Annotated in this window: 46 protein-coding genes, 1 tRNA gene, 1 other RNA gene and 1 pseudogene (1 of these 49 cut by a window edge); 12 read left to right on the top strand and 37 right to left on the bottom strand. The window is 52.1% G+C overall.

Annotated features, from left to right (window positions below):
* The 3 genes in view from JNJ77_06945 to JNJ77_06935 are tightly spaced (at most 54 nt apart) and all read right to left on the bottom strand, a layout consistent with a single transcriptional unit that may run on beyond the window.
* A protein-coding gene (locus JNJ77_06945; protein MBL8822308.1) for a RidA family protein crosses the window boundary here: on the bottom strand, positions 1-368 show its 5' portion. It extends 55 nt beyond the left edge of the window; only the first 368 of its 423 coding nucleotides appear in the window; its start codon is at positions 366-368; its stop codon lies beyond the left edge, outside the window.
* 15 nt (positions 369-383) lie between these two features.
* Positions 384-1,796 carry an aldehyde dehydrogenase gene (locus JNJ77_06940; GenBank protein MBL8822307.1) on the bottom strand — a complete coding sequence of 471 codons (1,413 nt, stop codon included), beginning with the start codon at positions 1,794-1,796 and terminating at the stop codon, positions 384-386.
* A 54-nt stretch (positions 1,797-1,850) separates the two neighbouring features.
* Complete coding sequence (locus tag JNJ77_06935; protein ID MBL8822306.1) at positions 1,851-2,639, bottom strand: SDR family oxidoreductase; 789 nt, start codon at positions 2,637-2,639, stop codon at positions 1,851-1,853.
* Between the two features lie 124 nt (positions 2,640-2,763).
* Between JNJ77_06935 and JNJ77_06930 the strand changes: the two genes are divergently transcribed.
* Entirely contained in the window at positions 2,764-3,534 is a 771-nt protein-coding gene (locus JNJ77_06930) for a tryptophan 2,3-dioxygenase (GenBank protein MBL8822305.1), read from the top strand.
* A 30-nt stretch (positions 3,535-3,564) separates the two neighbouring features.
* The gene (locus JNJ77_06925; GenBank protein ID MBL8822304.1) at positions 3,565-4,638 is read left to right on the top strand and encodes an alpha/beta hydrolase; all 1,074 of its coding nucleotides are present in this window, start codon (positions 3,565-3,567) and stop codon (positions 4,636-4,638) included.
* A 24-nt stretch (positions 4,639-4,662) separates the two neighbouring features.
* On the opposite strand, the gene JNJ77_06920 is transcribed toward JNJ77_06925, so the two are convergent.
* The 3 genes from JNJ77_06920 to JNJ77_06910 all read right to left on the bottom strand — a co-directional run bounded on the left by JNJ77_06920 (position 4,663) and on the right by JNJ77_06910 (position 9,417).
* The gene (locus tag JNJ77_06920; GenBank protein MBL8822303.1) at positions 4,663-5,700 is read right to left on the bottom strand and encodes a DUF3500 domain-containing protein; all 1,038 of its coding nucleotides are present in this window, start codon (positions 5,698-5,700) and stop codon (positions 4,663-4,665) included.
* A gap of 115 nt (positions 5,701-5,815) precedes the next feature.
* A complete protein-coding gene (locus tag JNJ77_06915; GenBank protein ID MBL8822302.1) occupies positions 5,816-6,385 on the bottom strand; it encodes an HdeD family acid-resistance protein in 570 nt (189 codons plus the stop codon).
* 197 nt (positions 6,386-6,582) lie between these two features.
* Positions 6,583-9,417: a calcium-binding protein gene (locus tag JNJ77_06910; GenBank protein ID MBL8822301.1), complete on the bottom strand. Its 2,835-nt coding sequence runs from the start codon at positions 9,415-9,417 to the stop codon at positions 6,583-6,585.
* A 205-nt stretch (positions 9,418-9,622) separates the two neighbouring features.
* On the opposite strand from JNJ77_06910, the gene JNJ77_06905 reads away from it, so the two are divergent.
* Positions 9,623-10,228 carry a sigma-70 family RNA polymerase sigma factor gene (locus JNJ77_06905; protein ID MBL8822300.1) on the top strand — a complete coding sequence of 202 codons (606 nt, stop codon included), beginning with the start codon at positions 9,623-9,625 and terminating at the stop codon, positions 10,226-10,228.
* A gap of 137 nt (positions 10,229-10,365) precedes the next feature.
* Positions 10,366-13,782 carry a protein kinase gene (locus JNJ77_06900; GenBank protein ID MBL8822299.1) on the top strand — a complete coding sequence of 1,139 codons (3,417 nt, stop codon included), beginning with the start codon at positions 10,366-10,368 and terminating at the stop codon, positions 13,780-13,782.
* A gap of 272 nt (positions 13,783-14,054) precedes the next feature.
* On the opposite strand, the gene JNJ77_06895 is transcribed toward JNJ77_06900, so the two are convergent.
* On the bottom strand, positions 14,055-15,656 hold the full coding sequence (locus JNJ77_06895; GenBank protein MBL8822298.1) for a hypothetical protein: 1,602 nt from the start codon (positions 15,654-15,656) through the stop codon (positions 14,055-14,057).
* A 126-nt stretch (positions 15,657-15,782) separates the two neighbouring features.
* Here JNJ77_06895 and JNJ77_06890 point away from each other — a divergent pair, with 126 nt between their 5' ends.
* Together JNJ77_06890 and JNJ77_06885 are read left to right on the top strand one after the other, a co-directional pair.
* On the top strand, positions 15,783-16,592 hold the full coding sequence (locus JNJ77_06890; GenBank protein MBL8822297.1) for an SDR family NAD(P)-dependent oxidoreductase: 810 nt from the start codon (positions 15,783-15,785) through the stop codon (positions 16,590-16,592).
* Between the two features lie 45 nt (positions 16,593-16,637).
* Positions 16,638-18,122, top strand: a complete 1,485-nt coding sequence (locus JNJ77_06885; GenBank protein ID MBL8822296.1) for an NAD(P)/FAD-dependent oxidoreductase — start codon at positions 16,638-16,640, stop codon at positions 18,120-18,122.
* A gap of 30 nt (positions 18,123-18,152) precedes the next feature.
* Here the strand turns inward: JNJ77_06885 and JNJ77_06880 are convergent, their stop codons facing one another.
* Both JNJ77_06880 and JNJ77_06875 read right to left on the bottom strand, forming a co-directional pair.
* A complete protein-coding gene (locus JNJ77_06880; GenBank protein MBL8822295.1) occupies positions 18,153-19,832 on the bottom strand; it encodes a hypothetical protein in 1,680 nt (559 codons plus the stop codon).
* 237 nt (positions 19,833-20,069) lie between these two features.
* Positions 20,070-20,140: transfer RNA gene (locus tag JNJ77_06875), tRNA-Gln, on the bottom strand.
* A 260-nt stretch (positions 20,141-20,400) separates the two neighbouring features.
* Here JNJ77_06875 and ssrA point away from each other — a divergent pair.
* Positions 20,401-20,791, top strand: a transfer-messenger RNA (tmRNA) gene (gene ssrA, locus JNJ77_06870).
* 216 nt (positions 20,792-21,007) lie between these two features.
* Here the strand turns inward: ssrA and JNJ77_06865 are convergent.
* Together JNJ77_06865 and JNJ77_06860 are read right to left on the bottom strand one after the other, a co-directional pair.
* Positions 21,008-22,078: pseudogene (locus tag JNJ77_06865) on the bottom strand (tyrosine-type recombinase/integrase).
* Positions 22,078-22,443, bottom strand: coding sequence for an AlpA family phage regulatory protein (locus tag JNJ77_06860; GenBank protein MBL8822294.1), 366 nt, complete (start codon positions 22,441-22,443; stop codon positions 22,078-22,080). The pseudogene JNJ77_06865 and the gene JNJ77_06860 overlap by 1 nt, the downstream one beginning before the upstream one ends.
* A gap of 247 nt (positions 22,444-22,690) precedes the next feature.
* Between JNJ77_06860 and JNJ77_06855 the strand changes: the two genes are divergently transcribed.
* Positions 22,691-22,981: a helix-turn-helix domain-containing protein gene (locus tag JNJ77_06855; GenBank protein ID MBL8822293.1), complete on the top strand. Its 291-nt coding sequence runs from the start codon at positions 22,691-22,693 to the stop codon at positions 22,979-22,981.
* Positions 22,982-22,991: 10 nt separating this feature from the next.
* On the opposite strand, the gene JNJ77_06850 is transcribed toward JNJ77_06855, so the two are convergent.
* The 23 genes from JNJ77_06850 to JNJ77_06740 all read right to left on the bottom strand — a co-directional run bounded on the left by JNJ77_06850 (position 22,992) and on the right by JNJ77_06740 (position 46,104).
* Positions 22,992-23,654: a DUF3784 domain-containing protein gene (locus tag JNJ77_06850; GenBank protein MBL8822292.1), complete on the bottom strand. Its 663-nt coding sequence runs from the start codon at positions 23,652-23,654 to the stop codon at positions 22,992-22,994.
* A 38-nt stretch (positions 23,655-23,692) separates the two neighbouring features.
* Complete coding sequence (locus tag JNJ77_06845; GenBank protein MBL8822291.1) at positions 23,693-24,550, bottom strand: hypothetical protein; 858 nt, start codon at positions 24,548-24,550, stop codon at positions 23,693-23,695.
* A gap of 94 nt (positions 24,551-24,644) precedes the next feature.
* Positions 24,645-25,067, bottom strand: coding sequence for an HTH domain-containing protein (locus JNJ77_06840; GenBank protein MBL8822290.1), 423 nt, complete (start codon positions 25,065-25,067; stop codon positions 24,645-24,647).
* 89 nt (positions 25,068-25,156) lie between these two features.
* Positions 25,157-25,381, bottom strand: coding sequence for a hypothetical protein (locus JNJ77_06835; protein ID MBL8822289.1), 225 nt, complete (start codon positions 25,379-25,381; stop codon positions 25,157-25,159).
* Positions 25,382-25,391: 10 nt separating this feature from the next.
* Complete coding sequence (locus JNJ77_06830) at positions 25,392-26,270, bottom strand: hypothetical protein (protein ID MBL8822288.1); 879 nt, start codon at positions 26,268-26,270, stop codon at positions 25,392-25,394.
* A complete protein-coding gene (locus JNJ77_06825) occupies positions 26,270-27,097 on the bottom strand; it encodes a PD-(D/E)XK nuclease family protein (protein ID MBL8822287.1) in 828 nt (275 codons plus the stop codon). Before JNJ77_06825 ends, JNJ77_06830 begins: the two co-directional genes overlap by 1 nt.
* Positions 27,098-27,132: 35 nt before the next feature.
* Positions 27,133-27,651 (bottom strand): hypothetical protein, encoded by a 519-nt coding sequence (locus tag JNJ77_06820; GenBank protein MBL8822286.1) that lies wholly within the window; start codon positions 27,649-27,651, stop codon positions 27,133-27,135.
* Positions 27,652-27,761: 110 nt separating this feature from the next.
* Positions 27,762-28,745, bottom strand: a complete 984-nt coding sequence (locus JNJ77_06815; GenBank protein MBL8822285.1) for a DUF932 domain-containing protein — start codon at positions 28,743-28,745, stop codon at positions 27,762-27,764.
* Positions 28,746-28,840: 95 nt separating this feature from the next.
* Positions 28,841-30,712, bottom strand: a complete 1,872-nt coding sequence (locus JNJ77_06810) for a 7-cyano-7-deazaguanine synthase (GenBank protein MBL8822284.1) — start codon at positions 30,710-30,712, stop codon at positions 28,841-28,843.
* Entirely contained in the window at positions 30,709-31,527 is an 819-nt protein-coding gene (locus JNJ77_06805; protein MBL8822283.1) for a hypothetical protein, read from the bottom strand. The genes JNJ77_06810 and JNJ77_06805 overlap by 4 nt, the downstream gene beginning before the upstream one ends.
* A gap of 138 nt (positions 31,528-31,665) precedes the next feature.
* The gene (locus JNJ77_06800) at positions 31,666-31,971 is read right to left on the bottom strand and encodes a hypothetical protein (protein ID MBL8822282.1); all 306 of its coding nucleotides are present in this window, start codon (positions 31,969-31,971) and stop codon (positions 31,666-31,668) included.
* Between the two features lie 15 nt (positions 31,972-31,986).
* Positions 31,987-32,736: an abortive infection family protein gene (locus JNJ77_06795; GenBank protein MBL8822281.1), complete on the bottom strand. Its 750-nt coding sequence runs from the start codon at positions 32,734-32,736 to the stop codon at positions 31,987-31,989.
* A 620-nt stretch (positions 32,737-33,356) separates the two neighbouring features.
* Complete coding sequence (locus tag JNJ77_06790) at positions 33,357-33,935, bottom strand: hypothetical protein (protein MBL8822280.1); 579 nt, start codon at positions 33,933-33,935, stop codon at positions 33,357-33,359.
* Positions 33,936-34,419: 484 nt separating this feature from the next.
* A complete protein-coding gene (locus JNJ77_06785) occupies positions 34,420-34,755 on the bottom strand; it encodes a hypothetical protein (GenBank protein ID MBL8822279.1) in 336 nt (111 codons plus the stop codon).
* A 31-nt stretch (positions 34,756-34,786) separates the two neighbouring features.
* Entirely contained in the window at positions 34,787-35,377 is a 591-nt protein-coding gene (locus JNJ77_06780; GenBank protein MBL8822278.1) for a hypothetical protein, read from the bottom strand.
* Positions 35,377-36,555: a restriction endonuclease subunit S gene (locus JNJ77_06775; GenBank protein MBL8822277.1), complete on the bottom strand. Its 1,179-nt coding sequence runs from the start codon at positions 36,553-36,555 to the stop codon at positions 35,377-35,379. Before JNJ77_06775 ends, JNJ77_06780 begins: the two co-directional genes overlap by 1 nt.
* Positions 36,552-37,739: a DUF1016 family protein gene (locus JNJ77_06770; GenBank protein ID MBL8822276.1), complete on the bottom strand. Its 1,188-nt coding sequence runs from the start codon at positions 37,737-37,739 to the stop codon at positions 36,552-36,554. The genes JNJ77_06775 and JNJ77_06770 overlap by 4 nt, the downstream gene beginning before the upstream one ends.
* Positions 37,736-39,277, bottom strand: a complete 1,542-nt coding sequence (locus JNJ77_06765; GenBank protein ID MBL8822275.1) for an SAM-dependent DNA methyltransferase — start codon at positions 39,275-39,277, stop codon at positions 37,736-37,738. Before JNJ77_06765 ends, JNJ77_06770 begins: the two co-directional genes overlap by 4 nt.
* A gap of 3 nt (positions 39,278-39,280) precedes the next feature.
* Positions 39,281-40,084 carry a DUF429 domain-containing protein gene (locus JNJ77_06760; protein MBL8822274.1) on the bottom strand — a complete coding sequence of 268 codons (804 nt, stop codon included), beginning with the start codon at positions 40,082-40,084 and terminating at the stop codon, positions 39,281-39,283.
* An 82-nt stretch (positions 40,085-40,166) separates the two neighbouring features.
* Positions 40,167-40,721 (bottom strand): GIY-YIG nuclease family protein, encoded by a 555-nt coding sequence (locus JNJ77_06755; GenBank protein MBL8822273.1) that lies wholly within the window; start codon positions 40,719-40,721, stop codon positions 40,167-40,169.
* Positions 40,722-40,729: 8 nt separating this feature from the next.
* Positions 40,730-43,099, bottom strand: coding sequence for a DEAD/DEAH box helicase family protein (locus JNJ77_06750; protein ID MBL8822272.1), 2,370 nt, complete (start codon positions 43,097-43,099; stop codon positions 40,730-40,732).
* A 1,420-nt stretch (positions 43,100-44,519) separates the two neighbouring features.
* On the bottom strand, positions 44,520-45,371 hold the full coding sequence (locus tag JNJ77_06745) for a hypothetical protein (GenBank protein ID MBL8822271.1): 852 nt from the start codon (positions 45,369-45,371) through the stop codon (positions 44,520-44,522).
* A gap of 13 nt (positions 45,372-45,384) precedes the next feature.
* On the bottom strand, positions 45,385-46,104 hold the full coding sequence (locus tag JNJ77_06740) for a hypothetical protein (GenBank protein MBL8822270.1): 720 nt from the start codon (positions 46,102-46,104) through the stop codon (positions 45,385-45,387).
* A 578-nt stretch (positions 46,105-46,682) separates the two neighbouring features.
* On the opposite strand from JNJ77_06740, the gene JNJ77_06735 reads away from it, so the two are divergent.
* Positions 46,683-47,198, top strand: a complete 516-nt coding sequence (locus JNJ77_06735; protein ID MBL8822269.1) for a hypothetical protein — start codon at positions 46,683-46,685, stop codon at positions 47,196-47,198.
* A 75-nt stretch (positions 47,199-47,273) separates the two neighbouring features.
* Here the strand turns inward: JNJ77_06735 and JNJ77_06730 are convergent, their stop codons facing one another.
* From JNJ77_06730 to JNJ77_06720, 3 genes are all read right to left on the bottom strand, one after another.
* Complete coding sequence (locus JNJ77_06730) at positions 47,274-48,740, bottom strand: DUF1501 domain-containing protein (protein MBL8822268.1); 1,467 nt, start codon at positions 48,738-48,740, stop codon at positions 47,274-47,276.
* Positions 48,741-48,752: 12 nt separating this feature from the next.
* Positions 48,753-51,497 carry a DUF1549 domain-containing protein gene (locus tag JNJ77_06725; GenBank protein MBL8822267.1) on the bottom strand — a complete coding sequence of 915 codons (2,745 nt, stop codon included), beginning with the start codon at positions 51,495-51,497 and terminating at the stop codon, positions 48,753-48,755.
* A gap of 97 nt (positions 51,498-51,594) precedes the next feature.
* Positions 51,595-52,932 (bottom strand): histidinol phosphatase, encoded by a 1,338-nt coding sequence (locus tag JNJ77_06720; protein ID MBL8822266.1) that lies wholly within the window; start codon positions 52,930-52,932, stop codon positions 51,595-51,597.
* A 115-nt stretch (positions 52,933-53,047) separates the two neighbouring features.
* On the opposite strand from JNJ77_06720, the gene JNJ77_06715 reads away from it, so the two are divergent.
* The 3 genes from JNJ77_06715 to JNJ77_06705 all read left to right on the top strand — a co-directional run bounded on the left by JNJ77_06715 (position 53,048) and on the right by JNJ77_06705 (position 57,633).
* The gene (locus JNJ77_06715) at positions 53,048-53,650 is read left to right on the top strand and encodes a thymidine kinase (GenBank protein ID MBL8822265.1); all 603 of its coding nucleotides are present in this window, start codon (positions 53,048-53,050) and stop codon (positions 53,648-53,650) included.
* A 164-nt stretch (positions 53,651-53,814) separates the two neighbouring features.
* On the top strand, positions 53,815-54,423 hold the full coding sequence (locus JNJ77_06710; GenBank protein MBL8822264.1) for a sigma-70 family RNA polymerase sigma factor: 609 nt from the start codon (positions 53,815-53,817) through the stop codon (positions 54,421-54,423).
* An 18-nt stretch (positions 54,424-54,441) separates the two neighbouring features.
* Complete coding sequence (locus JNJ77_06705; protein MBL8822263.1) at positions 54,442-57,633, top strand: protein kinase; 3,192 nt, start codon at positions 54,442-54,444, stop codon at positions 57,631-57,633.
* Positions 57,634-57,671 lie beyond the last annotated feature (38 nt).

Genomic DNA, 57,671 nt, shown 5'->3' with positions numbered 1-57,671 from the left:
TTAATTTCCAGCGTCGTTCGGCAAGGCTGAACATCTTTGAAGTACTCTGCCCACAACTTATTGTATGTGGCAAAGTCAGCTTTCATGTTGGTGAGATAGACGGTGACATCCACCAGATTCTCCCAACTGCTACCAGCCTCTTCGAGAATCGCACGAACATTGGCAAAAACTGATCGACACTGTTCAGCGATGTCGTAAGCAATGATCTCCCCCCTCTCATTGAGTGTTACGCCGGGAATGGCCTTGCTCCCTCGCTGACGTGGCCCCACACCAGAGAGAAACAAGAGGTTCCCCACTTGTCGGGCATGTGGATACAACCCAACAGGTTCAGGAGCTTTTGAAGAATGGATGCCTTCAGTGAACGCCATACGGCATGTTTCCTTTCAATACCTGATACATACATTTTTAGGCTCGGTGAAAAATCTCATGGCTTCCTGGCCACCTTCCCGGCCAACTCCGGAATCTTTCATTCCGCCAAAGGGAGTACGCAGATCACGCATCATCCAGCAGTTGACCCAGACCACGCCTGATTCCAACTCACGTGCCACGCGATGACAGCGTTTGATATCACTGCTCCACACTGATGCAGCCAGTCCATACCGAACACTGTTTGCCATCGACACTGCCTCCGTATCCGTATCAAACGGAATGAGTGTAGCCACCGGGCCAAAGATTTCTTCCTGATTGACCCGGCACTCAGCCGACAACCCCTCAATCACCGTGGGATGTACGAAATAGCCCTCTGCGCAACGTCCTGGAACCGTGGCACGATAGCCACCAGCCAAGACACTTCCACCGGTGCTGCGTGCCAGCTCGATATACGACAACACTTTCTCCATGTGAGTTTCAGAAACCAAAGCTCCCTGCTGCGTTTCGTTATCGAGCGGATCGCCCACTTTCAAAGCAGAAACCTGACTGACGAAGTCATCGCGAAACCTGTTGTAAATCGAACGTTCGATAAGAATGCGTGAGCCACAAAGGCATATTTCACCCTGGTTGGCAAAGGCTGCTCGAACGGTACCTTCAACGGTTGTTTCATAGTCACAATCAGCAAACACCAGTGTCGGGTTTTTGCCGCCCATTTCCAACGACAATTTCTTAAACTGTGGTCCAGCCAGCGCTGCGATCGCTACGCCAGTCGCTGTCCCACCGGTAAACGAAATGGCTTTCACCTTGGGATGTGTCACTAGGGCATGGCCGATACTGCTGCCTCGGCCATGAACGATGTTCAAAACGCCTCGCGGCAAGCCTGCTTCGTTGCAGATTTCGCCAAGCAGAAAGGCAGTCATTGGTGTGATTTCTGAAGGCTTGCCAATCACACAATTGCCTGCTGCCAAAGCCGGGGCAATCTTCCAGGTGAACAGATACAACGGCAGATTCCAGGGGGAAATGCACCCTACGATGCCAACCGGATCGCGAAGCGTATAGTTGATTGCCTCGTGCCCAACCGAATGTGATTCACTCGCGAACTGTGTTGCAGCCGCGGCAAAGAATCGAAAATTAGTAGCTGCGCGCGGAATATCCAGAATGCGTGCAATTGAGAGTGGCTTGCCATTGTCGATAGATTCGGCGCGAGCCAACTCTTCGAGTCTGCGTTCAATGACATCAGCAATGGCATAAAGCATTCTGGCTCGCGATTCGGCACCGAGTGCTTTCCAGGCAGGTAACGCCTTTTCTGCAGAAGCAACCGCGAGTGCCAGATCGCTGGCATCCGAATCAGGCAATAACGAATAGACCCGGCCTGTAGCAGGCTCAACATTATCGAGATATCTGCCGTTCAGAGGCTCGCGATTCATGCCATCAATAAAGTTGGCTATCTTCTGCACACCGTACTCCCACAGATTGGATTACTATAGGCAACCCGTTCTGCCACCATCCACGGGCAAATTGATACCACTGATATACGCAGCCGATGGACTGGCCAGGAAGGCTACAGCATATGCGATTTCTTCCGGCTGAGCAAATCGCCCCAGGGGCACAATGGCTTTTTCTTCCTCCACAACTACATCACGCGATTTGCCACCCTTGGCTGCTTTGATGTCGATGATGGCATTCAGCCTTGCAGTATCTGTTGAACCAGGCAACACGTTGTTGACCGTGATGCCAAATTTTCCCAGTTCACCCGCCAAGGTCTTGGCCCAGTTCGCTACCGCCCCGCGAATCGTGTTCGATACGCCCAGATTGGCAATAGGCTGCTTCACCGAAGTCGAAATGATGTTGATGATACGGCCATACTGGGTTTCCATCATACCAGGCAGCAGTGCCTGTACCAGAATCTGATTGCATATCAAATGCTGCTGAAATGCAGCGATGAATGCAGTAGTATCCGCCAAATGTACAGGCCCAGGTGGCGGCCCACCGGTATTATTGATCAGAATGTTGACTGGCCCATGTGTCTGTAAATGCAAAATGACAGCCGACTTTAACTGATCAGGCAAGCTGAAATCTGCCACGAGCACTGAATGCTTTTGTCCTTGGGAAACAGGTAGCTGCTGCATCACCTGTTCCAGAACCTGCTGATTTCGGCCACAGACCGTAACCTCTGCCCCCAGCGATGCTAGTTCGAAGGCTATCGCTTTGCCAATTCCTTGGCTAGCTCCGCATACCAAGGCTCGCTTACCTGTGAGATCAATGTTCATTCATCGTTTCCGTTAACTTGTAATGCTGAATCTCGCATGACGAACTCGTTCATGCAACTGAAATTTCTTGGGCATTCAATCTGGATGTGTAAGATGGGGAGTGTAAGAACGGAGCCTGATTGATATGCCGAACTATGCAGATTATCTGAAACTCGAACCGCTTCTGCTACTGCAGGAGCCCGGGCGAGAGCATGACGAAATGCTCTTCATCATCATTCACCAGGTTTACGAACTCTGGTTCAAGGAAATGCTGCACGAACTTGATTACATCCAGAAACTGCTGGCTGACGATGATCTGGCCCGTGCCGGTCATGTGATGAAACGGGTGCTCACTATTCTGAAAGTGCTGGTGGCTCAAGTTGATATTCTGGAAACGATGACTCCGCTGGAGTTTCTCAGCTTTCGCCAGCGGCTTGAATCAGGTAGCGGCTTTCAGTCAGCTCAGTTTCGCGAACTCGAATTTGTCCTTGGTCACAAGCGGCCTGCTGCCATGAATCATTACCCTGCAGGCGGGAAAGAGTTTGCACAACTGGAAAAACGGATGCAGTCTCCGTCGCTATGGGATTGGTTTACCAGCTACCTGTCCCGCCGGGGTTTCACTGTGCCAGTAGATGTTCTGCAACGTAATATTACCCAGCCTGTGAATGCCTCACTGCCCATGCAGCAAACGCTTATCCATATTTACCGTACCGATCAGGCATTGTCTGAATTCTGCGAACGATTAGTCGATCTGGATGAAGGCATCCAGGAATGGCGCTACCGCCATGTCAAAATGGTGGAACGTACCATCGGCACCAAGCGAGGCACCGGCGGCTCCAGCGGCGCGGAATATCTGCGTACTACGCTACTGAAGCCTGCGTTTCCCGACCTCTGGGCTATTCGAACTGAATTCTAACTTGTTGAATCGCGCTCAATAGGAATAACCATGTCAGCATCTCTCCGATCAGGTATCCTTGTCAGTCTGGCCACCATTCTCTGCATCACATTGATGATGGCAGCACAGGAAAAGAGCACACTTCCTGAACTCAAAGTTCCTGCCAAAGCGATTCCTGTTCCCAACACCGTTTCGCCGCAGTTGCAGAAATCCATTGCAACGCCCGTTTCTCCAGTGGGCGAAATGCCGACGACGGCTGAAGGCTGGAAGAAACTGCAACAAGGCGCGGACTCTGCCGCGACGAAAATCGTCACTGGATTTGCCACGATGCTGGGTGTCAAAGTGGAGCCTGTCACCGTTGCCGGTGTCAACTGTTATAAAGTAACACCCAAAACCATCGCACCAGGCAAAGAGAAAAACCTGCTGTTTCACGTTCATGGCGGAGCATTTGTGTTTAATGGCGGCATCGCTGGCTCGGGGGAAGCGGTTCTGTTGGCCCATACGTGCCAAATGCCAACTCTCTCAGTCGATTATCGTATGCCACCCGATCATCCATTCCCCGCCGCACCCGACGATGTGCTGGCTGTGTGGAAAGAAGTGATCAAGAATCATCAACCCAAAACAGTGGTGATGGGTGGCACTTCTGCAGGTGCCGGATTGACGATGACGACCATGCTTCGCTGCAAACAGGAAAACCTGCCCATGCCCGCCGCCTTACTCCTGGGCACTCCGGGTGCGGACCTTACCAAAACTGGTGACACCGTATTCCTCAATGCAGAAATCGATCATCTGTTGGGTCGCTACGAAGGTAGAATTGAAGCCTGCCTGAAACTCTACGCCAATGGCAAAGACCTGAAAGACCCGATGCTCTCACCTGTCTATGGCGACCTTACCAGCTTTCCGCCAACCATCCTGATTACAGGCACACGCGATCTGTTGCTTAGCACCACAGCACGCACACACCGCAAGCTCCGCGCTGCCGGTATACCTGCAGAAATCCATGTCTTCGAAGGCATGTGCCATGCCGAGTATCTCACCAGTTACCCGTCGCCAGAATCGAAAGAATGCCTGGCTGAGATCGCTCAGTTCTTTGACCGGTACCTGAAGCAGGCCAATGGTGATTGACATTCATGCGGACCACGATCCTACTCACCCCTTGGCATTCAGCTTCACATCCGGCGAATCAGCTATGTTAATCCAGATATGTACATGCGGCTCGCCTCGGAAGTACCATACGAAGCTCGGGCCTTCCAGCCGCCAGTTATCCCAGACGCGGTCCTTGCCGATATCGCCGGTCTCGTAAAACGCCAGGTTACAAGCGTTCAAGCCACCTTGCTTTTCCAGACACTGCATGATCTCGCGCTGATCAACTTCACGGTACGGAGCAATCAGGCTTTTGAGGACTTTGTTCACTTCGGACTTCTGGTCGCTCGAAAGTTCCTTGACAGCAATTCCTTCAAATGTTCCCTGTCCTCCCTGCAACGACACCTCTGCCTCGTGAGGCCGCACTTTCACCAGCGCCTGCTCCTGCTGTTTGCTATCTAGCAGCGTGTAGACTTTATTTGCCTCCAGAGCCTGATGCCAGAACACATTACCCGGATGATCTTTCTTTTCGACAAAGATCGGCGCATGACCATGGAAGATTGGACCACCCAAGGCGACATGATCTTCGCTGTTGCCATCTATGCGCACGGTCATGTGCCTGCCGGTCATCACCATTTCAAACTTGTTCTTGCCTGGCGTGCCAAAGATGGCAACGCTTTGCTCCGCTCCCCAGGGTTTGCCGCCTGTGTCATCCTTCAGCTGTTTGAGAATCCGTGGATACCAATCTGGCGAAAACAGCCCCTTAAAGGCATCGTGCAGCAGCATCTTCTGCTTCTTTGTATAAAACTCGCTGTCGATGTGCGGCCTGGTGATCTGCCAGTTGTTACTGACATGCGTTCGTAGCAGGCCTCGATCTTTTTCCGTGAAGTCCCAGCCAAAACAGATGACTTTCTTCTGCTCCGCTGTCAGCGATTCGTACAAAGCCTTCACCGCTGTTTCGCTCTCATTCTTCGAACTGGTAACTTCATCAGCAACAACATACCTGGGTACTGCAAACCCGGCCAGGGATATAGCGCTGGCAGCCAGGAACCCCCTGCGATCCAGAGTGTTTTCACAATCAGGGGAAGTACGTGGTGTTGTCATGGTCATCTTCCTGAAATGGGATGCACCATATCAGTTTAGACGATTCAACGAGTTGACGAAAGTTCAGAGTTCAGATTATCATGATCTTTGAATATCTGAACTCAATGGGATAACTTCACCGATTTGCTAATCGTTCCTTAACCCTACTCCGGAATGAACGTAGCCTCATACCCAGCACAGCTAGCGTGATGCCGTGTGCCACTGCGTAGACGCCGATGATCCAGACAACAGCCAATGCGCCATCTCCCGGGCGGGCCATCAGTATGAGTCCAAAGCCGATGGAGAGGATGCCTGCCAGCACCAGGAACAGTTCGCCTTCAATCTCCTTACGAAGGCGAATCGCCAGTGCAATCTGCAGCACACCAGAAACAACTGCCCAGGCTGCTATGTAAAAGAGCAGTATCAACGCAGTAATACTGGGTGCAGCAAAAGTCAGCACGCCTGCAGCAATGCCAATCAGTCCCCAGAGCAGCAGCACCCACCAGTCTTCCAGTTCCTTTCGGCCTGTTACTGCGACATATACACCCAGAACACCGTCTGCAATAGCATAGCTTCCAAACATCAGAACCAATGTAGTCAGAGATAACTCAGGTTGCACGAAGCAGAGAATGCCAAACAGAATGGCAATCACGCCTCGCACGACAAAAACCCACCAGCGTTCGGTAAGGCTGTTGGCAAGGTGCATCAGAACGGTAGGCAAACCGGCACTCATGGTAAGACTCCCTGGATATTCCTGAATTGACTTTCTACTACTCAATCACTTTCCCAATCTACTCGATGTTAAGTGGTCAGCCTCTTCACTTCAAACAATTTCACAGAAGACCTCATAAATAAAACTGGACGGCACTTGGCCGTCCAGTTGAAATTTACTTTACTTGGCAATTACTGAATCACAACATTATCACCAGTCCCACCATCGAGGATATCCAATCCCAGGCCGCCGATGAGCACATCATCGCCAGCCCCGCCGGTGAGAACATCGTTACCATCACCACCGACGAGCACATCATTGCCTTCCTCGCCGTTGCCGGTTAACTGAATAGCAGCACTCGACAAGCCGGAGGCTTCAATCACATCATCTCCGCTTCCGGCATTGATGACGAGACGGTCGTTGACTGCTTCAACACCCGTGATATTTACCCGGGCTGCCAATCCGAGTACGCTGCTACCTGATGCATCACCCAGAGCAAGTATGACATCATCAGCCTGTGTTCCCTGAACGATGACAGTATCGGGTTGTGCATCGCCAACGCCGCCAAATCCTGCCAGATTCAGGTTCACTTCCACCACATCCGTGCCACTTAAGTCATTGACCACAATTACATCTGCACCCCCGAGTGCATTGAAATCGATGCCTTCAACGTCATTCAGGTCCATCAGGACATTGGCAACATTACGAAAGAATCGCACACGACCACCATTGGCTGAAATGTCAATATTCTCAGAGATATTGGCACCATTGAAGGTCATTCGGTCGAAACCATCCTGACCTTCCAGTGTGTCGTTGTCATCTCCTGGGTTCCAGATGAAGGTATCGTCGCCGGCACCCATGAGGGCAGTATCGTTGCCATCCCCGCCGTTGATCAGGTCATCGCCTTCGCTGCCGATGAAAAGGTCGTTGCCTAGTCCACCGTTCATGGTGAGTTGAATGCCATCGGCTTCCAGTGAGGTTGCATTGATTACATCATCGCCACCCAGACCGTTGAGCGTTAACCGATCATTGGCTTGTTCCTGGAAGAAGATGTTGACACTGGCGTGCAGGCCGAACACGTTGATCCCACCTGCATCGCCGGCTGCTCCGAAGACATCAGCGCCGTTGGTGCCATTGACCGTGACAGAGTCAGCAGCGCCATCGCCACCACCATTCGGCCCTCGAAGATCGAGGCCGATAGAGACAACATCCGTACCGGAAAGATCGCCCACGACGATGTTATCCGCACCGCCCAAGGCTCGGAACTCGATGTTTTCCAGGTCGTTCAAATCCATGGTGACGTTGGCAACATCACGGAGGAAGAGTACTCGACCGCCGTTGGCCACGATATTGATATTTTCGCTGGCGTTAGAGCCGAAGAAGAGCATCTGATCAATGCCATCCTGCCCTTCAATGGTGTCGTTGCCATCACCCGGATCCCACTGGAACACATCGTTTCCAGCACCCAGCAAGGCTACATCATTGCCATTGTCGCCGAAGACAAAGTCATCGCCATCGCCGCCGAAGAAAACATCCGCCCCCTGACTGCCAAGTAACGTGTCATTGCCTGTACCACCGTCTATCGTCAGCTTAACAACACCAGCCGGAAGTGTGGTTGCTGTGATTCCATCATTTCCTGCCATGCCATTGATGACCAAAGCATCATTGGCTCCTTCAGATTGGGTAATGTTTACGACAGTTGGCATTCCAAGCACGGCTACCGATGTCCCCGCACCAAAGACGTCAATAATATTGCTGAACTTGTTGCCATTGACGATGACGGTATCAGACTGACTATCTCCGGTTGTGCCACCGATAGTACCAGCCAGGTTTGCGTTGATCTCCGTGACATCAGTACCACTTAAATCGTTGACGATCAGCGTGTCCGTGCCACCCAACATCTGGAGATTGATGCGTTCGACGTCATCCAGATCCATGACAATGTTGCCCAGGTTACGGGTAAACCTGACACGGCCACCGTTGACCGAGGCTTCAAAAATTTCATTGCCTGCACTGCCGTTAAACTGCATGGTGTCGAGGCCATCCTGGCCTTCTACCACATCGCTGCCATCACCTGGATCCCACTGGAACACATCGTTACCAGCACCCATGAAGACGACATCGTTGCCCTGCTGGCCATCAATGAAGTCATCGCCATCGCCGCCCCGCAGCAAGTCAATGCCGTTGGAACCAAGGATGGTATCGTTACCCGTGCCACCATCTATGGTAATTTTGATGAGTGCCGCCAGATTGCCGGTAGCAGAAAAACTGTCGTTACCGCCATTCATATTGACGACCAGGTTTTCGCTGGTGCCAATATCGATGGAGAATGGAGCAGGGTCGAGTCGATCAAACCGTACGCGTGTGCCATTGGCAGTTGTGGTGAACTGCTCGGCACCGTTGCCGCCGTTGATTTCGACGGTATCAATGCCAGCACCACCTTCGTTCAGATCGGTATCATCGCCGGGATTCCAGATCATGCGGTCATCACCTGATTCACCGAACACCTGATCGTCAGCATCGCCGCCTGTCAGTGTGTCGTTCTCCGTTCCCCCGAAAAGAAAATCCGCCCCCCCTTTGCCAAGCAGGGTGTCATTGCCTGACTGGCCAAATAGCTGGTCTGCTGCAGAGCCTCCTGTCAGCACGTCGTTGCCAGCCCCACCGAACAGCAAGGCACGAGGCAGGGCGCCATTGGCTTCATTGAGGGCAATCTGATCATTACCACCCTGACCAAAAGCCTGGATCATTGCAGTATTTGCAACCGTTGGGGTTCCACCTTGAATTGCTACCGCACCGCCATTGACCAGAATTCCACCAGCAGTATTGCGACTGATGACGATGTTGTTATCCAGATTATCGCCAAAGATAGTCAGGCTGCCTGTTGCAGCAGAAAAACTGGCGGTTACCGCGGGTACGGTGCGGTCTTCCAGCTTCTCAAGGTTTAGACTGTAACGCTTCATGCGTGGAAGAACTACCGGACGGGGATTCTGTGATGAGTACTTGCTTTGATACCAGCGTCGGAACATGACTTTCTACCTCAACTCAAGTGAAAGAATAATGAAGCGGGGTATAGCTTGTTGACCATACGTTGGATCAGCATCAACCAGTCGGTATAACCAACTGAGTGAACCCGCCTGGAATGCACAAGCAGGCATCCATTAGGGTAATCCACACCATGTTCCGTTCCGGCCAAGAATTATTTGCTCTCCGAAAAATGCCGAAGGGAATGTCATGAATGTGAATGATTCATTTGACGATTTGATGACCCGACTCAAAACAGGCGAGGATGAAGCTGCGCGGGAAGTCTTTCAGCGATACGCCAACCGCCTGATGGGGCTGGCACGTAAACATCTGGATCAACGCCTGACTGTCAAAGATGCTCCTGAAGATGTTGTCCAATCTGCTTACAAGAGTTTCTTTGTCAGACAACGCGAAGGGAACTTCGAAATTCAGAACTGGGACAGTCTCTGGGGACTGCTCACCATGATCACCGTTCGCAAATGTGCAGATCGGGCAGCACATTACCGTACCGAAAAGCGTGATATGACACGGGAAGTGGCGCAAGGTGGTTCAGAGCCAAGCATGCCGGCACTCTGGCAGACTGCGGTTGATCGCGATCCACTCCCACAGGAAGCTGCTGTCCTGGCTGAAACTGTTGAAGATCTATTTCAGTCGCTGAGCGATGAAGATGAGCGTTCTGTACTGGAACTCAGTTTGCAAGGTTTCACTGCGACAGAAATCAGTGAGCAACTCAACCGGGCAGAACGATCAGTCCGGCGAATACGCGAGCGGATACGTAAACGATTGGAACGTGCCTGCACTTACGATTCCTATTGAAACACTTGCGAAGCATCATGGGTAAAGAGGATACTGCAACTGTAGTAGCTCACGTACATCGTAAGTTCATCACGGATAGCTATATTAATACCTGTGCCGATTGTTAAATGTGATTGCAATTTCCCATGAAGCATACCATGTCGTCCATAGAATCTGTTGCAGAAGATGCTATCCGACAGTTTGAACATGCCTGGCAATCTGGCACACCACCTGAAATCGAATCCTTTATTGTGGAAGGTGCAGATAGTCAACTGCACCTGTTAATTGAACTGATTCACGTCGAACTTGAATTCCGATATCACCGGAACGACTTTCCACGGATTGAAGAATATCTAAAACGCTTTCCACAACTGCTGGAGTATCGTGATAAAATCATCGAATTGATCGCCAGCGAATTTTTCCTTTGCAATCGCTTTGGCCAGACTGCCACGGTTCAGGATTTCATTACCCGGTTTCCACAATATCGCGAAGAGATAGCTCGACTGCTCGCAGCCTACGGCTCCACCGTGACCTGGCCACGACGCAAACCACAGAAACGTCCCACCGTCTTTCCCACCATTCCCGGTTACATTATCGAAGAAGAACTGGGGCAGGGCGGTATGGGAGTAGTCTACCGTGCTTCACAGCCATCACTGCAGCGTGCAGTCGCCATCAAGACCCTGCTGCATGGCACCGCAGCCACACAAGAATTGAAAAACCGTTTCCGTGTCGAGGCAGAATCGATTGCCCGGCTGGATCACCCGCATTTGGTTCCAATCTATGAAGTAGGCGAATGGACACCGCAAGGAGCTGCCACCAGCATCCCCTATTTTGTGATGAAATTTTATCCGGGTGGCAGCCTGGCCATGGAACCTTCCGGACCAGGTACCGATATGATGCATCATGCCCGCATGGTGGAAACCATTGCCCATGCGGTGCATCATGCTCATCAGCGAGGCATCCTGCATCGTGATTTAAAACCATCTAACATTCTTTTGGATGAAAAAGGCGAACCTCACGTCGTTGATTTTGGATTAGCAGGCCGATTTGATCCCAATGATCCACAGTCGATGACAGCAACGATCATCGGCACGCCTGCCTACATGGCTCCGGAACAGGCACGCTCCCCGTCGCAGGTAACCACTGCTGCCGATGTCTATGGCCTGGGTGCCATTCTCTACCAATTGATGACTGGCAAAGCTCCGTTCCGTGTCGATTCACCGTTGGCCATGCTGGAAATGATTGCACATCACGAGCCAGTGAAACCAAGCACCCTCAATCCAGCCATTCCACGTGACCTGGAAACGATCTGCATGAAATGCATGCAGAAAGACCCTGCCAGCCGTTATGATTCGCCTGCATCGCTGGCATCTGATCTGGCACGTTTGCGAACGGGTCAATCGATTCTAGCCCGGCCCATGTCAACCTGGGAAAAATCATGGCGTACAATCCGTCGATATCCAATGGTTTCGAGTCTCATTGCACTTACTTTCCTGATGCTTGTCGGTTCTGTCGCAGTGCTGGCGCTCAGTAACTTCCGCATACGGGAACAAGAACGGGAAACCCATGATGCACTGCAGCGTGAACGGTGGGTGCATTCTGAACTGATCAATACTTTCAATCGAGAACAGCAGTTGCTCTACGGCAAGCGAATAGCCTCGGTAGGCCGACTCTGGGCCACCAACCAGGTTGCACAAGCGTGGGAAGAATTGGATCTGTGTCCCGAAAAATTCCGTGGTTGGGAATGGCGTTATTTTGATCAACTGCGTACCAATGGTCCGATAACTATTCCATCACCACCTGTTATCTTCCGCACGACGGCATTTATTTCCAATCAACAGATTGTCACCGGCGATTCCCGGGGACATATTACCATCTGGAACTGGAAGGATAAACAGCCACAGATTACCTGGCAGAATGGCCCGAAGGATATTCGTGGTTTGACAGTTTTTCCTGCAAAACAATGGCTGGCAGTGTGTGATGAGGACAAACTGACTATCTGGAATTACGTTACGCAAAAAAAACTCGCAGTCTTGCGCGGCAATATGTGGGCAGCATTCAGCCCCGATGGAACCATGCTGGCAGCTTCACACACCACCGAAAAAGACGATTACACCAACGATGTCATGGTCTGGGATACCAGCACCTGGCAGACCAGATGGCTTCTGCAAGGACATTCCAAGATCATTCTCGATGGAAGCTTCTCCCCAGATTCCAAAACGCTTGTTTCATCATCCACTGATCGCACCATTCGTCGCTGGAACATGCAGGATGGCAAGCAGACTGGTGAAGTCTGGAAGCGACAGTTGCCGACATTTCGTATCAGTTATTTTGCAGATGGCAAACACCTGGCTGAAGCTCAACCTTCTTCCATCATGTGGACCGATGCTGAATCAGGGAGAGAAATGGGGCGATATAACTGGGCAAACATCGTCGAACCAAAGGTTCTTACGGGCCGGGTGCAGTTTTCAATTAGCGCTGACCCTGACATTATTGCCTTCAGCGGTCCCAGTCACGATATCCTGGTCTGGGATATCAGGAGAAACCGTAGTTTGATGACCTTTCGTGGGCACCAGTTGCATATTTCCTCTGTTGCATTCAGTCCGGATGGCAAGCATCTTTCCTCCACCAGCAATGACAAATCGCTTCGTATCTGGGATCTTCAACAACCAACCGAATATCAATCGATGGGTTCTTTCCCGCATCTCACTCATGATTTCACCTTGTCAAACGATGGCCAGTGGGCAGCAATCATTCCCAACTATCATTCCCGAAAAACAGGCGACGATTTTGTACGTGTAATCAATACAGGCGATGGAACGGAACGAGGATGTTACAAAGGAGTTGGTGCAGCCCAGTTTATTGACAATGATCATTTGCTCACATCTATCCCTGAAGGAGGTTTAACCTGTTGGGATTTGAAAACGGGAAATCCGGTCTGGATCCATGCATCTCCTGATCAACATTGCCAATGCATGGGACTGTCTCCTGATGGCAAGCACATTGTTGCAATTCAACTGAGTGGCACCATTAAATGGCTCAATCGTGCTAATGGCATTCAAGTGGAAGAACTACCATTAGTTGAAAAATTCATGGGACAGGCAGTATTTTCTCCGCAAGTGGATAAGCTTGCATACGTTGGCCGACACCAAGTTGAACTGATGGACCTTGTTACTAAGACCAAAACGGTTGGCATACCCATGAACGGAACACGCAAGATGGCATTCTCTATTGATGGCAAACTGATTGCCACTGCAGAGGCTGACCGGGTTATTCGATTACGCGACACCACTACCGGAGCAATACAATTAACATTCCCTGGTCATCCCCGTGCCATCAACTCGTTGGCTTTCAGCAAAGATGGCAAACGCATCGTCACTTCATGCAGTGATGGACTTATCCGATTGTGGGATGTTGAGACAGGTCTGGAACTCACTGCTCTTCCAGGACAGTTTGAAGAATCTGTTCTGGTTACCTGGGATCACAGCCAGGATCGTATCGTTGCGATTGATTCCAAAGTCTATATTTGGAAGGCATCACCCGAATTGAAAAAAGACGACGAAAAGAAACCCTGATGGTTGTTCTCTGCGGTATACGCCGCGCGCACATGGTGCTGCAGTTCGCCGATCCGATTCATCATTAACAACTCATGCCAAATATCCGTCTCTTGCAGCAGCTGCCAAGGCGATGGTTTTGCACAACTGTTCGATGCAGTCTGAATTCTCAGTAGCCTGCATCAACCAGATTGAAGGAGCAGTGTTGCCCATCTCTTCGGGATGCGACTGACAGTGTTCTGTTATTAATCCTCTTGATAACAAGCACGCGTAGGCAAAACCAAGTTGTGTGGTTATAATAGTTCTTCAATACTCTCGATAACACGATCGATGATCGCTTCATCCGACTTGGGATTGAAGAAGACTGCTTTCCAGGCAGGCAGATGCAAGCCATGCGGATGATACCCGAAATTGGTGGTAAAACTCAACCGGGCATCGCGGGTTGGGTCGAGCACTTTTTCCCGCTTATCGTACATCCGTCGGATTTCGGCGAAGTATCGCTCACATTTATCAGCAGATAGTTGACCTGCTTCCAGTCGTTCAAAGATCTCACGGGCATTTCTACCTTTAGGCAGCACCCACCAGCACACGCTTGGCCCAATGGTACCCGTATTAAGCACCATACACTGTTCCAGTTTGCTGAGCTTCTCTTTGAGTTTCTGTGCCAGTTCGAGTGCGCGCACCACAAGCAATTGCCAGCCTTCCAATCCCATGCCGTTAAGCGAAGCCATCACAGTATAGGGCCCCAAGCCTGGTCTGGAACATTCCAGCGTGAAAAGAGCCGGATCACGTCGTGCATCTGCTTCTGAAAAATAAGGCGTATCCGAAACACTGCGGGAGAGATATTTCAAATCACTTCGATGATTCACAATAAAGGCACTGCTCGGATAATGTCCCCAGCCCATCTTGTGAAAGTCAACAGCGATGGAATCAGCATAACGCAAGCCCTGATTGTGTTTCTTCACCGTTTGAATTAATGGCAACATTGTTTCCGAAAACCCATGCACATTCTTGTCGGTATCGTAATCGCTGAGGAAACACAACACCCAGCCCACTGCTGCATCGACATGCAATTGTGGTGTTGGCTGACCATATTTCTGCGACTTCTCGGTGATGATATGACGGATAGTTGTAATATCATCGATCCCAAAGCCATCCGTGGTACCATAGGTAGCAATGACATAGGCAACTTTAATCTTGTTCTGATACAGATATTCCAGTTTGTCAGCTAATGCATCCAGCCGCATGGAAAGATTTCTATCGGTGGGAATGGAGTACAAGTGTTGCGTTCCCATTCCCAACCAGCCTGCGATAGTTTGGTTGCAATAATGGGCCGCCTGTGAAACGACGCCTGCGACAGTTTCACCCTGCAAGCCACGGTGCATCGCTCCAGGCAACACTTTTTCGATACCAATGCGGGCACCATACATATTGGAGATGGTGCCACCCATGGTAAAGACGCCCCATGGATCGCTGGTGTGATAGAATAGCAGATTCGCCAGTGCAGTGATGGATTTCACTTCCAGTTCATTAGATCGCTGGCTGTAGGTATCCGTGCAAAGATTGGGATTCTTCAGCAAACAAGCCAAAGCGCCAATCAGTGAAGCATTATTGGCTGGTCCCTTTACATTCTCCAGATGCAGAGGCGATGACCAGCCATCGGTACCCCAGAAGAATGGAAAAATGGCATCGCGGGCATCTTTCAAATTGCCTGGCAGCAAATGTATTTCCGGATTTGCCTGGGCAGTGTCATAATTCTGCGACATCAAATGGCCGGGCGGCAAGGTCTCTTCCGCTGCACTGGCTCGCAACAGCTCCTGAAAAATCTCAGTTATTTTCTGCGTGTTGCTGGTAAAAAATGTTTTCACGATATGATCGTATTTGCTTCGATCCATGGGTGGCAAGCTCGAATCCGTCAGGGTATTATTTCACTCTGTTAGCTTATCCAGAATTCTGATTGAGTCTCGAACGAAACCAAGGTAAGTTCAACAACGAAACCATTAGAAAGCGGATTCGCCTACATGCAATCGTATCAGGATCAGTTCGTCATCATCACCGGCGCTGCTTCGGGCATTGGATATCAGTTCGCTTTGGAATTTGCCAAGCGGGGAGCGAGAGTCGGCGCTATTGATCGCAACGAAGGGCAGTTGAAAGTCTTAACAGAAACTATTTCCAGGCAATCGCCTTCTACGAAATGTGCCTTTGTCGTAGCTGATGTTACTGATCGCGAGGCAATGATAACGACAACTCAAACCATGATATCCACGCAGGGCACACCCAGCATGGTTATTGCCAGTGCAGGTATTGGCGATGAGAACCCCATTGTGGGATTCAGCGCAGAAACCTTTGCACGCCAGGTCAATATCAATCTGGTTGGTGTTGCCAATACGCTCGAGCCCATCATTCCATTATTTATTCAGCAGAAGAGAGGGCATATCGTCGCCCTTTCCAGTCTGGCTTCCTATCGAGGCCTTCCCAACATGGCTGGTTATTGTGCCAGCAAAGCAGGGCTTAGCGCATTCATGGACAGCCTGCGTGTGGAATTACAGGATTATGGCGTAACATGCACGACTCTTTGTCCCGGATTCATTCATACCAACATGACCAAAGATCTCGATCTACCTCCTTCCGAAGTAATGAGCCTGGAATACGCGATGAGCCGCATGATGGAAGCCATTGAAAGTAAACAGTCCTACCTTGCATTCCCCAGTAAAAACCACTGGCTGCTCGCCTTCAGCCGGATGCTGCCCACCAAGCTTGGTGATTTTCTTACGCGGAGAAGAATGCAAAAATTGAAAGTAACCGAAAGTAAAGCCACGATGACATTCTAGGCAATATGCTGACACTCTACCTCATCACACCATAGAAATACGAACATGGCAGTTGAGCACATTGACATTCTGATTGTTGGCGCCGGTCTTTCTGGTATCGGTGCCGGGTATTACGTACAGAAAGAATGTCACCAAAAAACATACAGTATACTGGAAGCACGGGAAGCGATGGGGGGCACCTGGGATTTGTTTCGCTACCCCGGAATACGTTCTGATTCCGATATGTACACGCTGGGCTATGCCTTCAAGCCCTGGGTAGAAGCCAAAGCCATTGCAGATGGTCCCTCCATCTTGAAGTACATCAACGAGACAGCCAAAGAATACGGCATCGATCAACATGTACGCTATCAGCATCGCGTGGTGAAAGCAGTGTGGACAAGTCAGCAGGCCAAGTGGACGGTGGAAGTGCTGACCGGTCCAGATCGCACAATCCAGCAATTTTCCTGTTATTTTCTGTACCTTTGTGCAGGCTATTACAACTACGACGCCGGCTACACTCCAGAAATTCCAGGGCGACAATCGTTTCAAGGTACCATTGTTCACCCACAGTTATGGACTTCGGATATCGATTACAAAAACAAAAATGTTGTGGTGATAGGCAGCGGAGCAACCGCTGTTACCCTGGTTCCCGAACTCGCTAAAGAGGCGAAGCATGTCACCATGCTCCAACGTACACCGACCTATATTGTTTCCATGCCTTCCAGGGACAAATGGGCCACTCGGTTTCGCAAGCTGTTGCCCTCCCGAATGGCATATTCCCTATCACGTTGGAAAAATGTCCTGTTCGGCATGCTCTTTTACCAGGTTTGTAAGCTTTCACCCGGCTTTGCAAGAATGTTGATTAGCAAAGGAATCAAAACGCAGCTTGGCTCATCCTTTGATTTGAAACATTTTGATCCGCCTTACAACCCCTGGCAACAACGCTTGTGCCTGGTGCCTGATGCTGATCTGTTTGAATCCATCAAGCACGGTAATGTAGATATCATCACGGATACTATCGAATCCTTCAACACCATCGGCATTCGGCTTACCTCAGGCAAGCAACTCGATGCAGATTTGATCGTGACCGCGACAGGCCTCAAACTGAAGCTGATGGGAGGGATGGAACTGTGGATTGATGACAAACAAGTTCAACTCGATCAGCACAAAGTCTACAAAGGCATGATGCTCAACAACGTACCCAACATGGCTTTCGCCATCGGCTACACCAACGCTTCATGGACCTTAAAAGCCGATCTCTCGAGCCAATATGTGTGCAGGCTGATCAACTACATGGACCAGCATCACTACATCAGTTGCATGCCGGTGATTAAAACTCGCCAGCGAGATGAACCTATCATGGATTTCACGTCTGGTTACATTCTGCGCGATATCGATCATTTGCCAAAGCAAGGCTCGCATCGCCCGTGGAAACTGTATCAGAACTACGCTTTGGATTTGATCACGCTGCGCTACGGCACGGTTTCTGACAGCATGCGGTTTCAACGCGACACACCTAAGCAATCAAGTCATACAGATACATCCGCATGACTTGACGTTGATTGATGGTTGTCATGCTGCTTACTTATTCTCAACACATTTGCAGGATGAGCTCAGGGGAACATCTGCATGCTGCCAGACAGAGTTCAATTGTTTCTCTGTTGCTTCTGCTTCCTTCTGGCGGCCCTGGGCCTGCAGGCTTTTGGTCAAGCCATGCAGTGCCCAGCCATTGTTGGGCCAGCGTTTCAAATCTTCCCGGTAGGTGGCTTCCGCCTCAGCAGCTTTACCATCCTTCAGCAGCATGGCTCCCAGCGGATGTCGCACGGGAACAATCCAGTCTGGCGGCTCATTGTACTGCAGCAGGTCTTCCTTCTGAGCGGCAGCTTTCAACTGCTCAATAGCTTCTGCCAGCTTGCCTTCGCGGTAGAGTATTTCCCCTTCCAGCATCGGTGTGGCCACTGCATACAGTTTGTTCGCAGCGTTGTTGCCGAACGTCGCTTCCTTGGGAGTATTGGCAGCAGACTCCAGGAATTTCTTCTGTTCTTCCCGTGCTTCGGCAATCTTGCCAAGGCCAGCATAGGCAACTGCTCGGGCATGATGCCGCATCGTACGGGCGATGGGGAACAAGGCTGGAGCTTCAGGCTCCTTCAGAATCTCTTCCCACATGCCAAATCGCATCATGACTTCGAGCGGCGATGCCAGGAAACCATCAGCGATGGCAGCATTCTCTTTGACCGCTACCCATTCGTGAGGCACGCCAGCGAGCATGGTTCGCACCGTTTCAAGCGCCAGCTTGGATTGCCCAGACATCATCGCTGCAAATGCCAGCATGTGACGATTGTGTGCCATATAGAGATTGTAAAATCCCTGCTTGGGCGACTGTTTACGGTAGTTGGCATCAGCGGCAATCGCCAACTGGTTGGAATCAATGGCCTTCTGCCACTTACCGGTTCTGACATCAATGTGGGTTGGCATGTGAACCAGGTGACCAAGACCGGGAGTAAGAAATCGCAAACGCTCTGCAGCTTTCTCAGCCTTGCCGGGTTCTGGCGAAGCTTCAACAGCATGGATATACAGATGCAATGCCATCGGATGATCGGGGCATTTCTCCAGAACTGTTTCCAGCACCTTGATGATCTCTGGTGTTTCAGGGCGTGGCTCACCAGTGTTCGACCACAAGTCCCACGGCCTCAGGTTCATCATCGATTCGGCATAGAGCGTTCCAATGTCCGCATCAGCGGGATATTTATCCCATGCCTTTTTCATGGCATTGGAGTAAGCACAGTTCAGACCGGAACGATCCTGTGGTGCATTGGATTGAAACCGCACGGCCAGGGCGTTGATCAACTCTGCATTTTCGGGTGTGCAGTTTACCTTGTGTTCCTGTGCCTTGGCGAGCGCTGCCAATGCCTTTTTGTCCTGCTCGGCTGCCACCACAGGCTTATTGATGTGGGAACCCTGCGTAATAGCAATGCCCCAATATGCCATCGCACACTGCGGATCGAATTCAGCAGCACGTTCAAATGCCTTGCACGATTCATCGTGATTGAACGCGAACAGGTAATTGAGGCCCTGATCAAACTGGGCCTGTGCCTGCGGATGCTGCGTGACTTTTCGAGTATAGACGCCCTGGCCGGGCTGCACTGGATTCTTGTCCAGCGCGGATAGATAGTTGACTGGCTCGTTGGAAAGCAACTCGACTTTCAACGCCAGGAGAAAACCTGCCATCAGGCAGAACAGGGTAAATAATCTCAGCTTCATGGGAACTCACTTTCGGAAGATTAACCACACCATACGGTCGAAGTAATAATCTGGATGGTGACAGCAATTGGCCAAAAAGGTTCGGAAAGTTTGAGGGGTGAGGCGTCAGGGGAGAGGGTTCGGGTGCCACGGTTTGCGTGTACGCACGCTAACCGTGCCATTACACGCATCGTTAGTATTGCTGGTTAACGTAGAATTTCATAAATGCCCCTGCTGGATGTGCAGAGACGAGGACAATTCGGGAACTAGGATTCGAACCTAGACAGGCAGATCCAGAATCTGCAGTGCTACCGTTACACCATTCCCGAAGGTCATTGTCGAACTGACACTTGGGATGATGCCAGGTTCGCCAAACCTACCTTGGAAGTTTAATGGCCTGGGGCATGAGTGACAAGCTCGACTTTGAATGCATTTTTTCTCTCCCACTTTACAAGGAGGAGTTGGAGGGGGTTTGGGAAATCGCAACCCTAACCCCACCCAGCCTCCCCTTGGTAAAGGGAGGAGAAAACAACTCACTTGATTGGGAATATCTTGTAAAAATCTGGTTTAAACGAATAATAAGAATGCCGGGGGCGAAAAGGTTTCGACCGGGTAACTAGTTATCATGCTGGCGTGTCGTGGTTGGTCAGTTGGCCACGTAAATAGCTGACCAAAACTTAACTGCAGAAACGCAGTTCGCTTTGGCTGCCTAATTAGTGCAGCCCTGATCTTGGCCTCTTCGCCTGAAAGAAGCTGAAGTTCAGTCACCAAGTCAGGATCGCAGGAGCTTGAGGCCGCAAGGCCGTGTCGGAGGCGGCTCCCGCTAAACTTCACCGCCGAATAGAGAGAGTGCTGCCTGCGTACTGGGCATCCTCTCTTGAACGAATCGGGTAAAAGCCCGGTAACTCAGTGCGCTACACACGTAGAGGGCAGGGTAGCAGTACTTTGGGACGCGGGTTCGATTCCCGCCGCCTCCATTCTGGGGCATCAGTGACAACTGGTGCCCCTTCTTGTATTGATGCGTCAGAAGTTGCTGAATCACTTGGCTTTACGTCACCTTTGCCAGACCCATCTGGTTGCGTCCCAGCGACAGGCTGAGACACCGATTGTAACTCAGAGACGGCTGGAATGCTGACAATGTGCTGACAAGGTACGGGGAGTGCGGCGAGGGCTTTCGCCTGGTCCGCTAGGCCGATGTGGGTGTACCGCATGGTCATCTGAATATCAGAATGACGGGCCAGTTTCATAGCCTCACTAGGCGACGCCCCGCTGCGAATGAGCTGGGTGATATGCGTGTGTCTGCCTGCTGCGTGAAAGTCCGCATCCCCCTCGGGCGTGGTGTAAGGAATGCCCGCCCGTTCTAAGTCGAGCTTTACCATCAACCAGGTGCGACGGTTCTTCAGTTTGGGGAATAGCGGCTGGTCGGGAGGAAGTCCTTTCACCCACTCGCTGAGCATCTCTTTTAGAATAGGGTGTAGTGGTAGTTTGTCGGTGCGGCGATGTTTGGAAATGGTGGCCTCGATAGTCAGCGTCGGCTGAACAGAAGTGAGGTCAAAACTGGCTGGGGTTAGGCTGGCCAGCTCACTTCGCCTGAGCCCCGTCAGGTATGCCATCGTGTAGATATTCGCCCGCATCTCTCCTACGTAACCTTGGATTGTCTCGTTGCTTGTGATGGCCGACTGCACCAGCCTTCTAAACTCTTCCTCCGTCAGGGCTCGACGTTTCTTCCGTACGTCTACTTCGCAATTCCGGCGTGGCAGTCCAGGAACGGGGTTACTGGCAACCTGTCCCCTTTTGGTCAACCATTGGCAGAATTGCTCGAACGCCTGGCAGTAATGGTTATAGGTCTTCGGTCCTAAATCGTTCTCATCACAGTACTCGTCGATGAACTGTTCGACGTGCTCGGCTGAAATGTCTCCGATCACTTCGTATTCGCATCCAGTGACGACTCTGCGAATTCTGGACATTAGTAGTTGCTGATGCTTAGCGGTACGTTTGCGTCGTTTTATGCTTTGCTCGAATTCTTGAAGCTGCTGCCCGATCTGAGAACGTTGCCGCTCAACAAGTTCTTCATGCCTTGTATCAATGATCCCTCGTCGCCGTAGCAGTGCTTCGTTTTCGAGTTTGCCAGCCAGGATATGAGCCTGCCCTTTGTCGGTTGGCCCTTTGACGGTACGCCTCTTGCCTAGGTGATCATCATAGTCGATGTAATAGGGTGGTCGCTTCTTCTTTCCTTTGTCGCGACCCTTGCGATAGATCGATGCCATTAGAGGTTCCCCCTTTCAGGACGGGGACAACCCTGTACGATCCATTGCTGAACTTCGTATAGTCGCCAACGGACGTTCTTCCCCAAGCGAATTGGTTCAGGCATCTCTCCGTGGCTCAAAATTCTCCAGATGGTCCGTTTTGATAGGCTCAGCATGGCTGCTACTTCATCAACGGTAATCAGGACGCGTTCTGGGCTCTGCTCAAGTGACGAATCATGGAGGATGGGAGCTTGAGATACTGACAGCATCATCCCTGAAGTACCCGCCTCTTCATTCTTGGGTAGCTTCGATGGTGCACACGGTCCTACATGGATTTGTGGACTGCGAGCTGAATAGGTAGGACGATTGCTGACTCGCTTGTTCATACGGACGCTCCTTCGATGGTCATTGCATCGATAAGGCTGCTGTCCGATTGGCTCCTGGTTGGGTCACCCAGGAAAAGCACGCGTCAACAACTGTTCTTCACATAGTCACTGCCACAATACCGCCCTAGCTTTGGTATCTATTTTCGTACATCCGAAATTGTGGCCGAGGACTCGCTTGAACTGTATGATCCGTAGCATAGGCGGCGTTCCTTGTGTTGGCAAGTGATTTCCGCCCTAGGCGGAGATTATGATGCCAATTCGGTTTCGTGTGGCTCAGTTGATCAGAGAAAAAGAGGAATTGGAGCGGAGAGCTATCCCTTGGCGTGAGGTTAGCGAAACCACCGGAATTTCTGGGTCGGTATTGTCGAGTTTAGCTTCACCACGTGTAGGTGTGACAACAAACACACGATTCATTGAGGCTTTGTGCCGGTATTTCAAATGTCAGCCAGGAGAGCTTCTAGAACTTGAGCCGACTTTGGAAGAAGAGCCCCGTTGCCATGTTGATGAGCTTTACCCTTCAGGCGGAGCTCACAGGTAGAGTGGGTTAGTCATTTCACGAAGAAGTCCTTAACAGGCTTCCAGAACTCGTCGTCGTTGGATTGCCAGCGTGGTGGTGATTCTGTGAGGTGAACTTCGAACTTCACGTCTTCAGGAAGGTCTTTCTGGAACGCAGCGTAGATCAGAACCCCGATGCCCAGGGGGATGAAAAGAAGAGAGTAGAGAACCATATCGGGATGGTTCTTGAAGAATCCGATGTACGAGAGCAGAAATGGGGCTATGCCGATGACCATTACGCTCCAGCCACCGACGATGTTCTGTTGTTTCTGTCTTTTGACTGTAGCGTTGCCAAACGCATAAGTTGACGAGGTATAGACTTGGGCTGGTGCCTTGAGTTGGAGTTTGTGCTTCTCTTGATTGAAGCGGACGATGTCGGGGTGAACCCAGGTGTTTGCTGCACCACAGGCCGGGCAAGCATTCGCTGTCACTGCCATGGACTTCTGACAGGTTTCACATGGTATCAGTGCTTTGGTTTGTGATGACTGAACGGGTACGGTTGGTTGCGGAGTGGCAGCATTACCTGGAGTGGGATTGTTGACGTTAGGTACAGTACAGGAAGTTTTGCACTTGGGGCAGAGAATGGATCGGCCTGCTGTCTTGTCTGGAGCACGGAGTTTGGAGCCGCAACTGCTGCATGTGATGGAGATGGACATAATCAGCCTGATAGATGAGAGTTGGTGGTGTTACCTGATTAGAGGTAGCGTTCGATGAGGTAGTCCACATATGCCTGGTGTAGACCTCGTTCGTGGTGTGCCAGGCGAAGGAACAGGTCTTGGTAGGTTAATGCGGTGAAGTTGATGCCATCAGCGGTGACACACTCGCTGAACTGGTCGATCTCTTCCGCGTGAGTGTGGCTGACAGGATGAGGGACGGCATACCACAGGTACAGCAGCCTGAATCCGTTGCAACCGTAGGCTGTTACCATTCCCAGGATGTGCTTGATGAGTTGAGAGGCCCCGACGTGCTTGAACTCAGCTGTTCCCTGGTGAAGCTTGCGTGCCAGTTGCAGCGTTGCTGGTAGTTGTTCCCATTGGGGGAGTTCGATGTACCTGGAGTTGAGTGGGGTAACTTCTCGGTTGGAGTATGGTTCGCTGAACTTGGACTCGATGCCGATGGCTTTCAGCTTGGATGAAGATTCGTAGGAGAAACAGCCATCGATGTTGGGGGCTCGTTCGAAGCTTGGATCGATAATGTGCTTGGCTTCAAACCGAAATCCGGTGATCTGGGTGCTGGGTATCTTGAGTGCTTTGGCGATGGCAGAGAGGTTGTCAGCCTGACGCCAGTACTCGATAGAGTTGGCGAAGATGGCTGATGAAGAATGAACTGCGTACATGTTGCTGATACGTTGGTCTGCGTGAAGTTCTCCGCCATCGCCTTGCTCAAACTCTGCTCGGCTGAAAGGCATCAGTGGGGCAAAGAGGTTGTCGCCCAGTTCCACTACATAGTTGTCGCGGATGTGATCGTCGTCACTGGTTCGTGATCTGAGCGACTTCTGTTTTCTGCGTGCCCATAGTTGTTGGCGACGCTGGATATAGTCTGACGGTTCCATTGACTCTGCTCGCACTAATATTGTTGCGAGAGAGCCTAGTTCAGTTGACTGACAGCAGTGGGTCAGTGGTATGTCAGGATTTCTGGAGAAGGGCTTATTTCCTCTTGTCTGTTTGCTCAAGGAGTTTGGTCAGAGTCAGCAGCACCTGGGAAGCTCGCTCGGCACTGGCCAGTAGTTGCTTGGAAGCTGTACGTGCTTCGTTGATCAGGGATGCACTAGCAGATGAAGTTGATGGAACACTCTCGGGTTCTGATGGCAGGCCTGGGAACTTGAAGCCTGGAGTTACCCGGTAGGTATCACAGATGTCGTCGAAGAACCACGGCACTCCGGCCATTGAGAGGACTTGAAGATCGCGATAGACAGTACGCTCGGAACAGCAGATTTCCTTGGCAATGGTCTTGGGGTTCCAGGGGCCGTTTCTGCTGTTGATGAGTTGGTAGACGCGAATCACGCGAGCCAGACGCTCGGATTGACGGACACGCCGATCTGTTTCAGGCCGCTTCTTGGGTTTCATCACGACGAGCGTCCGCAGCAGCGATACGCTTCACCATGAAGTCGTGCTCCCTGTGCTACTTGATACTCGTGCGATGATAATGACAGTGACTGTCAGCTGTGGGACAGTTGAGGTTGAGGGCCGAGCAGGTCTTCATATGACATGGTGCTGTCGGCATGAGAATAGGCCCGTCGAGGAGTCTTTTGACCATAACGACGAGCTTGGCTGCTGATCGCGTTCACACTGCGGCCTAGTTCGATGGCCAGTTTCTTGGGGCCTTCCTTGGTGTATCGTGTCACCAGGCTGGTGATGTCGCTAGGTGCCCAGCGTCTTCGCATGTTGAGCTCCTCAGATTCCCGTCGTCGTGGTGAGATTCTCTTCAGAGGTAACGTTTCTATTTGTGGCGGGGAGTGTTTGGAGTACGGGAAGGCTGATTTGACCTTTGTCGATGGTATACTCGGTCGGCAACCTGAACTGAGGTGTGGTGGACTGTTTGAAGCCCAGGTAGTCGGCGAATTGGTCGATTACCTTCCTCTCGGTTTTCGTGAATTGTGGTTGCTGTTGGCGTAGGATACGAACGAAGTCGAGATAGCTCAGTTCACCCACAAAGGGCCTGATGGGAAGTGACGTGATCTTCTCGGAATGAGGTATGGAGTTCAGGAGTTGCTGATCTTTCCTGTACTTGGTGACCAGTTGGTGATGTTCTCGGGGACTGATCACAAGGACGGCAAAGTCGCGAGTGGTTTGACTGAAGAGTTCATCAGTCGTGAAGTAGCCACACTCCAGGAGCCCGACTCGGATGTTGCGGATGAGTTGGTCAGCGGGATAGTTGTGTTGGCCGTAGTTTCCCGAGGTTCGGCTGGAAAGATCTGAGCCGTACTTCATCTCGACGTAGATCGTGGTGGCGGGATTTTCCCAGGTGATGCAGAAGTCTACCTGCGTTGATCCCTCGTTCCAGGGGACAAGATTGCGTGGGAAGCGTGGCTTGTTGACCCACGGTTCGATTTTAAAGTTGCGGAAGTACTGGCGACGGAATCGGGGGGCCTGTAACCCACGGTTGAGTAGGTCAGGAACCCACCAGGTTGGGTTCAGCAGGCGGAGAGCATGGACCAGATGACCAGTGATGACGTCTTCGCTGTCTGTGCGGGCGATCATCGGGCATCGTTGCAGTCCGTCACGTGCCTGCTGGCACATATTGCCTGACTTCTGATGGAGTTCGGTCAGCATCAGTGGCATCCGTTGGTGCTGAACTGGAGCAGTTCGAGCTTGGTAGCTTCTTGTTTACCCCACTCCCGGCACGGCTGGCGGTAGCTACAACTGGTACAGTTCATCGGCGATTCGTTGGGATAGAAAGCATCAACCCGGATGGCTCGCTCGATGCCTTGGACGATGTCGCCCACGCGAGTGGAATTGTTGGCATCACGGATAGTATCCAATCTTTGAATCTTCGGCTGTTTGGTTTTGACGAAGATGATGAACCGAACTGAGGTTGGCAGGGCCCAGGTATCCTCCCCTGCGTGGATGTAGCAACTTGCTTGGAGCGACTGCTCGACTTCCATGTTGCTGTAAGTTCGTGAACTGGTCTTGAACTCGTTGACGACGAGCCCATCATCCGAATCGGTGATGAGATCAGCGATGGTGAGGAGTGGTTTTTCGAGGATGTAGCCAGTGCTTGTCTGGAGGGGAACGTAGAGAGGCTTCTCGACAGATCGGACGTTCGTCGGTGGCTCTTCGGCTGCATACTGACGAAGCAGTGTCAGCCCCAGTTCTTGAAGTTCCTCTCGTGTGTGCTTGGGTGTGTATTCGATGAGGTTGTTGTCAGCCTGGGTTTGCCAGCTGTCGAGGTAGGTGGTTTCCACTTTGGAGAACGGAATCTCATGCTCGTGCATGATGGCACGGTGATACGTGGCCAACCCGGCGTGGACTGCTGTTCCCAGCACCATGTTGGCAGGGATCGTAGTTCGTGGAATGCCTGCGATGTATCGAAAGTAGTACTGGAGTGGGCATCGCTGGAAACAAGCGATTTGTGAGTAAGACCAGTGCGGTCGGCTCATGGGCGTGATCCTCCTGACTGGTCTTACATCGAAAGTTAACGGCGGGTGGCTGTTCGACCGTTGGTCGATGGTGCCAGCGTGTCGATGAGTTGACCGGCTTCACGCTTGGTCAGATCGTAGACGCTGCAACGGCGACGTAGCAGTTGTTCGATCTTGTCTTCCATCTGTGCCGTGGAGATTCGCTGCCGCTTGCCCAGCATGAGCAGGTATTGAGCCTGCTTGTTGGTGATGGCATCCGTGCCGTTGATGGGAGTCCGTTCCTGAGTGGTCTTGGCAGGTGAAGAATTCCCGTCGTCCGCATGGCGGTCGTTCATATTAGTTTTCGTGATCGCGGTTGGTTTGTCGCGATTCCCGATGGCTTGCTCGCCCTGATCGCGGTCGATCTCGACGTTCAGTGCTTCTTCAGCCAGGTGGAAGAGTTCGGCTACTTTGGCGAGAGTAGCTTCGGTATCGTCTGCCGACACGGCTACGTCGCCCTCGATGTTGATGCTGTAGCCGGTGGATTGGTACTCGCGGGTAATCTTGCGACTGAGGCCGACGTTGGCTCGAATCATGGACGGTTCCTTTCATGGTGCGGTAGGTGCTCATGGAAGGAATACCCCTGCCATCAACGCAATACGACCCTGAGCAAAAGGGCCGTGATTACGGAGAGTGGTGATGATCGTTAACCTATGGTTGCCAGTTCGAGGGCAGATTCCCATGCCTTGGCTTTCAGCTTGGCCCCTGATCCGAACCAAGCAGACTTGAGTCGATTGTTCGCTCGCAGTTCAGGTAGGGCGTTGCGGGTGGGTCGGTGATGATCCACCCATTCGGTGACAGCGTTGTAGGCAGCCCAGGTCGTACCTCGAATTGCTTGCTGATCGTGCCCGATGCCCTGCTCGAACAACCGCATCAGTTCGGTGCGGATGTTGTTTGTCCGTGTGCTGTCACCGGTAGCGGGATCGGGATACAAGAGCTTGAAGTAGTTCTCGGCCTGGGCCTTGGTAGGGTAATGGTCGGCCAGGAAGTTGATCTTGGCCTCGGCGTCGTCGTAGAAACAGTGGGCCAATCCGAGGACTCGTTGGGCTTCCTTGATCTTCGCGTGCAGGTTGCCCATGTGACGGATGGAGACACCTTGGCCCATGGACTTGGTCTCAGCCAGGTTTAAGGTGTTCTGGCAGACTACACGGATCGGTGTGAAGTAGACCCGAAGTGCCGATGAGCCGTCATGAGAGTTGGTCAGGAGCAGGAACTTGTCGACGGTCTCGTCGCTTTGTTTGATCCTGATCTGGTTGGGCAGTTCAGCCAGGAGCCAGATTCGTTCGCCCTTGCCCAGTGCCCCGGCGGTGTGATACTGGAGATTGCCTTCTGCGACGACGGCGTCGAGAAACCCGAAGGCCTGGTGGTTCTGGACTGGAATGTAACTGTTGCCGACGATGCCCAGGACTTGCTTGGTGTCGTCTCTCACAGTAGCACGTCGTTGGTCGACTGGTTGTCCTACCAGCGTGGCGATGCGTACGAGGTCGACCTGGTAGTTCAGGCCTGCTGCTTGAATGGCTTCTTTGGCAGTGGGTGGCTTGTCGAGCTTGGTGCCGAGTTGATGCCAGGGGACTTCGCCCGTGTACATCATGGCTGGTTTGTCGTTGGTGGTGGCGAGGTTGTGGGACAAGGGAAGCTCCTAAGGCAGGATGTCCAACGAACCCAATATCGCCAGACACTGACGATACTCCAGCCACTAGTCCCTATATGTGGAACGAGCTTTGGTCAACGGATGATGATGGTATGTACGCCTTCGCGGTTGATCTGTCCCTTGAATTGGGCGTCATCGGGGATGAGATGATCGGGGTCGTACACCAGGAATAGCACCCGCTGACCGTTGTCACCATAGCGGGTAATGTCAGCAGCGATGGCTTCGCCAATGGATGCTGCACTCGCGGTTCTCCGAACGTATTTGAGCTCCACCCATAGGCGATGTGGTTCGGAAGACCAGTCGGGCTTAGTCATCCCCCACGCCCATTGCATGTAGGGGTATTCCCTTTGGAGGGCTTCGTCGGCTCCTCTCAGTAAGCCATCACAAATGGGTTGCAGGTCGGGCTCGGTTTTCGGCTTCTGCTTGCGACATGCGGTCGGCAGTCCAGCTTGTAGCACCTTTCCTATGCGGTCTGCGAACTTGATCCACGAGGGGCGATGGTGCTCCCCACTAGTGACTAGACGTAACAGGCTGGTGACCGGTAATCCGCCATTCACGAACTGTTTGGCTTCCCTCTTGATCTGCTCTTCCAGGACGTCGCACACCGATTTCGCGTGCCTCTTGTACATGTCGATGAGGCACTGTGCCTCGTCGTCCCGACGCTGAGCGTGGCGTACTGCTCGCGAAAGCTCCATGTTGTACGCGGCGGCGATCTGGTCAGGGGTCATCTGGTGTAGAGCGTCAGCGTGGGCGACATAGTTGACCGCCATGTTTTGTTGGTATCCCTCCCCTCGCTGCCCGCAGAACACATCTGTCCTGTAATCTCGCTCGGGGTCGAACTCGTTTAACTTGCGAGACAATATGGCGAATCGTCGATCAATACACTGACTGCAGGTGCCGCAATGCAGGCTGAGCCGGGTTTGACCATAGCCCTGATGAGCACATGAGCAGGTATAGCTGATAAGATGCTGCCGTCCGCACTGGACGATCTTGTCAAGGACCTCACCCTTCGTCAGGTGGATGAACGGGTTGTCCACCGCCACCTGACGGCCAAGTACTAGCTCGAATAGTTTCGAGAAGAGGTGCAGCGAGATCGGGTGTGTAGTCCGTGATGCTCGGGCCCCAATGGTTTCGCCTGCCACGGGTAGGTTTAGGCTTACGACACCGTTTTCGAAGAACCGGATGCCGCCTGCCCCTACTGTGGAGGCGACGACAGCACCGAGGGCAGAGAAAAGGAATGATCGTGTACGCTGGAAGTAGTCGCCCTTCAGGTTCTGATTCTTATTAATCTCCACCGGGATGTGTACCATCTTCACCTGCGGAAAGGCTGCCTTCAGCTGGGTGAACAACTCTCTCTGTCGGCTTCCTTGTGTGGTCACCGGCCTGTGGCTCACCAACAGCAGGTTCTTGCCCTCGCCAGCTGTCTGAACGGCTCCGGCCAAGGAGTCGAGACCGCCGGAGAATAGGATGACTCGATCAACGTCGTTTAGTGGCCAGTTATGGTCATCTATTGAGTCAAAGTACTCTTGCTGTGCGATCCGACTGGGCATGGGCCGAAAGTCGAAGTTGTACTCGTCGTTCGACAGGAAGCTAAGGGTCTCGGACAACAGATCGGAGACAGTCGTCTTGGTCCAAAAATCGAGGTCGCGGACCGGAATGACAAAACGGAGATCACGTTCCCATGGCTCCTGAGACTCGTCGGCTTGCCACTTGCCGCTCCGTTCTGTGGCAGAGTCTGCGACGTACACGAAAGTGGCGATCTCAAGAAGGTCTTGGAGGCGATCGTTCACCTGACGACTGAATGCGTCGGTCACGTTCTCGATCTTGAGGTTGACGTTGGTCTTCCGGCCACGAGTGGCAAGCGGTACGACGTGTCTTCCGGCCCGTAAGGGGTCCGACTGGGGAAGGCTTACACCATTACAGACGAACAAGCGAGGACGGCTCATGCCACGTCCTCCCTTTGCTTCTTCAGCTCTTCGCGGATCTTGTCGAGTGCGTGCCGGACCAGGCCCGTGATATTGTGCTGGTCGATTCCCCTTTCCCATTCTGTCTTGGAGTACCACTGGCCGCAGAAGTCGTGGACGATACGGGAAGACTGGTGACAGTGGTCGAAAAGGGCTTGCTTGAAGTCGTTGAAGTCGCCAGCGGATTCGAACCCCTTATTGCCTGCCTGCTTCGGGAGAATCTTGCTGATGTAGAAGTCGAGGTAGCGAGCGGTGAAGTTGCCGAAAAACCGCTGTGCGAGATCGGAGAACCCGGCTTTGGTTGATAGCCTTTTGATGGCCGTTTGGAGTTCGTTTCGACCAGAGCCGAACAGGGTAATGGCGGCATCCTTGGCGAGGTAAGTTAGAGCTTCGCCTGCCGCCTGCTGAGCCATCTCGCCAATCGTGACTGACCCACGGTGTTTCCGGCGATACAGTTCGATAGCCCGATGGAGTTCACCAGTCAGATCGAAGACAGTGGCATCCGTGCCCAGAGTGATCCCTAAGCCGGAAAGTCTTGTCTGCCAGTCGTCCTGCCGGGCGGCCAGGACCAGTTGAGTAAGGAGGTATAGTGTGTGACAGAATCCGCTGTCATTTTTGACTTCGACGAACCCGCCTTCCGCGGCTGAGAGGATCTCGCACGCGACGTCTGAGACGCTCCCGACAGTCGAGCCAATCGATCCCCCCTTTGACGCACCCTTCCCGCTGCCCGTGATCATCGAGACGACGGACTTCCACTTCTTGGTCTTGGGGATCTCACCCAGGCGTTGGTGGCCCATGAATCACCCTGCTTTTGTTTCCCAAGGATAGCCTATGTACAGGTGATGATGTCAAGCGGGATCGGCTCGAATCGCTAATTAAGCATTCGAGGACGATGGTTGAATTGAAACCACTTGCGTCATCTGTGTCGAGTCGCCCTAGTCAGACAGCAGCCTTCCTAGGATGGATGCGATCTCGTCTTTCTTGGGAGGGTTTGAGCCGAGGTAGTCCTTGAGAAGCTTTATTCCCTTCTCGCTATACGTGCTGCCCGGACCCAGATAGTCTTCTGCTGGGCTGTAGCTCGAACTAGTGCCACCAGTTTGGTACATTCCAGGAGAGTGCATCCTGTCGATGAGAAGCTTGTCCTCTTTTCGGTCGTACACCAGCGTGCCGAAGTCTTCTTCAGTGCCTCTCGTATGAGACCAGAGCTCCCCTATTACTTGGTACCGGTCCTTGTCGGTCATGACTGATTTCTCCTGCTATGTTGACTGCTCGCTTCGTGCTTCCCATGTCGCGATAAGAAAGGTCGCCATCGTGCCTGCCAGGTTCACCGCGAGTTCTGCGTGTCGAGACTTTGGTTTACTCCCGGTCTTCCCCTTGCCGTGAGCATCGCTGAGTCGGTTACGGAGTCCGGCCATTCCCTGGATCACGCTGTGGCATCCGCTGAGGATCTGTTTGAAGATATCCTCGATGTGTTGGCTCGGAGAGAGCTTGAGTTGCTTCGCCGTTTCCTTGTAGAGGTCGTTCAGATGCCAGTCGTCTTGGTACGTGACGTTCGTGTTATCGAGAACGTGCTTACAGACGGCTTCGATGAGGGTTCGTGCTGAGGTGATCGCTCCATCAGGATCGGACTCGCGACGCTCTAAGGCTTTTTGCCATGCTTCTCGTACATGCTCGGAGTCGACCTTGGTGAGCACTGAGGTGATTGCTTGGTCAGCGGGGGATGTACTCTCTGATTCGAGCTTGTTGATGACCGGAAAGAACTGGTCCCTCAGGTAGTCCCTGCGTTCTTGGTAAGAAGGAAAGGACCCTTTGATGTGGCTCCAGAACTCAGCCATGGTGGTGCAGAACGAGAGGAAGCCTGGGAGTTTGTCCTTGGCTTTGGACTCGTTCAGCAACTCACGTCGCAGCTTGACATACTCTTCGGGCTGTTCGCCTTCGCCTGTGGCTCGCTGGACCAAAATGAGCTTGAGCCGTTCGATCTTTTGTAGGAGATCCGTTGTCGTCATTGCTAGCTCCAGACTATTGGAAGTATGACCGTTGGTCTGGTTAGTGGTTCGGCTGAGTGCTTGGCTCTACGTCGAAAGTTTTAGGGAGGGTTTCTTGTTCAGTGAACGGTATATAGGGTGTTTCCAAATGTTGACGGGGCCAGGTGGCTTGAAGTGTTTGTTCTTGTACGTGATAAGGGTATCGAATTCAGGCTCAGACGATGCCACTATGGCTGCCCATCTTTGTTTGACGTATTCAAGGCGGAAAGGAACTCCGAGGTAGGCACAGCCAGGTTCCTTCCAGGTAAACTCCAGCACGTTTCCGGATACATCAGTGCACCAGCCGTGGTGGATAGGAAGATCTGGTTCATTTCCTCTTGAGGCCAGACCTTCTACATAGATTAGATCGTGATTGACGGCCATTCGCATGCTGTTGAAGAAGCAGGCTTTCGCTCGCATAACACGAAACCCAGGGCGACGTGGCAGAGCTTGAGGAAGAAAGAAGCGGCCATGTTCTAGGACAAAACGGTACAAAGTACGCGGGTTATAGAACCTCTTTGCCGGGTCGTTGCGTCTTATGTTCTCAGCCACACACGACTGACACAGCTTGATCGCCTGCAAAAGTCTTACTTCAGGGTGATTCACATAACCCTCCTCGGTTCTTGATGTTCCTGCTGAATACTTGTTGCATATTTTTGGTTGGGTGACATCACCGCTCTGGGCACCAGTTGGTGCAGGCTGGTCGATAGTTTCTCCAGAAGGTCTGCGAGCCGGTGGACAGCCGTTCTTTTGATGACCAGCTTCTGCCCAATGGAGTACGTCTGGTCATTTGATTTGTCGATGTACTCCTGGTCCACGATGCCTTCCTTGTGAGAAAGCAGGTGGCGTTGTTGAAAGAAGATCACCAGGTCGGCCATCTCTCCGGTGTCGAGGATGTCTTCGTAGCCTTTCCCTGTTGCGTCTCGCCAGAGTGCACTGGAGTCCCCAAGCCGCTGGAATAAGTTCTTCCCCACTTTGAAGCCTGAGGCGTTGGGTAGGCGTTGAAAGGTTGCCTCCGCGAAACGTTGGAAGGAAGCGACGAGCTTGGTAAGGCCGTTCTCAAGTATGAGTCTTTCCGCGTCGGATGCTGCGTCTCTGTCACCTTGGGCCTTGAGAGCGTCACTGATCTGATCTAGGTTTGTTAGGCAGACTCGAACGGAACGTATTGCAGCAGCGAACATGCTGGAAGCGGAGTTGTGTCCACAGGCAGGACAAAAGAAGGCGGCTCCCAGGGAACTGTATCGACACTGACATGATTCACACGCGAAGTCCTGTCGTAGAGCCTCCTCCGGTTTCGGAAGGCTCATGATGGGGAGTGGCCCTGGGCGGAAGGACATTGATGCTGTGATCAGCCCACCACGTGGTTGCCTGGCATTGAAGTCGCGAGCCATCTTTTGGAGAGCTTGGTTGGCTATCTTGTGGGCGTGCCGCTTTGCGACACGACGGATGTGACGAACTTGTGCCGGGGTGTTCCATTCTGTTGCCTCTGCCTGGTGGCGACAGATGGGACAGTACACAACGGCGTCCTGAACCTTGTCTCGCCAGTCCTCAAATAGAACCTTGAAGTTGGCAAGGCACTCTCTGGAAGGACACTGGCGGTCGAGGTAGCTTTTCTCGTCCAGAGGAATCTGTATAGACACGCGAGTAGTGTGCATGATGTTTGACTCACTCTTCTGGCTCTGGCTGCTTCATGGTTGCGTGGAACCCAAACCGGTTACGAAGCTGCTCCTGCTTCTCTTCATCCACTCCAATCTTCCACACCTCAGCGATGAAGTTGTAGACCTGGGCAGGATGTCGCGAGCCTAGCTTCTGAACCGTTGTCAGCAGAGCTTCCTCGCCCACCTGGCCAAGCAGTTCGCTCAGCATGAGATCGATCCCACGCTGAAGGATAACCTCTGTACAGGTATCGATGTCAAGCTCAGCCTGAGCGACCGCTTCGACGAGGTTTTTGAACTGCGTGACACGCTCGTGCATTTCTTTGGAGAGAGTGACCTTTGGCATGACGACCCTTTCGATATCAATTTTGAGCAGGCTACTTGAGTCTTAGGGGACGATGGAGGATTTGGTATCGTTTCCGCTGCCGCTGTCGACTTTCTGTGAGGAGGCTTTGCAGGCAGCGTGAGGCTTGAGCTTCCTCGATTAGTACGCCGACGAAGTCTGACCACTCTCGCTTGCTCGGGTGCTCAGCGGGCCAGACTATCATGAAGTCGAAGTAGGTGCCGTGCCTGATAAGCCTGCCTGGAAGTGCTGTGTCGAAGTTACCGACGAGGATTCCGTATCGCAGGTAGGGATGAACGTGCTTATGTGTTGAGGCTTTCGTACTGTAGGTCAACGCATCATGGGTCGTGATCCCAGCTAGTTTTAGTTCGATGACGACTCTTGGTATCCAGTCACCTTGCTCGTTGGTGTCGTAGAGCAGAAGGTCGGTTTCGTACTTGGAGCTATAGCGTTTCTCGGTGTCATCGGCGTGGTAGCGTGAAACTTCATGAGCGTAGGTGAGCTTCTCACCAGCACAGGCTCGGAGAGTCCATTCGCCCTCGATGTTCTTGAGAAGGGCTTTGTCAAGGCGTGGCTGGAGTAGGTTGCTCCACTCTTTTTCGCTTGTCCGTTCTGTGTTCGGCATCACAGCTCTCCCCGGAAGGCACGGTCAAGGATAGCCGGGAGCATGGCGTTGAGCTCAGTTTGGATCTCTCGTTGATGGTCTTTGAGAGCATCGGATTTTGATCGGATTGTCCCTATGTGCTCTACAAACTTCCTTTGATCGACTTCGGTAGGTAAGGGAATGGTGAGGGAGTCAAGCTTTTGAAGGTTGATGTTGGGTTGCGTGGTCTGTGTAGCTTGAGAAAGGGCTTTATGCTTCTCGTACTCGACGGCCCAATAGATGTACTCACTCGTCGACACGCCTTGCTTCGGTTGAATACCAACGATGCTGTCTGGAAAGCAGGAATCGAAGTCAAGGATACCGGTGACGCCTATCGTGGCTCCTGTGATCGCGATGACTACTGTCCCTTTTGGGAACTTACGGCTGATATGGAGTCCCTGTTCGTTTAGAGTTTGGCTGAACTGACGGATGTACTGCCGTGAGGCGGATATTTCACCGATCTGAATAAACGGGATGTCGCCTCCATAGAAGCGAGGCTCATTTCGAGGTCTATGAGCGAACTTCCCTCGATTGATGGTAGCTGCATCTCGTAGAGGCACTCTCGGCCAACGCTGGTTGGCCGCTGCTTTCTCGAAAATACTATCAAGGGCAGTCTCGACTAACCACCCTGTTGCATGCGATGCTTTACACCGTAGCCCCTTCGCCTCCTCGATCTTGGTAGCCAGGGCGTCGATGCGTTCGACCAATCGGCGTTGTTCGGTTAGGGTTGGCAGTGGGATTGAGTAACTAAGCACATGACTAGGTCGAATAGCTGCGTAGTTAGTTGACCCTTGTGCCGCTACCTGTTTGTGAAAGGCAGGTGTACGAACGTAGTAGCCAAGGAAGCGTCGGTCGATCTTGTCCTCGTTGATCCCAAAGAGGAAGTAGTGGCTGCTGACGATGGCTCCCTCAAGGTCAGGTGGCACAATACCGTACCCGCCAAGTTTGGCGTCGATTTCGGCTACCAGGAACTCCTCAGCCCGGCAGACCTGCTGCTTCTTGGTCTTGATCTCAGTTCCTGCGACCTGATCACGAAGGACGACACCCTGAGCGTGAAGTTGAACACGGCATCGTTTGTAAGTTTCCAGCTCGTTGATCTGGATGAACTCCTTCCTGTGCGTGATCACTTCCCCTAGTGGCACTGTGGGCCATTGGCTCATCGCTTGCCCCCTTTCTTGCGAGGCTTGCGTGTTTGCTTCGGTTCTGCTTTCGGAGTCTCCGCCAGTTCTGCTTCGATAGCTTCGATGGTGGGCAGGCTGGAGGCTAGTTCTTTTGGCAGTGCTCGTGTCACCTGGTATTCCGAGATGCCGATGGGTTTGTTCATCCCACGAAGAGCATATTCGGCCACGACGCGGTTTCGATCCTGGCAGAGGATGAGGCCGATGCTGGGGGCGTCCTGAGCGTGGCGGAGCTTGTCGTCTACCACACTGAGGTAGAAGTTCATCTTGCCCGCGTACTCCGGCTTGAAGGCTCCCGTCTTCAGGTCGATGACGACGAAGCAACGGAGGTGCAGGTGGTAGAAGAGGAGGTCGATGTAGAAGTCATCATCGTCGCCGACGTCGATGTGGTATTGTCTGCCGACGAAGGCGAATCCCTTGCCGAGTTCGAGCAGGAACTTTTCGAGGTGGCGAAGCAGGTTGGTTTCGAGTTCCCGTTCTAGGAACGGCTCGGTGAGCGTGAGGAAGTCGAAGATGTAGGGGTCTTTGAGCGACTGGACGACCAGGTCGGACTGTGCTGGGGGCAGACGTTCAGGGAAGTTGGTGATCGCGTTACCCTGACGTTGGTGAGATTGGTTGTCGATCATCAGGCCCAGGACGTTGCGGCTCCAGCCATGGTGCAGGGTCTGCTGCATGTACCAGAGTCGGTGGTTAAGGTCTTTGACCTTGCTCAGCAATACTGTGTGGTGCCCCCAGGGGATCAGCCAGAGGAGGGATTCGGCTATGTTTGCCACAGATTGTGGCGAAATCGTGGCCTTCTGATCTTTCGCAGCAGGCAGCTGCGAAACCTGGGGCGAGGTCAGTTTCGCAACAGCCTGTTGCGAAAGTCCCTCGGGTTGGGGGTAGGCTCGGTGGAAGCGGAGCATGCTATCGATGTTCCGTTCGGAGAAGCCTTTGACTTCGGGCAGTTCATTCCGGATGTCTTTCGCAAGCCTTGGAATGACACCGGTGCCGTACCCCTCTTTTATCTGGCGATCATCCAGAATCCGACCGATGTCCCAGTAGAGGCGGACGAGCTCAGCGTTGACAGACAGCACTGCTCGTGTCTGCGAAGTCTGGATGCGAGATTTGATTTCGCCCAGGAGCTTGGCGTATTCGGCACGGGGAGTCAGCTTCGACTTGCTCATGGCTTCTTCCCCAGAAGTTCCTTGATCTCCTTCATGATCTCGGCGATGCGGAGTTCCTTCTGAAGGATGTCGTCTGCTAGTTGCTCCGGGGGCAGGTGCTCGAAGTCGTCCTTGGCATTCGGGTTCTTGATGTCGAGATTGCAGTTGTTCTCGATGATCTTGTCGACGGGTACCTTCCAGGCCTGGTCGTTCTCCTTGCGTTTGTTCCACCACTTGAGACAGTCGGCGAACTCCTCAAACTGGATGGGGGCAGTCTTAGTGTAGTTCTTCTTCCCTTCGGGGAGCGGCTGCTCGTAGTACCAGACGTGCTTGGTTGGGCCAGTGCGGTCAAAGAAGAGCAGGTTCGTGGGGATGCTAGTATAAGGGGCGAAGACGCCGTTTGGCAGACGGATGATGGTGTGCAGGTTGAACTTGGTGAGCAACTCCTGCTTGATGCGGCCACAGACACCTTCGCCGAAGAGTGTGCCGTTCGGTACGACCACTCCGGCTCGGCCCTGGGTTGGTGTGGCACGTAGTTTTCTCATGATGAGTTGGAGGAATAGCAAGGCCGTTTCTGATGTCTGCTTGTCTTCGGGGAAGTTCCCCTGGATACCCTTTTCTTCTTCGCCGCCAAAGGGTGGATTCGTCAGGATGATGTCGACCCGGTCGGAGTCCTTGATCTCGGTGAGTTTCTGGTCGAGGCTGTTGCCCCGGGTGATGTGTGGGGCTTCAAGACCGTGGAGCAGCAGGTTCATCTGGCACAGCATGTAGGGTAGCGGCTTGGCTTCACCACCGTGGATGCTCTTCTCTTGAAGTGTTCGCCGGTCTTGGACCGTCTTGCACTGCTTCTCCAGGTACTGGTAGGCTTCGACGAGAAAGCCCCCTGTTCCGCAGGCAGGATCGAGAATGGTTTCACTGAGCTTGGGTGCGGTGACCTCGATCATGAAGCGGACAACTGCCCTGGGTGTGTAGAACTCGCCAGAGTCTCCAGCGGCGTCTCGCATCTCCTTGAGCATGGACTCGTAGAGGTGGCCCAGGGTGTGGATTTCCTCGGTTGAGTCGAAGTGGATGTCGTTGATCTTGTTGACGATGTCGCGGAGCAGGTATCCCGACTCCATGCGGTTGGTGACGCCAGCGAAGACGGATGCAACTACGTCTCGCCGGTCATCGCCGTTACTGCCCTGAAGACTGCGAAGATAGGCGATCAGTCCGGTGCCTTTGGTACCGTCGGCACGGACTGCTTCCTCATTGTTGATGAAAGATCGGAGAGCGTCGCCGCTGATACCGTCTTCCTTCGCGGCCCAGTCTCTCCAGCGGTAGGGCTGTTCGATGATCGGGCGGAAGCGATCCTTCTTAGCCTTGGCTCGCTCTTCCTGGATGCTTTCCTTGTCGTCGAGGAACTTAAGGAAGAGGAGCCAGGTGAGCATCGGCAGGCGGTCGAGGTCGCCATTGAGACCCTTGTCCTTCCGCATGAGGTCGCGTGCGGACTTGACCAGGCTGCCGAGACGCTGGGCGGTTGTTAGAGGGGTGTCTGCTTTCTTTTTTTTGTTTTCAGCCATCGGTTATCCATTCCATTCGTCGGCTAGGGCCACGATCTCGGCTGGTGTGAATGAACCGGTCGTCCGTGTGTCAAGGTAGTTGGCGGGGAGCACCATCAGGCTCGTTGTTGGTTTGGATTTGCCGTGCCAGCTTATGGGCTTACCTTCAGTGTTTGTGATAACCGATAAGTCCTCGTTCCTGGCCCATGCGTGTGCGATCAAGGCCATAGATACCGCGTCGATGAAGTTGTCTGTAGGCACTCTCCCTTGTGCCTCAATTTGTTCGAGTGGTATATCGATGGCGTGTCTTCTCAGAATTGCGAGCCGTGCCAGCGTTCCCAGCAAAGTCTTCTTCGATGCCGAGGAAGGCAGTTGTTTCCCCGCAAGTGCGGCAAAGCAGAGCTCAGGATGTGACTCCAGAACTTGGCCGTGATGGTTTAGGATCTGAGTCGCCGAATAAATAGCTGGTAGAAGCCCACGGAAATGTCCGAGTCTTTGCTTCTGTTGTCCCTCGCGTCGCCGTTGCCACTCGATAAGTTCAGGTTCGTATGGGACTGCAAAGACCGAGGATCGTAGGGCAGGACCGATCCATTTTCTGGCTCCCTCGTCACAGGGGCGGAGTCTGCAGCCTTCCTCTGAGTCGGTTGGAAGTCCGATAGGTGCGTCTAGAATAATGCGAGTAGCGGACTTGATAATGGGCGAAGACTCACCTTGGGCGGGGATTCGAACGAGAGATATGTTCAGCGAGCCATTTCGCTGACTTATAGCTGCTACCGCCCATCCTTCGGAACTGCTGATCCAGTCGAGACCTAGTGAATACTCGCCCATATGCTCCTCACACACTGATGAATTATTCCAGGCTTGTTTCTTACCACTTCTGAAAGATAGGCCTTAGGCACATGTGGTGATTCTAGGGGAGTTGCAATGTCCAACCCGTTGGGATCGCCTTGGGAGGTGGAGGTGGCGTGCCAAAATCGAGTACCGGTATTTGGAGAGGCATGATGGGCATAGGTAAGTTAAACGGTCGATCTTGAGCTGCTGCTTCTTTCTCTTGTCGCTGGTAATCATCGTTGTCGGACAGATATTTGTCCATCTTCTCGGAGTATGCTGCTATTTTTTCGATGTACTCCTCGAGGGCGTCGAGACACCAATACCACTCACGGCTGTAACGGTAGCTCTTAAAGTACCTGTGGAATGCACCTTCATTTCCGTACGGAACGCCAGATACCATAGCGGCTAGACGGAGGGGAACTGGGCATCCACGTCTAATTGCACTGACTCTTTGGTCTGCATCGAAAGTAAAGGTGTCTCCCTCGATTTCCCAGTCATTAGTACCCCCAATCTTCACCAGGGAAAGGTCGTCGGAAACCAAGAAGTACGTGAACCCTCTGTTCCGTCCTGTTATGAAATAGGACATGTAGTTGGGCAGTTGTGATATGTCGAAGTTTTTCCTCATGCCTCGCATGACGTCTCCTATGCTGCGTAGAGATGTGTTTGAAGCTGACAGAACGCTTCCATGAGCTTTTCCGTGCCGCCGAACTTCCTGGCGATCTCTTTGAAGTTGCCGTGGTTGGAGATTGGAGGGACATCGAAGACTTCGGGCATCCTGAACTCTTTCGTCCCGTGTTCGGCGTACTTGTCCAGAAGGTCGTTGATGATCGTCCTGGCTTCGGGGCCATACTGGTCGAAGAAGTCCTTCTTCTCCTTGCGGAGTTTCTCGGCTCGCTGCTTGCGTGTGAGTAGTGGTGCGTTGTAGGCCAGGTGGCAGAGTAGGTCGTACGGATCGGCTTCGGGGTTGCCTGCGGTAGCGGCAAGTTCGTTGAAGTCGATCCCTTTCTCTTCGAGCATCTCGACGATGGCTGTCCGTTGCTCGAAGTCGCTCCACTTCTTGCGGAGGTCGTCGGGATCGGTGTAGAGGGTGCGGATGGTCTCGGCGGTGTACTGGGTGATCTCGACGGTGCGGAGTTTGCTGCCGTCGCTGTCCAGGTCGTAGGTGACGTGGGTGTCGATGTCGACCTTGCCACCTCGTACGTAGTACTTGCGAGGCCCATGCACTTCGTCGTCGTACTCGGGCTGACTAGGGCCATCTGCTTCTGGGTTTTCTTCCTCGGCAGTGATCTCTTTCGTTTCGACTACTTCGCCCTCGGCGTTGATCTCTTCCTCGCTGACCAGGCTGGGGTCGCCGTCGAAGTCGGGGTCGGCGAAGAGTCTGGTGGCTGAGCCAGTATAGTCGAGGATGTTGAAGAAGAGTTTGCCGTGATCGTCCCGGACGCGGGTGCCGCGACCGATGATCTGTTTGAACTCGGACATGGAGCCGATGGTGCGGACTAGGATGACATTCTGGCAGGTGGGTGCGTCGACGCCTGTGGTGAGCAGCTGAGACGTCGTGAGGATGACCGGGTAGCGTTCTTCGGGGTCTTGGAACTTGCCCAGGAAGCCCCGACCGATGTCGCCCTCGTCGGCGGTGACTCTCGCGACGTATGTTTCGCCCTTCGGCATCTTGGCGATGAGGTCGGTGTTGAGGTTGTGCAGGGCACGCCTCATCTGGTCGGCGTGATCTTGGTCGACGCAGAAAACGATGGTCTTGTTGTGCCGGTCGGTTTTCTTGAGGAAGTCGGTGATGTGCTTGGCAATGGCTTCGGTGCGGGCTTGGAGCGAGACGCCGCCGGTTCGCTCGAAGTCCTTGGTGTGGTATTCGGCATCTGGGATTTCTCTGCCGTGCGTGTCCTTCTGGCCTTTGTTGGGTCGCCAACCAGCAGCATCGACCGTGGTGAGGATACGGTGGACCCGGTACGGTGCCAGGAAACCGTCTTCGATGCCTTGCTTGAGACTGTAGGTGTAGAGCGGGTTCCCGAAATAGGTGTAGGTGTCTCGGTTGTCTTCCCTCAGCGGGGTGGCGGTCATTCCCAGTTGGTAGGCTGGCTCGAAGTGTTCCAGGATTTCCCGCCAGTTGCTCTCGTCGCGGGCACTGCCCCGGTGGCACTCGTCGATGACGATAAGGTCGAAGAAGTCGGGTGCGTACTCCTTGTAGAGACCTGGGCGTCGTTCGTCCTTGGCGATGGCCTGGTAGATGGAGAAGTACATCTCCCGGCTCTTGATCGCTTCGCCCTCAATCTTCCAGCGGGCGTCGCCGAAGGGAGCGAAGGTTTTGTCTTTTGGATCGTCGACCAGGATGTTGCGGTCGGCCAGGAACAGGATGCGTGGCTTGCGGGGTTCGCCCTTAGTGTTCCACCCTGCTGACCAGAGCTTCCAGCAGATTTGAAAGGAGACGAGCGTCTTGCCGGTGCCGGTCGCCAGGGTGAGAAGGCATCTGGGTTTCTTGTTCAGGATGGCTTCGACCGCTCTGTTGATGGCGATCTTCTGATAGTAGCGGGGTTCTTTACCAGGTTGATGGAAGAACGGAGCCAGGAAGGCGTTTGATGTTGCCTGAGAGAGGCCTTGCCCTCTTTGATAGCGTGACCAGAGTTCTTCGGGTGTGGGGTATCGGTCGACGGGTTGTTCGAGTGCGGTGAAGAAGTCGTACTCGATGATTTCGTGGCCGTTGGTGGCGTAGGCGAACTTGAGACCCAGGATGTCGGCGTAGTCCTTGGCCTGTTGGAGCCCGTCGCCTGCGGGGCGTTTGTCCGACTTGGCTTCGACCACTGCCAGGGTGATGTCACGGGAGTAGCGGAGCAGGAAGTCGGTGAACTTCTTCTTGAGCCGACGAGGCTTCCCCGCTGGCACGATGATCCTGCCGTCTGTGAATGCAGTTTGCTCGCTGTAGAAGTGCTTCCCCCCGTCCTCCCAGCCAGCGGCTTCGAGTTTGGGACGAACGAGCTTTCGGCAGGTATCGGCTTCGTTCATATTGCATAGGAATCTGGGACAGGGGTTGTTCCTCGGTAAGAGTATTGTGGATGAAGAAATCATGCGGGACAAGAAGAACCTAGGTTTTTGTTCATCTGTGGGCAGGAGGCAGGGCTTCGGACCGCTCTAACAGGGCGATGATGTACTCCCTGAAGGAGAGGCTGGAGGAAAGAGCGTTCTGCCGGGCTCGTTGCCAGACGTTCCTGGGGATTCTTTTGACGTTCAGATTGCAGGTGGGTTGATTCGTTGGTGTAGATGGTTCTTGTTCCGGGGTTGGTGTGTCCTGTTTGTCTGTGTCCATGTTCTTGTTCCTGCTGTGGTTGATGTTCTGATTGTTGGTTCTGTTGTTGATGTCTCTTTTGGAGTTTCTTCTTTTTCGTCTACGGGGTTGTGTCTACCGTTTCCCCTCCAGGACCCGGAAACTCTCCGGGTTGAGTCCTGCATGGGTCTCGCTGAGCGAGAGGTCGATCACTCACCACTCTCGTGGCAATGTGCCTTCTTAATATCCCGCTGGCAGAATCGCGGCTTGCTGGTCGCTCGACTCTACGAGTGGAGCCACGCTCTGGTTAGTTTTTTGTCCTGGAGCCGCTGGTCGTATTCGGCTCGAAGGCAGCCACAGGAACTGGTACCTCCAGATCGCAGATGTTTGCGATGGACGTCAGTCGTTTTTCCACAGTGGCACTGGCAGTGACAGAACCCTCCTTGAAGTTCTGATTTCACGGTGAGCCTGCCGAAGACTTGGCCAACTGGCGATGTTTCTTGAGGCGAATCCCGTGAGTCTGGCCACTGATTGGGCCGGACATGTTTTCCGTTGATGATCATCACACCCGTGAAATGGAGTTGCCGACTAATGGAGTCCATATGTCTGATCATTCTCTTGACACGTGTTGATGAGTAGAAGGCTTCGTTGAGCCATGACCACCATCGATGTTGTTCGCGTCGTGCTGCAGCTATGAACTCAGTTGAAGGAGTGGTTGCTGTAACCAAAGCACAAGGGTTGGCGAACCTCGTGCCTTGTTTGTGTTGTGATCGTAATAGCGGGAAGACTGCTTCGAGAGTTCGCTGAAGAGAACCTGGAGGAGTAGTGCCATCGTACCCCAGATGCTGAAGAGTGGTAAACTCAGGGTGGTTGATGTCAGGATTGGTTCTTACCACTTGAATACGCTGTGGTCTTGCTCCAGGTTCATTTTGAGTTGGTGCTGATACTGGTGCTGGGTTTGAATGCATCGGAATCTCCTAAGCAACCAAGGTGGATTTGCTTGCAGCGGATACCGAATCTGTTTCTTATGGATGGGTTTGCGATTGATTGAAGGCGTAATCTGTAGTTGACGAATAGATGGACTCTAGGCACAGGCAGGTTTTATGACGGCATCTCCAAACTGGGTCGTACGCTTGAAAATGCCGTCGGTGGCTGATATGTCTACTCACCCAGCTTTACCGTCCACTCGTTCTCGACCAGTTCTAGGGTAAGTCCAATATCAGGATCCATAGCGGCCATGGCTAGTGCGTGAAGTGCGGTGCCCGGAACACGGTTGCATTTTTCGACCACACGAAGAATGGCTTCAGGTTCCCAGGCGATGCCCCACTGATCACAGAGGTCGACGAGCCAATGTTCCATCTCTTTCGATTCGGGTAGTTCCGTCTTTAGCTTGAGGAGCCTGTTGAGGAACATGTCTTCGAGGTTCTGAGGCTTAGCGGTGGAGAAGAACCAGAGGAAGTTCTTTTCCTCGACCTCCTTGAGCAGCATCTCCTCCATCTGCTTGTGTATCAGTCGATGAACTTCGTCGAAGTAGAATACGCGTAGCCCATCGTCCCAATCTCCTGCGTCAATGAGCACTTTTCGTAGCTGATCGGGTGTCTGCAGCTTGGTGCAGTCCACCACCATCAAATGAACTGGCATATTTCCTGGGCCAATTGCCGCAGTGGCAAAGAGCCCATGTAGACCGTATTTTTCCGGTCGTTCTCTGCACGCAATACAGGTTCGCTTACAGGGTTCCATTGTTTCGTCGTTGAAATCAGAGCAGGTGAGACTGCGTACGAAGTGCTTGATTAGAGACGTCTTGCCACTCCTTGATTCACCTGTCACCAAGAAGCAGAGGCGGCTAACCTCGGGAATCTTCCCGGTCCGCCGAAACTCCTTACGTAGCTTGACGAGCAGCTTCTGTAGGTAACGTTTCAATTGACGATTGCCGATGAATTGATCCCAGCGATCAGGTAGCCATCGCAGGATATCTGGTGGAGTCTTTTTCGAGCCTTGCAGTGTCATTGTCATGGGATATGTGTCCTTAGATTGAGTCCGGATTGGATGTTTTCTGTTTGCGGAGTGCCAATTCCTGAAGACGTAGTGCTCTATCGTCCACAGGACTTAAGCCCTTGGTTTTGTTGTGGTTAGGTGCGGACGATTCAGTGGACGATTCACCACAGGTATCGTCCAATCGTGGTTGCAGTGTCACTCGTGCTCCGTTACTCCGGCGGATCGTGACCGTGATGCCAAACAGGGCTAGCGAGGGACTGATGTCCTTTAGTTTTCCGCTCAGTACATTTGCCCCGCCGGGAAATCGTGATGAGATACGTTTGAGCTGACCATGCTCGGTCGCATGGATCTTGAGGCTCCTTAGTAGTTCCGTCATGGAGTATTCGACTTCCGTCTTCCCTTCCATGAAATCCACAATCAGGGCAAGAAGAGGATCTTCGACGAGAAGTTGTAGTAAAGCTTGATCGCAAACTTTGGCGACCGGAGTTTCCATTGACTGGCCGCGTAGAACTTCCAGAATTCGGTCGACTTCTCTTTCGTGAAGTAGAAGCTGCTTCTGGCTCCATACATAGTGGCAAAGCCACCCGCGAAAGTCGCGATGGAACAAGGGGAGGTTCTGTCCAGGAAAGCTGGGATGATCGCAATACACGTAAGCCTGGTTGAGAGCGTTGCGATACACACGAATTCGTCCCTCTGCGATCTCGTGTTGAATAACGTGAAGTGCCGCCACATCCCGCTGGTCGTCGGCCATACATCACCCCTGTCTCTGAATTGGTTATGGTGTTCATGATGACGCCCTCCGCAACACTTGCTGCAGTTGTCGAAGAGCTTCATCAAGCTCGGGGATGAATAAGGGATCTAGTAGGCTGCTCTGGCCCATCAGTTGATCGAGATTAAACTGAAGTTCTCGAAGTTTGGTGGCTATGATGGGGTAGAAAGCAGGATTGGCGTGATCGTGGTGACAGTGTCGTTCCAGGATTGAAATGGTTGCGTTAGAATGACCATCCCAGTGGAGGATGACGTTTGCCAGCCTGCTGTCGATTGATGACAGGTTGAGCCAGTCAGCGTCCTGGAAATGCTGACAGTGTGCTGACAGCTTTTGCCTTAGTGTTGTAAGTTGTTGACCTGACAGTAGGTTAGCACCTGGGCTCTGCTCATTCGATTCCCGCCGCCTCCACTAAAATTGATTAAACACTTAACAACCCTTGCTTGGTGAGTGTTGTTCTTTTAATGATCCTTCGGATATGAATGGGGAGAATTAACTATTAACTCCGAGCCCTCGCCCTACTCAGTAGATGTCCGCAACATCTTCGAGTTAAGGAGCAGGTCATGAGATTGCAATTTGCGCTTGCCGTCCTAGTATTGCTGGGAACCGTTTCTACTGCCTGTGCCGCAGGTGGGCCGCCGCCGATGTATGTGGTGGTTGAGAAAGTAGTGCACGAACCGCATACTCTCAATCCGCGGTGGGTGCAAATCTGGGGTTGTATTACTCGCAGTTGCATGACTACGGACAGTGCCGGCCAGCATACCGAAAGGTATTCGCAGCCCACGTATGGCTATCTCTACCTTAGAATTGATGCCAATCACCACGAGAAGACGATGGCGGAAATTGAACAGTGGAAGCGGGCAGCAGGCACGGGCAAAGCTGTTGCTGTGGGAGCTTGTCTGGAGGCGGGGTCGTTCCTGAAGTGTACCATTCACAAGCCGAGTGAAACTGCAACTGCGCCGGATGCCAGCTATACGCCTGGGCATTTGAAAGTCTTTGGTGATTTATATGCAACCGGCGGCTTGGCTGATCGTGAAGAAGTGAAGGCGCTCTTGAAGTTTGCGAAAGAGAGGAAGTAGCGAGGCCTTAAGCTTCTCATGGTCGCATTCCCCTCCACCCCCAACCCCTCTCCCACAAAGGGGAGAGGGGAGAAACTACGCTAGAATATCTTTTATTACATGGCCGTGGACGTCGGTTAGTCGGCGTTCGATGCCGTTGTGGTAGTAGGTCAGTCGTTCGTGATCCAGGCCCAGGATATGCAGGATGGTTGCGTAGAAGTCGTAGACCGTTGTCACTTTCTCAACCGCCTTGTGGCCGAACTCATCGGTAGCGCCGTAACTCATTGCCTTCTTGACACCGGCGCCGGCGAGCCAGACGGTGAACCCGTGGGGGTTGTGATCACGGCCTTGAGCGCCTTTTTGAAACGTGGGCATGCGGCCAAATTCCGTGGACCAGATCACCAGCGAATCTTTCAATAAACCACGGGTTTTCAAATCTTTGAGAAGTGCAGCAGCGGGCTGATCGAGAATCGGGCCATGGCGGTCGTAGTCTTTTTTCAGCTGCTTGTGGCCATCCCAGTTACCTACCCCTTCGCCCATGGCATAGGCGCCGTTAAAGAGCTGAACATAGCGCACGCCACGTTCGAGAAGTCGCCGGGCCAGGATGCAGTTACGGGCAAAGCCTGCCAGCAACGGATTGCCTGAATCCACTCCATATGCCTTCTGGATCGAGGCTGGTTCAGTACCCAGATCAGCCACTTCGGGAGCACTCAGTTGCAGCCTGGCTGCCAGCTCATACGAAGCGATGCGGGCATGCAGCGCTGAATCGCCCGGACGATCTTCCGCGTGAAGCTGGTTCAACTGCTGAATCAGCCCACGGGTGGCCAAATCGTTTTGTTTGCTGATGCTCTCGGGCGGGAACAGATGGGGAATCGCCTGGCTGGTATTGAAAGCTGTGCCTTGAAAGACGGCTGGCAGGAACCCCTGGCTCCAGTTTGCTGGGCCAACTTGTGGAATGCCGCGCGGATCAGGGATGGCGACAAAGGCAGGCAGGTTCTGATTTTCGGTTCCCAGAGCATAGGTAACCCAGGAGCCTGCACTAGGGAATCCTTCCAGAGTGAAACCCGTGTTCGCGAAACTCTCTCCAGGCCCATGGGTGTTGCTCTTGCTCGTCATCGAGTGAATGAAGCACATCTCATCGACCAGTTCACCCAACTGTGGAAACAGATCGGAAGTGTATTTGCCTGACTGCCCTCGTTGCCGAAACGTGTAGGGACTTTTGCTGACTGCTCCATTCTCCCCCTGAAAGGTGACGAGCTTGTCTGTGCCGGGCATGGGCTTGCCATCGTATTTCACGAGTGCAGGCTTGTAATCCCAGGAATCGAGATGGCTGCAGGCGCCGGAACAGAAGATATGCAGGATGCGTTTGGCACGGGGCGCGAAATGTGGCTGCCGGGCTGATTGTGGGTGCTGGGAATCAATCACAGGGCGGATGGGACTTTTCTGATCATCCGCATGGGCACGCTTGAGTAGATCGAACAATGCAACACCAGCCAGGCCGTGACTGAAGCTGCCCAGAAAAAGGCGGCGATGGATGAATTGTCGAGTATCCGGAAAGATCATACATTCGCCCAATCAATCGATGTAGATAAATTCGTTGCTGTTTAAAAGCGCCCGGCAAAATGCTTCCAGGCCATGCTCATGAATGATCGCCAGACAGATTGCTTCTTCTTTCGGCGTAGGCAGTCTGCCCAAAGCTAGGCGGAATGCGAGTTTCATCTGGGCTTCGGATTGCATTCCTGCCTTCTTTTTCAACCGCCCCGCCAAGATACTGCTTTGCTGGATCATGAATGGACTGTTCAGCAGATTCAAGGCCTGCAGTGCAGTTGTAGAACTGTTGCGTTTCGGCATGGTCAAAGTGCCATCGGGGCAATCGAACGAACCGAAAGTTGAATCCTGCTGAGTGCGCGGTTTGAATTGATAAACCATGCGGCGGTATGCGTTGGCTGGCAGCATCTTCTGCTGTTCAAAGACGACAACATAGTTGGAGTATTTCCACAAATCGTAGCCTGGCCCACCCATGGTTAGATCGAGGTTCCCACTGACTGAGAGGATGGTATCCCGGATGGCTTCCGCTTCCAATCGCCGCCGGGGTGCTTTCCAGAGCAGGCGATTATCTGCATCAATGGAACTGTTCCGGGCTACAGCAGCTTGATCGGGTTGGCTAGACTGGCGATAGGTTGCGGAGAGCACAATCATTCGATGCAGCGGCTTGAGCCTGCCTTGATTTTCATGAAATTGATAGGCCAGCCAATCGAGAAGTTCCGGATGCGATGGCTTACCGCCATTGAATCCAAAGTCGCTGGGGGTGTTGACGATGCCAGTGCCGAAATGATAGTGCCAGACTCGATTGACCATCACGCGGGCAGGCAATGGGTTTCTTCGGTCTGCAATCCAGTTCGCCAGTGCCAGTCTGCGTTGCTGATCGGTGGCATTCTTCTGTATCGAGATAGGAATACCCAAAGCTTCGATGCTGGAGGGAGGCACTTCCTCCTGTTTCATCATGGGATCGCCCCGTTTCAGCAGGTGAACAGGCTCAGCCTTTTTAAATACGCCGCAATAGACCTGTAACTGGCTTTCCATGTCGCGTATTTTCGTGTTGAGACTGGCTAACTTTGCTTCGTGAGATTTCATTTCATATGACTGCTGCTGCTGATCTTTGGCAACAGGCCGTTTCATGCGATCAGCCTCAGTACAGAGTAGTTTCCAGTTGCTACCATCCAGGGAAGATTCCAATTGGTATTTGACTGCCAGCCTGTCCTGGAACTGATTGTTCCGGTCGCGGCCCCAAACAATACGGTCAATCACCACGGGAGTTGGCCATTCAATCTGCAGCCAGCCTTTGCCCGGTTCATTGGAAATCCAGCTTTTGCTATTGCCGGGAAGGCCATCGTTCAGATGGACAATGCGATGGATGTCGGAGTTGGGATATTCGGATGAAGCGGTGGGCTTGGCTCGCATGGAGACATGAGCCACATTGATATCACCAGCATAAATTTCGAATTCATCAATGCAGGGTTCATCATTGATTTTTGTCTTGTTGATAGTCATCCGTACAAAGCGGGCTTGAACAGCATCGAACACTTCGGTATTCAGCACACTGTTGGGTGGGCCTGAGTTGCTGACCAGCTTTTTGTATTCCATCAGATGCTGATTCAGCGACTTTCGCTCAGTCATCAGTTTATCGAGTTGCAGTTTGACGGCGGGGTTGGCCACATCGCGTGCGCCATGTTGAACGCCAGCAAAAAATGACTGCATGCTGTAATATTCTTTCTGCGAAATGGGATCAAACTTATGATCATGGCAGCGGGCACAATTGAGCGTAAGGCCCAAAAAGGCTGAGCCAGTTGTTGAAACCATATCGTAGAGATCATCCTGCCTTTGTTGCGCCATGCCTTCTGGAGTTTGATTGCCGACTACATCATGTGTACCACCCACCAGAAAGCCGGTGGCGACCTCGTTGGCAAGATCGCCCGCTGCGACCACATCTCCAGCGAGTTGCTCCTGAACAAAACGGTCAAAAGGTTTGTCTTCGTTCAACGCTCGAATGACCCAATCGCGATATGGCCAGGCATTTCGCCTCAACTCATTAGTTTCGTAGCCGTGGCTTTCAGCAAAGCGAACGACATCCAGCCAGTGCCTTCCCCAACGTTCGCCGTATCTGGGTGAAGCGAGTAAGCGATCCACCAGTGTTTCATAGGCTTGGTCAGATGTATCGCGAACGAAGGCATCGATTTCCGAAGGCGTGGGTGGTAATCCGGTTATATCAAATGTTACTCTGCGAATGTATGTCCTGCGATCAGCTTCTGCTGAGGGTGATAACCCCCGACTTTCCAATTGATGCAAAATGAAATGATCTATTTCGTTTCTGATCCATGCCTGCTGTTTAACTGTGGGAAGAGATACTTTGTTGATGGGTTGGAGCGACCACCAATCTTTGCCAGCACGAAGCGAAACGGTCGGCTTACTAGCAACTTGCAGTGCAGGTCCGCGCCATGGTGAACCTTTTTCCAGCCAGTTTTTCAGAATGCGTAGTTCATTGTCGGATAACTGTTCTTTGGGCGGCATTCGCTTTTGCTCGACCATTTCCCATAGCAAGCCGGGCTGTTCGCGAGATTCAGAAACAACTTTGCCGCTGCTGCCACCCTGTTGTAACCCTTTTTCGGTGCTGAGATCGAGATCACCTTTGGGATGCTCTCCGCTATGGCAGCGAATGCACCTGGCCTTCAATATCGGAGCGACTTCGCTCTCAAAAGAAACGCTTTGAGCAAACGACTGGCTCAGAAACAGCAAATGCAGGCACAAGGCTACTGTTCGCATAACTTCTTCAAAAGGCGGGGAACAGGCAGACTGCCATTGTGATGGATGCCTGCTTTCAGGTCAAGCAGTTTTGAAGGCTTGCAATGCAGACTGTGGATTATTTCACATAGATGGGGTTCGAATATATCCACGGCCTGTATTCGTCATCGAGCTTCAGCCAGGCTTCCAGACGGTAAACACCCGGCTGGTCGATCGGGATGCTGATTTGAACCTTGCCTTCCACTTTCTGCAGTTCTTTTCCATTGCGAATGATTCTAACTAATGCTTGTGCAGGCAATTCAGCCACCAGCCGTTTGCCAGGCGTATATTTAGTTTCATCACCCATGATGGCTTGCATTTCCCCTTTACCGTTTTGCAGGGTGAATTGAAAACCAGTTGTATCGCACATCCAATCGTGTGAGACATAGACATGCCCAGCTTTCAATGCCTTTCTTAATGTTGTTTCATCGAGAGAGGGGGCAAGTATGTGCGTTGCACTATTTTTGAATGAACGGTGATAGGGATCGAGATCGATCTTTGCTACAATGTCGCCAGGTTTCTTTCCTGCCATCATGCTTTTCAGTCCGGGCCGCAGTTCGACACTGATCTTTCGCATATCCTTGTCCAGATCGACATTGGTGCCCAGGAGTACCGTCTTCTCATCCAGTATTTTGACGAGCATAATCTGATTATGATGACAATCATTGGCAGCAACACCAGTCAATCGCTTCGACAATGTTTCCGCATCCCATTTTTTGAGATACACATCTGGATAATCGCATTGAAATGCAAACAACTCATCGGGATAAAGTTCCAGAGCCTTTTCCAGTTCCTGCAGTGATTGAGGATCGGTCAGTTTCAATGCAACACTCAGGAGTGATGCCATATCCCGCTTGGCATCCCAGTGGCGATTGTAAATCTCCAGACCAGTTAAACCAGCCATCGAATGTTCAGGCCGTTCTTCGATATGCGACAGGAAGATCAGTCCATCTTCCGTGTTGATAACGGTTTCAACCAGTTCAGCAGCTTTTAAGTCCATACGGGGCAAGATCGATTTCGATGGATAAAGGAGAAAGCCTCGCGCTTCCGAACCCGGAACAAACAACACTCCATCCTTCATACCCCGCCATCTGCCATCGATAAAATCTCTGGGTGGTCGAAAATGATCAGACAGGAAGATGGCATGGATGCCAGCTTTTTTGGCTTCCTGCAACATTTCAGGCAGAGTGCCGCCAGTGTGGGTTGAATCTTCTGCATGTGCGTGGAATATGCACTTATAGTCGTTGAAACCTTTGATCGGAGGAATCACTCTGCGTTTCTGCTTGAAGGCAGTCACACTTTCATGTACTGCTGTAAGTCGTTCCAACTTCAATCGTTCAACATTGGAGTACTTGCGAGAAGGGGGTTCTGCATTCGTGCTGCCAATAAGAATACAACAGATTGAAAGGATGAGCATGATTCTCATTGCACGAAACGGTCCATCAAGGGCAGGGATGCAGAACATTAATTCCCGAATAGAATTCTCACCGCAAGATTAAGATACAATTCCTTCACCGGAGTACCCAGCAGAAATGGCAAAGCTTTATTTTTACTATTCAACTATGAATGCAGGTAAATCCACTTCGTTGCTTCAAGCCAGCCACAATTATCGTGAGCGGGGAATGAAAACTTTGCTGTTTACTGCCAAAATAGATAACCGAGCTGGTGGTCGAATTGCTTCACGTATTGGCTTTGGAGCGGATGCATTGCATTTTGATGCTGAAACGAGCTTTCTCGATCTATGCAACGGGAAGAAGGTGGACTGTGTTCTGGTCGATGAAGCCCAGTTTCTCACACAGTACCAGGTAAAGCAGCTCGCACAATTGGTAGATGAATTCAACCTGCCTGTCATGTGTTATGGTCTACGAACCGATTTTCAGGGCGAGTTGTTTCCCGGCAGTGCTGCACTTCTTGCCTGGTCCGACACTTTGGTGGAGTTAAAAACCATCTGTTGTTGTGGTAAAAAGGCGACCATGGTGGTCAGAGTACGGGCAGATGGAAATGTAGAAAGGGATGGTGCTCAGATAGAAATTGGCGGAAATGAGCGATACATCTCACTGTGTAGAAAACACTTTTCAGAATCCATGAAAACTGGCATTTGTATCGGGGTGAACAGCACACCAGTTGCAGGCTGAATTCCCTGGCAGTGATAAAATGTAGATGCCCAGAGGTGTCAAGAGAAGAAAGTGCGATGAAAAAGCTGTCCCAACGAATTCAACCAAGCTAATAGCGTCCGGGGACAAAATGTGTTAATAATTGAATTTTCGTGGCCTATATTGGTAAAAACGGTGCTTAGAGTATGAGTGATTCCAGTGAAAAGCTCACCAACTGGTTGAACCATGCCAGGGCAGGGGAAGAAGCTGCACTGGGTGAGGCACTCGAAGCCTGTCGAGCTTATCTGCTGCACGTTGCAGAACGCGAGTTGGATGCAGGCCTCCGAGCCAAAGGCGGTGCATCTGACCTGGTGCAGCAGACTTTTCTGGAAGCCCAACAGGATTTTTCCAGGTTTTCCGGAACAACCGAGGCTGAGTTACTTGCATGGCTTCGGAGAATGTTACTCAATAACGTAGCCAACTTCAGGAGGCAATGGGTACACACAGCCAAACGATCCACACAGCGGGAAGTCTCCATTCATCCTGCCGATTCTTTTGCGCAGGAACGATCCTGGCTGGATGATGGGAGCAGCAGCCCCAGCAAGCAGATGATGGCAGGGGAACAGGAGGAAGCGCTCTATGCTGCCATGGAACGATTGCCTGAAGACTATGCCCAGGTCCTGCGTCTGCGGTACATTGAAGGATTATCGTTCGACGATGTTGGCCTGAAAATGAATCGCACCGCCAATGCCGTGCGCAAACTGTGGGCCAGAGCGATTGAGAAACTGCAGGAAGAAATGGAGCTACCACCGTAAAACTCCGGGAATGCCCCGATGGATGAACAACAACTCGAACAGTTAGCTCAATGGGAAGAACAGCTTGCGCGGGGTGAAGGTGTTCCTCAATCATCAGAACTCCAGCCCAGGCTAGTCAAGCAACTGGCCTGCTTGAAAATGCTGGATGGGCTGCGCAAACGCAACCATGATACTCCTGCTTCCAAACTGACCAGAATAGCCCCCCTCCCTACCAATACAGTCAAATACCAGTTGCCTTGTCGCTTCGGCAAATTCGACTTGATCCGCGAATTGGGACGTGGTGGCTTCGGAGTGGTATTTCTGGCACGTGATCGAGTACTCGATAATCTTGTCGCGTTGAAAATGCCACATTCCCATGTACTGACAAACGATGAACTACGAGAGAGATTTCTTCGCGAAGCCCGCGTGGCTGCAGGCTTACAATATCCACATATTGTAACTGTGCATGAGGCAGGAGAAGTTGGACCAGTAAACTACATTGTTTACGCTTATTGTCCTGGTATTACGCTCAATGAGTGGTTACGGACACAGAAAGACCAGGCACCTATTTCCACGATTGTGGAATGGGTTGCCTGCCTGGCGGAGGCAGTCGCTTACGCACATCAGCAAGGAGTATTGCATCGCGATCTCAAGCCTTCCAATATACTGTTGCATGATAACAGTCAGCAGAACGGAAGCATTGCGGTTTTCGCAACGTGTACTCAAACGATCACTCCTAAAATCACTGACTTTGGCCTCGCTAAACTTGCACGAGAGAAAACCAATACTGCAACCGGGGCGATTCTTGGCACCCCGGCCTACATGGCACCTGAACAGACATCAGGCAAGAACACCGTAGGCCCATCTGTAGACATCCATGCCCTTGGCGTCATTCTTTATGAACTACTGGCAGGGCATCCACCCTATCGTGGTGAAACAGATATCGATACTTTGCAACTGGTAGCTCACCAGGAACCGTTACCACTGCGAAAGATTCGTCCCAAGCTGCCTCTGGACCTCGAAACCATCTGCATGAAATGCCTTCAGAAAGATCCAGCCTTGCGATATGCGGGAACCAGGGAACTAGCTGAAGATCTCAGACGCTTTCTCAAGCATGAACCCATTCATGCCCGCCCAGTATCATGGATTGAGCGAAGTTGGCGTTCTATTAAACGTCATCCGGTCGTATCGGGGCTGGCGGCAGCACTGCTGATTGCTATTACATTGGGTCTGAGTGGTATTCTCTATCAAAACCATCATCGTGCGGTGCAGGCTGATGCAACTCTTTCCTGGCTGAACAAATATCACGAACTGTTGCGGAATGACGTTCAACTGGCACAGGAGATGATAAATGATGTCCGAACTGAGAAACAAGGCAGAGAGAAACTGATACATGCCTTGAATTATTATGATGCATTGCTGCGCGATCCGCAGATCGCACCAGCATTGCAACTGGAAGCTGCACGATTGGCATGCCAGGCCGGCCATATCCATTTCAGTCTGGGCCAGTACAAGCAGGCTATTTCCAGGTTTCAGCAATCTATTTCGTTATACGAGAGCAACCAGACCAGACAGAATACGCCTGTGCACATCACTCTCGAATACGCTGCAGTATATGGCAAACTGGCTCAAGTCTATCGAAACATGGAAAAATGGGATCTATCAGAATTGATCTATCGGCAGGCGATACGGGTTGCCAACCAGGTACTGACAACACAGCCAGATCATATCGAAGCCATGGCATTTATCTGCAATGCACTAACTTACAATGGACTTAATCTCCGCGCCCAGCAGCGCAAGGATGAGGCTGAGCGTGACTATCAGTTTGCCATTAATATTATTGAGAAAGCTTTGCGGATACAACCGGAAAACAGTCTGCTGCTCATGGAGCAGGCACTGATTCTGGATGATTACGGCGATTTCCTGATGAAATCCAACCGTATCGAGGAGGCACGCCAATTCATTACGCAAGCACTGGAATTGCGAAAACAGCTTTATCAGCGTCCCGACAAGCTACTCAAGTTGCCCGAAGCACTGGCCCGCAGTTACTGGCGAATGGGTGTGCTCTCTGCAAGAACCAATGATATTGTTGAAGCTGAAAAATACTATCGCATTTCTATTGAAATGAATGACAAGCTGCGCCAGGACAATCCGGGGATTGCTGGTTATACGCACAATGCTGCGGCTGACCGCTATGTTCTCGGCTCTCTACTGGAAGCACATCAATATTTTGAACCGGCGGAACTCCTCTACCGGGAAGCACTGCAAATTCGGAAACACTGTGCCTCTGAATTTCCCAATCATGAAGTGAATTATTATGATTATGCACTCCTCCATTTCAAACTTGCCGGACTACTCCGTAAATGCAAGCGGTACGCTGAAGCAGACAAACAATATGAAGAAGGTTTGTTGCTGAACGAAAAGCTGATTGCACAACAGCCAGCAAAAGCAAAAAATCAGGAATTGTATTCTTCACAGCTGTATCAATTAGCCCGGCAATATGAGCAGGATAAATTGCTCGAAAAGGCATTCGATGCTCATCAACGCTTGCTCAAGGCTCGTGAACAACTGGTACGAGATTTCCCCGGAGTGATTTCGTATCAACGGGATCTAGCTGCGAGTTTCAACAAGCTGGCAGTGATGCAGCAGCAGAAATCGCTCTGGTCTGCCTCCATTCATTCCACCCATTCTGCAATTTCAATCAGAAATGAAATTTTAAACCATCAAGAATGCACCACAAGAGACAGATTATTTCTTATCCAGGATCAATTACTTCTTGGCAACTTACTCAGGCAAACTCATCAACTGGATGATGGCAGGCAACAGCTCATTCGTGCAGCTTCCATGTTGCAAAAGGTTCAGCAGGAGGCCATGACGGATACTGCAACAAAGTTACACTATGCACATCTGCTTTCTGAATGCGGAAAGTGCCTGCTCGAGGTTGAGAGTAAACTGTCACGGGAACTGTTTGCTAATGCATTAAATCATTATCAGTCAATCTTTGCCCAAAAGCCTGACAAAGCCAACCGAATATATCTTGCCAGAATCCATCATCATTTGGGGGATGCTTATTGGCATGAACGACACGATATCGGTTTGACTTTGCATCACTACCTAATCAGCCACCTGCTGTCTCCTTCGGCCAGTCCATTAACTGTTGACACTACACCCCTGATTCGCTGGTGTTATCTGCGATGGCGGTCAGCAACGAAAACAACAAGCAAAAATTGAATACATTCTACCGACCTACAAACTTTAGATTGCGTAGT

Source organism: Planctomycetia bacterium, from assembly GCA_016795155.1.
GTDB lineage: Bacteria > Planctomycetota > Planctomycetia > Gemmatales > HRBIN36 > JAEUIE01.
This window is presented reverse-complemented; position numbering and strand designations above follow the sequence as displayed.

What these genes read in the sequence shown, in the direction of transcription:
- JNJ77_06940 (MBL8822307.1), bottom strand. Translation starts at nt 1,796, where the DNA reads ATGAATCGCGAGCCTCTGAACGGCAGATATCTCGATAATGTTGAGCCT.
- JNJ77_06935 (MBL8822306.1), bottom strand. Translation starts at nt 2,639, where the DNA reads ATGAACATTGATCTCACAGGTAAGCGAGCCTTGGTATGCGGAGCTAGC.
- JNJ77_06930 (MBL8822305.1), top strand. Translation starts at nt 2,764, where the DNA reads ATGCCGAACTATGCAGATTATCTGAAACTCGAACCGCTTCTGCTACTG.
- JNJ77_06925 (MBL8822304.1), top strand. Translation starts at nt 3,565, where the DNA reads ATGTCAGCATCTCTCCGATCAGGTATCCTTGTCAGTCTGGCCACCATT.
- JNJ77_06920 (MBL8822303.1), bottom strand. Translation starts at nt 5,700, where the DNA reads ATGACAACACCACGTACTTCCCCTGATTGTGAAAACACTCTGGATCGC.
- JNJ77_06915 (MBL8822302.1), bottom strand. Translation starts at nt 6,385, where the DNA reads ATGCACCTTGCCAACAGCCTTACCGAACGCTGGTGGGTTTTTGTCGTG.
- JNJ77_06910 (MBL8822301.1), bottom strand. Translation starts at nt 9,417, where the DNA reads ATGTTCCGACGCTGGTATCAAAGCAAGTACTCATCACAGAATCCCCGT.
- JNJ77_06905 (MBL8822300.1), top strand. Translation starts at nt 9,623, where the DNA reads ATGAATGTGAATGATTCATTTGACGATTTGATGACCCGACTCAAAACA.
- JNJ77_06900 (MBL8822299.1), top strand. Translation starts at nt 10,366, where the DNA reads ATGTCGTCCATAGAATCTGTTGCAGAAGATGCTATCCGACAGTTTGAA.
- JNJ77_06895 (MBL8822298.1), bottom strand. Translation starts at nt 15,656, where the DNA reads ATGGATCGAAGCAAATACGATCATATCGTGAAAACATTTTTTACCAGC.
- JNJ77_06890 (MBL8822297.1), top strand. Translation starts at nt 15,783, where the DNA reads ATGCAATCGTATCAGGATCAGTTCGTCATCATCACCGGCGCTGCTTCG.
- JNJ77_06885 (MBL8822296.1), top strand. Translation starts at nt 16,638, where the DNA reads ATGGCAGTTGAGCACATTGACATTCTGATTGTTGGCGCCGGTCTTTCT.
- JNJ77_06880 (MBL8822295.1), bottom strand. Translation starts at nt 19,832, where the DNA reads ATGAAGCTGAGATTATTTACCCTGTTCTGCCTGATGGCAGGTTTTCTC.
- JNJ77_06860 (MBL8822294.1), bottom strand. Translation starts at nt 22,443, where the DNA reads ATGAACAAGCGAGTCAGCAATCGTCCTACCTATTCAGCTCGCAGTCCA.
- JNJ77_06855 (MBL8822293.1), top strand. Translation starts at nt 22,691, where the DNA reads ATGATGCCAATTCGGTTTCGTGTGGCTCAGTTGATCAGAGAAAAAGAG.
- JNJ77_06850 (MBL8822292.1), bottom strand. Translation starts at nt 23,654, where the DNA reads ATGTCCATCTCCATCACATGCAGCAGTTGCGGCTCCAAACTCCGTGCT.
- JNJ77_06845 (MBL8822291.1), bottom strand. Translation starts at nt 24,550, where the DNA reads ATGGAACCGTCAGACTATATCCAGCGTCGCCAACAACTATGGGCACGC.
- JNJ77_06835 (MBL8822289.1), bottom strand. Translation starts at nt 25,381, where the DNA reads ATGCGAAGACGCTGGGCACCTAGCGACATCACCAGCCTGGTGACACGA.
- JNJ77_06830 (MBL8822288.1), bottom strand. Translation starts at nt 26,270, where the DNA reads ATGCTGACCGAACTCCATCAGAAGTCAGGCAATATGTGCCAGCAGGCA.
- JNJ77_06825 (MBL8822287.1), bottom strand. Translation starts at nt 27,097, where the DNA reads ATGAGCCGACCGCACTGGTCTTACTCACAAATCGCTTGTTTCCAGCGA.
- JNJ77_06820 (MBL8822286.1), bottom strand. Translation starts at nt 27,651, where the DNA reads ATGATTCGAGCCAACGTCGGCCTCAGTCGCAAGATTACCCGCGAGTAC.
- JNJ77_06810 (MBL8822284.1), bottom strand. Translation starts at nt 30,712, where the DNA reads ATGAGCCGTCCTCGCTTGTTCGTCTGTAATGGTGTAAGCCTTCCCCAG.
- JNJ77_06805 (MBL8822283.1), bottom strand. Translation starts at nt 31,527, where the DNA reads ATGGGCCACCAACGCCTGGGTGAGATCCCCAAGACCAAGAAGTGGAAG.
- JNJ77_06800 (MBL8822282.1), bottom strand. Translation starts at nt 31,971, where the DNA reads ATGACCGACAAGGACCGGTACCAAGTAATAGGGGAGCTCTGGTCTCAT.
- JNJ77_06795 (MBL8822281.1), bottom strand. Translation starts at nt 32,736, where the DNA reads ATGACGACAACGGATCTCCTACAAAAGATCGAACGGCTCAAGCTCATT.
- JNJ77_06790 (MBL8822280.1), bottom strand. Translation starts at nt 33,935, where the DNA reads ATGTTCGCTGCTGCAATACGTTCCGTTCGAGTCTGCCTAACAAACCTA.
- JNJ77_06785 (MBL8822279.1), bottom strand. Translation starts at nt 34,755, where the DNA reads ATGCCAAAGGTCACTCTCTCCAAAGAAATGCACGAGCGTGTCACGCAG.
- JNJ77_06780 (MBL8822278.1), bottom strand. Translation starts at nt 35,377, where the DNA reads ATGCCGAACACAGAACGGACAAGCGAAAAAGAGTGGAGCAACCTACTC.
- JNJ77_06775 (MBL8822277.1), bottom strand. Translation starts at nt 36,555, where the DNA reads ATGAGCCAATGGCCCACAGTGCCACTAGGGGAAGTGATCACGCACAGG.
- JNJ77_06770 (MBL8822276.1), bottom strand. Translation starts at nt 37,739, where the DNA reads ATGAGCAAGTCGAAGCTGACTCCCCGTGCCGAATACGCCAAGCTCCTG.
- JNJ77_06765 (MBL8822275.1), bottom strand. Translation starts at nt 39,277, where the DNA reads ATGGCTGAAAACAAAAAAAAGAAAGCAGACACCCCTCTAACAACCGCC.
- JNJ77_06760 (MBL8822274.1), bottom strand. Translation starts at nt 40,084, where the DNA reads ATGGGCGAGTATTCACTAGGTCTCGACTGGATCAGCAGTTCCGAAGGA.
- JNJ77_06755 (MBL8822273.1), bottom strand. Translation starts at nt 40,721, where the DNA reads ATGCGAGGCATGAGGAAAAACTTCGACATATCACAACTGCCCAACTAC.
- JNJ77_06750 (MBL8822272.1), bottom strand. Translation starts at nt 43,099, where the DNA reads ATGAACGAAGCCGATACCTGCCGAAAGCTCGTTCGTCCCAAACTCGAA.
- JNJ77_06745 (MBL8822271.1), bottom strand. Translation starts at nt 45,371, where the DNA reads ATGACAATGACACTGCAAGGCTCGAAAAAGACTCCACCAGATATCCTG.
- JNJ77_06740 (MBL8822270.1), bottom strand. Translation starts at nt 46,104, where the DNA reads ATGGCCGACGACCAGCGGGATGTGGCGGCACTTCACGTTATTCAACAC.
- JNJ77_06735 (MBL8822269.1), top strand. Translation starts at nt 46,683, where the DNA reads ATGAGATTGCAATTTGCGCTTGCCGTCCTAGTATTGCTGGGAACCGTT.
- JNJ77_06730 (MBL8822268.1), bottom strand. Translation starts at nt 48,740, where the DNA reads ATGATCTTTCCGGATACTCGACAATTCATCCATCGCCGCCTTTTTCTG.
- JNJ77_06725 (MBL8822267.1), bottom strand. Translation starts at nt 51,497, where the DNA reads ATGCGAACAGTAGCCTTGTGCCTGCATTTGCTGTTTCTGAGCCAGTCG.
- JNJ77_06720 (MBL8822266.1), bottom strand. Translation starts at nt 52,932, where the DNA reads ATGCTCATCCTTTCAATCTGTTGTATTCTTATTGGCAGCACGAATGCA.
- JNJ77_06715 (MBL8822265.1), top strand. Translation starts at nt 53,048, where the DNA reads ATGGCAAAGCTTTATTTTTACTATTCAACTATGAATGCAGGTAAATCC.
- JNJ77_06710 (MBL8822264.1), top strand. Translation starts at nt 53,815, where the DNA reads ATGAGTGATTCCAGTGAAAAGCTCACCAACTGGTTGAACCATGCCAGG.
- JNJ77_06705 (MBL8822263.1), top strand. Translation starts at nt 54,442, where the DNA reads ATGGATGAACAACAACTCGAACAGTTAGCTCAATGGGAAGAACAGCTT.